This is a genomic window from Aeromicrobium sp., assembly GCF_023146395.1.
Classification (GTDB): domain Bacteria; phylum Actinomycetota; class Actinomycetes; order Propionibacteriales; family Nocardioidaceae; genus Aeromicrobium.
In genome coordinates this window covers 225,751-283,113 of the sequence record NZ_JAGLCD010000004.1, presented here as the reverse complement: position 1 = coordinate 283,113, position 57,363 = coordinate 225,751, and the positions used below count along the sequence as shown (strand labels likewise).

The following is a 57,363-nucleotide window of genomic DNA, read 5'->3' as shown; positions in this document are numbered from 1 at the left end:
GGCCCGCGACACCAGGAGCACCCGAGGATCGTCATCGCCCTTGGCGGGCCGGTCGAGCCGGACGTCCAGGTCGACGTCCCCGGCCAGCACCCGGCGGATCCGCTCGAGCACGAGCTGGCGATCGACGTCGGCGCGCGGGGTCTCCCACACCGAGACCGCGTGGCCGTCACGGGTCACGGTGCGCAGCGAGTGCAGGTCGATGCCGGCCAGCGCCAGCGCACCGGCGACGCGCGCGAGCAGGCCCGGAGAGTCGGGGGCCACGATCGTCAGCAGCGAACCGTCGTGGTGCGGGACCACGTCGCCCCTCACCTCGTCTCCCGTTCCCGGTCCGTTGGGCAGGTCGGGGAAGGGCAGCGAGTCGGGCCAGCCCTCGTAGGACTCGGCATCCACCTCGCTCGCTCCCTGCAGCGTGGCCCGGACCTTCTCGACGAGTCCGTCGATGAGTCCTCGTCGCCACCGCGACCGAGCCTCGCTGCTCGTGGCCGCCCCGTCGGCCCGGGTCAGGCCCGCGAGCAGGTCCAGGAAGCGCTCCGTGCGGACGATCTCGGCGACGTTGACCGCCGTGGCAGGGTCCTCGATGTCGCGGCGGGTCGCCACGGTCGGCAGGAGCAGGTGCCACCGCACGAGCTCGCCGACGACGTCGGCATCCTCGGGCGCGAAGCCCCAGCGCAGGGCGATGTCGCGCGCCATCGGGGCTCCGACCTCGCTGTGGTCGCCCGGCCGCCCCTTGCCGATGTCGTGCAGGAGCGCCGCGACGGCCAGCAGGTCGGGGCGCTCGACCGAGCGCAGCTGGGCGACCGCCAGCACGCACGTCTCGACGCTGTGGCGGTCGATCGTGTACCGGTGCACGGGCGAGGACGAACCGCGCAGCCGGATGTCCGACCACTCCGGCAGCCAGCGCTCCACCAGGCCCGCGACGTCGAGCTCGTGCCAGACGTCGACGAGCCCAGGTCCCGCGGTCAGGAGGCCGACCAGGGCACGTCGGGCACGCTCGTCCCACTCGACGTCGGTGGCCGATGACGCGAGCGCGGCGGCGGCCGACGGGCTGAGCGGAAGCCCCGCCCTGGCCGCGAACGCCGCGGCGCGCAGGGCGAGCAGACCGTCGCGAGGCGCACCCGGGCCACCGGTCAGGACGATCTCACCGGCGACCTCGTCGCCGTCGCGACCGATGCCGGGGGCCACCTGGACGGTCCGCGCCCGATCGCGCGACGAGCGCGACGCCGACAGGGCGAGCGTCTGGTCGAGCCGGCGCCAGGTCAGGCGGCCCACATGGTCCAGCCGTCGACCCGCGTCACGCACCCGGACCTGGAGCTCCGACCGTGAGACCTCCAGGCGCTCGGCGACATCGACCGCGAGCTGGGGGTCGAGCCGGTCGGTGGCCCGGCCGGCAGCCTCGTGGAGGACGTCGCGCACGTCGAGCAGCTCGCTGCGCAGGGACTCGACCTCGCCCAGCGGCGCGTCGACGAGCCACGTGGCCACGAGCGCACGCAGCACCACGGCGTCGCGCAGACCACCCGCCGCGTCCTTGAGGTCCGGCACCGCGGCGTACGCGAGCCAGCCCGCCCGGTGCTGACGGCGGGACCGGTCGTGCCGCAGCGCATCGATCGCGGGGCGTGCGCCCGCACGCCAGTCGGCGAGCACCTCGGACCGCAGCCGCAGCACGAGTCCCGAGTCGCCCGCGACCGCCCGGGCGTCGAGCCAGCCCATCGCGACCTTGAAGTCGCCGCGGGCCGCCTCGCGCATCTGCGTGGCCGACCGCACCGCGTGGTCGAGCCGCAGCCCGCGATCCCAGAGCGGGTACCAGAGGCCCTCCGCGAGCCGCGCGACCTCCTCGGTCGCGATCTCGTCGTCGTGGACCAGGACGACGTCGACGTCGCCGAAGGGCGTCAGCTCACCGCGGCCGTACCCGCCGACCGCGACCACGGCGACGCCGGAACCGATCCGGGCGTCACCGCCGGTCGGCACGAGGTCGACGTACGTCGACCGCACGAGCCGGTCGACGGCCAAGGTGCGGTCCTGGCGTGCGGACCGCAGTCCCTCGCGGGGCGTCGAGGCGCTCACGGGCCCGATCGTGTCAGACGGCGGCCTCGTCGGTCTCGCCGGTGCGCACCCGCACGACCGAGTCGACCGGGATGACCCAGACCTTGCCGTCACCGATCTTGCCGGTCTGCGCCGCCGAGGTGATGGTGTCGACGACGGTCTGGACGTCGGCGTCGTCGACGACGACCTCCAGGCGGATCTTCGGCACCAGCGACACGTCGTACTCGGCGCCGCGGTAGACCTCGGTGTGGCCCTTCTGCTGACCGTAGCCGCTGGCCTCGGTGACGGTCATGCCCGCCACGCCCGCCGATGCGAGGGCCTCGCGGACCTCTTCCCACTTGTGCGGCTTGATGACCGCGGTCACGAGCTTCATGCGTGTGCTCCGATTCTCAGAAGTGTGAGCTGCCGGTGTTCGTGGCGATGTCGTACGCGGACTCCCCGTGCTCGGCGAAGTCGATGCCCTCGACCTCGTCGTCCTGGTCGATCCGCCAGCCGATCGTGTACCGGATGCCCACGGCGATCAGGGCCGTGAGGACTCCGGTCCAGATGATCGCGAAGCCGGCGGCACCGGCCTGGTCGCCCAGGGACCCCAGTCCCCCACCGTAGAGGAGTCCGTCGATCCCGCCCGGGGCCGCGGCCGAGGAGAACAGCCCGATCAGCACCGTGCCGATGATGCCGCCCACCAGGTGGACGCCCACGACGTCGTAGGAGTCGTCGAACCCGAAGCGGTACTTCAGCCCGACGGCCCAGGAGCAGACGGCGCCCGAGAGCGCGCCGATCGCGATGGCACCGACGGGCTCGACCGCGCCGCAGGCGGGAGTGATGGCGACCAGGCCCGCCACGATGCCCGACGCGGCGCCGAGCGCGGAGGCCTTGCCGTGCAGGATCTTCTCGACCGCGAGCCAGGCCAGCAGCGCGGCCATCGTCGCGATCGTCGTGTTGAGGAACGTCACGCCGGTCTCGGTCATGAACTGGGCGGTGTCGAGCGGACCACCGTCGCCCTCGAGGAACACGATGGAGCCGACGTTGAAGCCGTACCAGCCGAACCAGAGCAGGCCGGCGCCGATCATCGTCAGCGGCAGGTTGTGGGGCTTCATCGGCTCACGGCCGAAGCCGTGGCGCTTGCCGATGATCAGGGCCAGCACGCCGCCGGCGACGCCGGCGTTGATGTGCACGACGGTGCCACCGGCGTAGTCCTGGGCCGGGAAGATCGAGTGCAGGTAGCCCAGACCGAAGACCATGTGCGCGAGGGGGAAGTAGCAGAGCGTGACCCAGATCGGCAGGAACACGACCCACGCCGACAGCTTGACCCGGTCGGCGATGGCCCCGGAGATCAGTGCGGCCGTGATGATCGCGAACGTCATCTGGAAGCACACGTAGATCAGCTCGTCGGCCCCCACGCCCGTGAGGCCGAAGTGGGTGAAGGGATTGGAGAACAGCCCGCCCAGCAGCTCGTCGTCACTGAACGACATCGACCAGCCCCACAGCACGTAGACCAGACCGACCACGGCCGCCGCGACGTAGGACATCATCAGCATGTTCAGCACGGACTTGGCGCGTGACATCCCGCCGTAGAACAGCGCCAGCGCGGGCACCGTCATCAGCATGACGAGCGCCGTCGCGACCAGCATGAAGGCGTAGTAGCCGTCCATCGATTCCTCGACCTCCGCAGTGAGTCAGGTCGGAGCAGGCCGGGCCCGCCCCGCTCCTCGGTGCGGCGACTCTAGGAAGCGCACGTTTCGTCCGGCGACGCGAACTGTTACAGCCGTGTGACGTAGCACGGTCGAGCGGCTCGCCTCGGTCGAGGAGAGGTCGAGGAGCCGTCAGCCGAGCAGCGCGTCGACGAACTCCTCGGCATCGAAGGGGGCCAGGTCGTCCGGCCCCTCGCCGAGACCCACGAACTTGACCGGCACCCCGAGCTCGCGCTGGACCGCGACGACGATGCCGCCCTTGGCCGTGCCGTCGAGCTTGGTGAGCACGATGCCCGTGACGTCGACGACCTCGCCGAACACGCGGGCCTGCGTCAGGCCGTTCTGGCCCGTCGTCGCGTCGATCACCAGCAGCACCTCGGTGACCCGGGCCTGCTTCTCGACGACGCGCTTGACCTTGCCGAGCTCGTCCATCAGCCCGGCCTTGGTGTGCAGGCGGCCGGCGGTGTCGACCACGACGACGTCGGCGCCGGTCTCGATACCGGTCTTGACGGTGTCGAAGCCGACGCTGGCGGGGTCGCCGCCCTCGGGTCCACGCACGACGGGAGCGCCCACGCGGTCTCCCCAGGTCTGGAGCTGATCGGCCGCGGCGGCGCGGAACGTGTCGGCCGCGCCGAGGACCACGCGCCGGTCGTCGGCGACCAGCACGCGCGCGAGCCGGCCGACCGTCGTGGTCTTGCCGGTGCCGTTGACACCGACGACCAGGACCACCCCGGGATGGCCCTCGTCGCCCGTGGCGTGCAGCGAGCGGTCGAGCTCGGGGCCCACGAGGCCCACGAGCTCCTCGCGCAGGATCGCCCGGGCCCGCTCGGGGTCGGTGGAGCCTTCCACCCGCAGGCGGGTGCGGAGCCGGTCGACGAGCTCGGTGGTGGGTCCGGTGCCGACGTCGGCGGCGAGCAGCGTCTCCTCGAGCTCGTCCCACGCCGCCTGGTCGAGGTCGGCCCGACCCAGGATCGCCAGAAGTCCCTTGCCGAGGGTGGAGTTGGACCGGGCCAGCCGCGAGCGCAGGCGCACGAGGCGACCCTCGGGGGCCTCCGGTCGGTCGAGGGTCGCGGGGCCGGAGACCTCGGGCTCAGGCTCGGGTTCGTCGCCGGTGCCGAGCGACTCCGGGTGGAGGATCTCCTCCCGGGTCTCCAGCTCGGACTCGGCCGTGGGAGGCAGCTCGTCGCCCCGCCGCATCAGCAGCGTCGCGACGAGCGCGAACAGGACGATCGCGGACAGGGCGATGATCAGCAGCAGCTCGGTCGACACGGATTCACCCTAGGCGACGACGCCGACCCTGGCGCCGTGGCGCCCCAGGTCCAGAACCGTGTCGCACCGCTCCAGGACGCGGGGATCGTGCGAGATCAGCACGACGGTGTGCTCGGGGGCGAGTCGCACGACGTCGTCGACGAGCGCCCGAGCCAGCGGGGCGTCGAGGTGCTCGGTCGGCTCGTCGAGCACCAGGACGCGGTGAGTGCCGAGCAGCAGGCGCGCGAGGGCCAGCCGCTGACGTTCGCCGCCCGAGAGGAGCCCGCCGCGCTCCCCCACGCTGCGGTCCAGGTCGAGGTCGAGCCCGGCCCGCACCATCGCGGCACGCAGCTGGTCGTCGTCCGCAGCAGGACGGGCGATGCGCAGGTTCTCCCGGACCGTCGTGTCGAAGATCGCCTCGTCCTGCCCCAGGAGGCCGACGACCGATCGCGCGTCCTCGGGACGCAGATCGGCGAGGTCGACGCCGCCGATCCGGACGGTTCCGCGACGCGGGGCCAGCAGCCGGGCGAGCGTCAGGGCCAGCGTGCTCTTCCCGCCGCCGCTCGGGCCGCTCACGCCGACGACGGCCCCCGCCGGCACCGTCCAGGCGAGCCCGCCGACGAGGTCGCTCCGCCAGCCGATCGTGACGTCCTCGAGCTCGAGCGTCGTGTCCTGCGGAAGGTCCACCGGCTCAGCCGGGGTCTCGACCACCGGCGCGGCGGCGAGGAGGGCGGCGATCCGGCTCTCCGCCGCCGCGACGACGGGACGTCGACGCTCAGCCTCGGCGACGGCCTCCAGTGCATCGGCGAGGGCCAGGGGCGCGAGCAGCACGACCCCGACCAGGACCGGAGCGACCGACCCGGTCGCGACCAACGGAGCGAGCACGAGTGCCACCGCGACGCAGGCGAGGGCCGTGAGCACCAGGACGATCGCCGACCCGCCGCCGCCCGCGCGGGCGCGTCGCCGGTCCTCGCGAGCCGACCGGTCGATCTCGGTGCCGGCTCGGGCAACCGCGTCGCCGGCCACGCCGAGCACGACCAGCTCCGCCGCCGAGCGCGCGGCCTCCGTCACGTCGGCCGCCAGGGGCGACGAGGCGGCGACGCCCGACCACCTCGGCACCGCGACGCGCAGCAGCCCCAGGGTCACGGCCGCCTGGACCGCGACCACCAGACCGGCCACGGGCGCGACCCACGCGACGACGCAGGCCAACGTCACCGCGACCGTGACGGCCGACCACCACGGGAGGCGAATCCGGAGCAGCCGGTCGCCCACCGTGTCGACGTCCTCGACCGCCTGCTGCACGACGTCACCGTGGCGACGTCCGTCGAGTCCGTGCGGCGCGAGACGGGCCACGGCCCGGTACACCGCGACCCGGGTGCGGACGGCCGCCTCGAGCGCGACGTCGTGCGTCAGCAGGCGCTCGGCATACCGCGCCGCGGCGCGGCCGACGCCGAAGAACCGGACCCCGACGATCGCGACCATCAGGTACAGCACGGGCGGCTGCTCGGCCGCCCGCACGATGAGCCACGCCGACGTCAGCAGCAGCCCCGTGGCCGCCAGCTGGGCGGTCGCCGCGAGCGTGGCTCCCAGGACCAGGCGCCGCCTCATCGCGCCGCTCCCAGGTCCACGACGCGATCGACAGCGTCCAGGACGCGTCGGTGGTGGGCGACCACGAGGGTCGCGACGCCGAGACCGCGCACCGCACGCAGGACCTGGTCCTCCCGGTCGGCGTCCAGTCCGGCGGTCGGCTCGTCGAGGAGCAGCAGGTCCACGGCCCCGGCGCGCACCCGCAGCAGGGCGCGCGCGATCGCGACCCGGCGACGTTCGCCTGCCGAGAGGTCTCCGGCGTCCTCGCGCACCCACCGGTCCGGGTCGAGGTCCTCGGCGCCCGCGTCCGCCAGCGCCTGCACGACCTGGCCCCGGGACGCCCGCGTGCCGAGCAGCACCGCGTCGGCGATCGTCCCCGCAGGAACGGCGGGGACCTGCGGCACCCACGCGACCCGGCGACGCCACGCGACCACGTCGACCTCCTCGATCGGGACGCCGCCCACGACGACCTCGCCGGCGTCAGGAGGGACGAGGCCGAGCAGCACGTCCAGGAGCGTCGACTTGCCGATGCCCGACGGTCCGGCGACCGCCACGACCTCCCCGGGGCCCACCGTGAGGTCCGGGACGCTGACGCGGGCGCCGCCGTCGCGCGCCACGACCAGGGACCGCACGACGATCGCGGGCCGGACCGGGGGCACCGTCGTCCCGGTGTGACGCGGTGACTCCAGGAGATCCATCGCCTCGCGCGCCGCGGCGACCCCGGCGGTGCTGTCGTGGAACTGCGCCCCCAACCGGCGCACCGGCAGATACGCGTCGGGCGCGAGGAGCAGCACGAACAGCCCGGTCGCGAGACCCAGGTCGCCCTGCACGATCCGCAGACCGGTCGCGACCGCCACGAGGGCCATCGACAGTGTCGAAAACAGCTCGAGCACGAGCGAGGACAGGAACGCACTGCGCAGGGCCGCCATCGTCGCGCGACGATGGCGCTCCCCCACCTCGACCAGACCCCGGTCCTGGCGACTCCCGAGCACCACCAGGGTGCGAACTCCCCCCACGACGTCGGAGAAGTGCCGCCCCAGTCGGGCGAGCTCGCCCCAGCGCGCGTCGAGCTGATCCTTCGTCGCGAGACCCACCAGCACCAGAAAGCCGATCACGAGGGGAACCGTGAGACCCACGATCAGGGCCGAGAGCGGGTCGACCACGAGCAGCACGGCGACCACCACGGGCGGCACGAGCGCCGTCACCACGAGCTGGGGCAGGAACCGACCGACGTACCCGTCGAGGGGATCCAGCCCCGGACCCAGCAACGTCGTGAGCCGCCCCGACGACGGGCGTGGTCCGAGCCGTCGCGGATCCAGGACGTCGGCGACCACGGCAGATCGCAGCTCGGCCCTGACCCGCACCGCAGCCCGGGCCGCCACCCCGGCCGACGCCCACGCCACCACGCCGCGAGCGGCGACGCACCCTGCGGCGAGCAGGAGCGCGACCGTGTCGACCCGCGCGGACGCGAAGGCCTCGTCGACGAGCTGGGCGAACCACCACGCCTGCCCGACCAGCAGCACGGCCCCCACCAGCGCCAGACCCACCGCGACCACCAGCACGAGCCGCACGCCGCCCGAGCGACGCAGCAGCCGCGGATCCACGGGGGGTGTGCCCGCTTTTGCCGCCCGGGGCCCGGCACCCCCGCCGGTGCCCGATCCTGCCGCCCGGGGCCCACCCACCACCTGCTGGCGCGTCATGACGGGATGTGGTGCACGCCGATGCGGCGACGGAACACCCAGTAGGACCACGCCTGGTACCCGATCACGATCGGCGTGAAGGCCGCCGCGACCCACGTCATGATCTCGAGCGTGTACGGGGTGGAGGCTGCAGTGGTCGTCGTGAGCGTGCCGGTCGCCAGGGTCGAGGGCATGACGTCCGGGAACAGCGCGAGGAACAGCATCGCGGCCACCGCCGCGATCGCGAACGCCGTCCCCGTGAACGCCCAGCCCTCGCGTCCGGCACCCGCCGCGGCCAACCCGGCCAGGAAGGTCGCGACGGCCACGCCGGCGGCGATCCAGACGGCCAGGTCGCCGTCGCGGCCCGCGGTCCAGGCGACGAAGGCGAGTGTGAGGACCGCAGCCACCGCTCCCCACCGCAGACCGAGCGCACGAGCACGGTGGCGGATGTCGCCGACCGTCTTCAGCGCGACGAAGAACGCCCCGTGCGTCAGGAAGACCGTCAGGGTGACCAGGCCGCCGAGGAGCGCGTACGGGGTCACCAGGTCGGCGAGCGATCCGACGAAGTCGTGGTCGGCATCGAGCGGGATGCCGTGCACGATGCCCGCGAGCGCCACGCCCCACAGCAGCGCCGGCACGACCGAACCGAACACGATCGCGGCGTCCCACCGGCGTTTCCACTGCGCCTCGGGCCGCTTGTGCCGGTACTCGAACCCGACGGCCCGCACGATGAGCGCGACCAGGATCACGAACAGCGGCACGTAGTAGGCGCTGAAGAGCGTCGCGTACCACTCCGGGAACGCCGCGAACGTCGCGCCACCGGCGACGATGAGCCACACCTCGTTGCCGTCCCAGACCGGACCGATCGTGTTGAGCAGCACCCGTCGTTCGTTCTCGTCACGCGCGAGCAGGCGCATCAGCATGCCGACCCCGAAGTCGAATCCCTCCAGCACGAGGTAGCCGGTCCACAGGACGGCGATGAGCACGAACCAGATGGTCGTGAGCTCCATGGTGGTCTCCCAGGTTCGGTCGGGTCAGTAGGCGAAGGCGAGCGGTGCGTCGGGATCGCGGTCGGGCTCGGGCCGCGGCGGATCGGCCGCCGGCAGGCCCTGACGGATCGTGCGGAGCAGGAGCTTGATCTCGATCACCGCCAGGACCCCGTACAGGGCCGTGAACCCGATCAGGCTCATCAGGACCGTCCCGGCCGACACGCTGGGTGACACCCCGGCGGACGTCGGCAGCAGGCCGAACACGAGCCACGGCTGGCGCCCCATCTCGGTGAAGATCCAGCCGAACGAGTTCGCCGCGAGCGGCAGGAACGGCAGCACCACGGCCCAGCGCAGCATCCACCGACCCGTGAAGGTCCGGCGCGAGGGCGTGCGGCCCCCACGGGTCGCCCACAGCATCCAGGCCGCGAGCGCCATCGAGAGCCCGCCCGCCGTGATCATCGCCCGGAACGTCCAGTAGGTCACGGGGATGTTCGGGGCGTAGTCGCCGGGCCCGTAGAGCTCCTCGTACTCGGCCTGCAGCGAGTTGATGCCGCGGATCTCGCCGTCCCACGTCCCGGTCCCGAGGTAGGAGAGCAGGTGCGGGACCTTGATCTCCAGGACCGGCTCGGACCCGTCGAGCGTCCCGACCGTGAGGGCGGAGAACGCCGCGGGAGCCTCGTCCTCGTAGAGTCCCTCGGCCGCGGCCATCTTCATCGGCTGGACCTCGGTCATGACCTTGCCCTGGAAGTCGCCGGAGATCATCGTGCCGAGCCCGGCGACGAGCAGGAACACCGCACCGAGGCGGAACGAGATCCGGAAGGCATCCCCGTCCCCGTCCCCGTCGACACCGTCCTCGCCCGGGTGGCGCATCATCCGCCAGAGGCTCACGCCGGCCACGAGGGCTCCGCCGACCATGAAGCACGCGAAGATCGTGTGCGGGAAGGTCGCGAGCACGACCGGGTTCGTCATGACCGCCACGAAGTCGGTCAGCTCGGCGCGACCGGTCTCGGCGTTGAACGCGAAGCCCACGGGATTCTGCATGAACGAGTTGGCGGCGAGGATGAAGTACGCCGACAAGACAGTGCCGATCGCGGCGATCCAGATCGTCGCGAGGTGCAGGGAGGGCTTGAGCCGGTCCCACCCGAAGATCCACAGCCCGAGGAACGTCGACTCCATGAAGAACGCCAGCAGGCCCTCGATCGCGAGCGGTGCCCCGAACACGTCCCCGACGAAGCGCGAGTAGTCGCTCCAGTTCATGCCGAACTGGAACTCCTGCACGATGCCGGTCACGATGCCCATCGCGAAGTTGATGAGGAACAGCTTCCCGAAGAAGCGGGTGAGTCGCAGATAGCGCTCGTCCCCCGTGCGGTGCCAGCACGTCTGCAGGATCGCGACCAGGAAGATCAGACCGATCGTGACGGGCACGAAGAAGAAGTGGTAGACGGTCGTGATGCCGAACTGCCACCGGGCGATGTCGAGCGCTTCCATGTGGTCCCACTCCCGGCGTCTCGAGGGTCGAACTACTACGTTGCGTAGTAACTACTACGGATCGTAGTACACGAGCGGGGGCGCGACGAAGCCCACACCGGTGAGTCCTACGTCACGTAGTAGACTTGGACCGTGACCCGATCCACGACCCGCCCCGGAGAGCTCGAGCGCGCCATCATGAACGTGCTGTGGGACGCCTCCGGTCCGATGTCGGTGCGCGAGGTCCAGGACGCGCTGGAGGCCGGAACCGGCGAGGGCCGAGGCCTGGCCTACACGACCGTCATGACCGTGCTCGACCGCTTGGGCGCCAAGGAGATGGTCGACCGCGAGCGGGACGGACGCGCCTTCCGCTACACCCCGAGCCAGACCCGCGAGTCGGCCACGGCCGAGCTCATCGATGCCGCCCTCGACGCCTCCGGCGACCGCACGTCCGCGCTCGTGCACTTCGCGCGGTCGGTCGACCCGGCGGAGGCGGCCGCCCTGCGACGGGCGCTCGACGGGGTGTGACACCTCTCCTGCTGGGGCTGATCGGGGTGGCGCTGGCGCTCCCCGTCCCGGCCCTGCTGGCGCGCTCCTCCTGGCCCTACCGCTCCCCCGCGGCCGCCATCGTGATGTGGCAGTCGCTCGCCCTCGCCGCGATCCTCGCCATCTCGGGCGCCGGCCTCTCGACGGCGCTCTGGCTCGTGTCCCAGGACGACCCGGCGGCCTGGCGCGTCGTGCTCCACGTGCTGGTCCTGCTCGTCGGCGTGCTCGTGTGGGCGCGCTTCTGGTGGGCGGTCTGGACGGTGTGGCGCAGCACCGGCGCCCGTCGCCGTCGTCAGCGTGAGCTCGTCGACCTCCTGGGCGAGCCCGACGGCCGGTTGCCCGCGCTGCGCGTGCTGCAGCACGAGTCCCTCGTGGCCTACTGCCTCCCCGATCGCACCCAGGCCCGGGTCGTGGTCTCCAGCGGCACGATCGACCGCCTCGACGACGAGGAGCTGCGGGCGGTCCTCGCGCACGAGCGGGCCCACGTCGGCGCTCGACACGACCTCGTGCTCGAGGGCTTCGAGTTCCTGCGGGCCGCGTACCCGCGTCTCCTGCGCACCGATGCGCCGCTCGCGCAGAGCCGCGTCCTGGTCGAGCTCCTCGCCGACGACGCCGCCCGCCGCGTCACCGGTGACCGTGCCCTCGCCGGCGCGATCGTGACGCTTGCCGGCAGTCATGCCCCGGCCGGGGCCATGGGCGTCGGCAGCGAGGCCCTGCTCCGACTGGAACGCCTGCAGGAACCGCCGACCCGGTGGTGGGCCACGACCCTGGCCTGGACGATCTCGGTCGTCGTGCTCGTCGCACCGACCGTCCTGCTGGCCGTGCCGTGGATCGCGCACGCCCTCGACGTCCTGCTCGGCTGAGCCTCAGCCGGTCAGAGGCTCGAGCACCGCTCGGATCACGTCGGGCACCGGGGTGACGGAGCGCTGCTCCCCGGTCACGTACACGTGGACGAATCGGCCGAGCGCTGCGGGCGACTCGGCGTCGCCCTGGAACAGGGCGATCTCGTAGACGACGCTCGACGAGCCGAGCCGGGTGACCCGCAGCCCCGCCTCGACATCGGCCGGGAAGCGCAGCTCGCGCAGGAACCGGCAGCTCGTCTCCGCCACGACGCCGTAGGCCGGCAGCCGGCGGGTGTCGGTGCCGGTGGCCTCGATCAGGAAGGCGTTGACCGCCGTGTCGAAGTACGAGTAGTAGACGACGTTGTTGACGTGACCGTAGACGTCCTCGTCCTCCCACCGGGTCGTGATGCGCCGCAGGGCCGGATAGTCGTCGCGCCGGCGCGTGGACGGGTCGTCGACCTCGGCCGGCTCGCTCACACGGGCTCCTGTTCCCGCAGGCGCTGGCTGATGACCGCCGAGACACCGTCGCCGCGCATCGAGACGCCGTACAGAGCGTCGGCGACCTCCATCGTGCGCTTCTGGTGCGTGATGACGACGAGCTGGGAGTTGGCGCGCAGCTCCTCGTAGATCTCCAGCAGGCGGCCCAGGTTGGTGTCGTCGAGGGCGGCCTCGACCTCATCGAGGATGTAGAAGGGGCTCGGCCGGGCCTTGAACAGGGCCACCAGGAAGGCGACGGCGACGAGGGAGCGTTCGCCGCCGGAGAGCAGCGAGAGACGCTTGACCTTCTTGCCGGGCGGCCGGGCCTCGACGTCGATGCCCGTGAGGAGCATGTTCTGCGGATCGGTGAGGATCAGTCGGCCCTCACCGCCGGGGAAGAGCCGGCTGAACACGTCCTCGAACTCGCGCTCGACGTCGTACCAGGCCTCGGTGAAGACCCGTTCGACCGTGGCGTCGACGTCCTCGACGATCGCCATGAGGTCGGCGGAGGTCTTCTTGAGGTCGGCCATCTGGTCCGACAGGTACTGGTGGCGCTCCTCGAGGGCACTGAACTCCTCCAGGGCGAGCGGGTTGACCTTGCCCAGCATCGCGAGGCCGCGCTCGGCCGCGCGCAGCCGCTTGGCCTGCTCCTCGCGGACGAAGGGTCGCGGGTCGAGCGGCTCCCCCTCGTCGTCGTGGGTCGGCACCGGCACCTCGGGTCCGTACTCGGCCACGAGCGCCTCGACCTCGAGGCCGAGCTCCTCCAACGACCGGGTCTCCAGCGCCTCCAGGCGCATGCGCAGCTCGGCCCGCGCCATCTCGTCGCGGTGCACCGAGTCCTTGAGGGCCTCCAGCTCCTCGCTCAGCCCGCGGAGCCGGGTGCGCACCTCGCGCAGCTCGGCCTCGCTGCTGGCGCGCGACTGCTCGATCTCGGTGCGCAGTGTCGCGGCTCGATCGATCGAGAGACCGAGGTGGACCAGCACCTGGTCGGTCGCGGCGATCACGACCCGGGCGACCTCCGCCTCGCGGACCTGACGCTCCCGGCGCTCCGCGGCCCGGCGCCGCGCCTGCCGCTCGGCCTCGGCGGACTCGACGAGCGCGGTGACCTGACCCTCCAGGGCCCGCGCGCGCTCCTCGTTCGTGCGTAGCGCCAGACGAGCCTCCGTCTCGGTGCGCCGCGCCGTCGACGCAGCCTCGGCCAAGGCCTCCAGCTCGGTCGTGTCCGGCTCGTGCTCGGGCGCGGACTCCGCCTGCGCGAGGCGGTCCTCGAGCTCGGCGAGCCCGTCGAGGTCGCGCTCCTGCGAGGCGGTGGCCTCGGCGATCGAGTGCTCCAGGCGCTCGGCCTCGGAGCGCGCGGCCCGCGCCGACGACCCGAGACGCCCGAGCGACTCGGCGACCGCGGCCATCTCGGCGTCGGACTCGTGCAGCTGCTCGAGCACGGCGTCGACCGCGGCCTGGGCCTTCTGCCGCCGGTCCGCCAGGCCCTGCTGGGCGAACCGGGAGCGCTCCAGGTCGTGGCGCGTGCGCTCGAGGTCGGCGACCGCCTCGTCGACCGCGGCCTTGACCTCGATCAGGCTCTCGGTCGAGGTCGAGCCGCCGGAAGCGAAGTGCGCGCCGAGCATGTCGCCCTCACGGGTGACCGCCGTGACGTCCGAGGCCTGGCGCACGAGGGCCCTCGCGCGGTCGAGGTCGTCGACGACGGCGACCTTGAACAGCAGCCGTCGCAGGGCGTTCTCCAGCGTGGAGGGTGCGTCGATGACGTCGACGGCGTACGTGGCGAAGTCGGGCAGCCCCGGCCAGCCGGAGTCGCCGCCGGCGTCGGCTCCGGCTCCTGCGGCCCCGAGCAGCAGTCCGGCGCGACCGAGGTCCTCGCTCTTGAGCTTCTCCATCGCGTCCACCGCGGTGTCGAGATGATCGACCGCGACGGCATCTGCGGCCGACCCGAGGGCCGAGGCGATCGCGGCCTCGTACCCGGGCCGCACCGTCAGCAGCGCCGCGACCGATCCGAGCAGACCGCTGAGCTCGTCGGACGCGGCGAGCAGCGCGCCGGCGCCGTCCTTGCGCGCCAGACCGATCTCGAGCGCCTCCTTGCGGGCCGCCAGGGCCGCCTCGCCCCGCTCGAGGGCCTGGACCGTCATGACGATCTCGGCCACCTCGGCGTCGATGCCGCCGAGCTCGGACTCTGCCGCGGCGAGCCGCTCGTCCAGGCCCGACTCGCCGGCCGACAGGCCGGCGATCTGGGTCTCCAGCGCCGTGAACTCCTGCTGGGCGGCGTCGGCCCGGGCGACGGCGTCGTCCCGCGCCGCCGTGAGGCGGCCGAGCTCGGCGTCGGTCGCCTCGGCACGCAGGCGGATCGCGTTGACCTGACCGTGCAGACGCGCCAGGCCCTCGCGCTGGTCGGCCGCGGCGCGCAGCAGGCCGGCGATGCGCCGTTCCTCGGTCGTGTAGGCGGCCTCGGCCTCGCTGCGTGCGGCGACAGCCTCCTGCAGGCGGGTCGTGGCGACCTCGACCTCGCGAGCCAGGACCCCGTGCTGCTCCTGCGCCCGGCGCGCATCGGCCTCGAGCTCGTCGGGGTCTCGTCCGTGGTGCTGGTCGTCGCCCTCGACGGCCGCCAGCCGCACCCGTTCGGTGGCGAGCCCGGCCGTGCCGCGCAGCCGCTCGCGCACCCCGGAGAGCGCGTACCACGCCTCCTGTGCCGCGGACAGTCGCGGCGAGTCGTCCCGGAGGCGGTCCTCGAGCTCGGTCTCGGCCTGCCGCGCGTGGGCGATCGCCGTCTCCACGGAGGTGCGCCGCTCCCGCAGGGCCGACTCATCGGCGAGCTCGGTGGCGATGACCTGCTGGGCGTTGACCACGTCGTCGGCCAGCAGCCGGGCCCGGGCGTCACGGACGTCGGCCTGGATCACCGCGGCACGACGAGCGACCTCGGCCTGGCGTCCCAGAGGCTTGAGCTGGCGACGCAGCTCGTTGAGCACGTCCGCCAGCCGCGTCAGGTTGCCCTGCGTCGCCTCGAGCTTGCGGACCGCCTTCTCCTTGCGCTTGCGGTGCTTGAGGACGCCAGCGGCCTCCTCGATGAACCCCCGTCGCTCCTCGGCCGTCGCGCGCAGGACCGAGTCGAGCTGGCCCTGGCCCACGATGACGTGCATCTCGCGACCGATGCCGGAGTCGCTCAGGAGCTCCTGGACGTCGAGCAGACGGACCGTGTTGCCGTTGATCGCGTACTCCGAGCCGCCGTTGCGGAACATCGTGCGCGAGATCGTGACCTCGCTGTACTCGATCGGGAGCGCGCCGTCGGAGTTGTCGATCGTCAGCACGACCTCGGCCCGGCCCAGCGGGGCCCGGCCGGACGTGCCCGCGAAGATGACGTCCTCCATCTTGCCGCCTCGCAGCGACTTGGCGCCCTGCTCTCCCATGACCCAGGAGAGGGCGTCGACGACGTTGGACTTGCCCGAGCCGTTGGGGCCCACGACGCACGTGATGCCCGGCTCCAGCTCCAGGGTCGTGGAGGACGCGAACGACTTGAACCCGCGGAGCGTGAGGCTCTTCAGGTACACGGCGGCTCCAGGATCACGTCAGGGGGCGACCACAGGGGTCGAACGGGTGGGAGCCACCCTAGTGCCGCAGCGGCACTCAGCGAGAGACCGGCTCGAGCAGGTCGGCCGGGCTCACGGAGTCGACCTGGTCGTGCAGGGCCGTGAGCAGCCCGTCGTTCTCGATCTTGAGACGCAGCACCTCGGCCTCGAGATCGGCGATACGACGCTTCAGGAGCGCCGTCTGGTGGGACTGGGCGGCGGTGGGGCCGCCGAGGTAACCGACAAGTGCCTTGGCCATGGAGATCCTCCACGCTTTCTGATCAGCCGAGCGAGGTGAGCCAGCGTCCGCCACGGCCGACCTCCGGACGAGCCGGGGTGACCACAGCGAGAGGAGCGCCGGTCGGGCGCCCGCAGGGCGGGACGACATTCCCGCGTCTCCCAGTGTCCCACCGCGGGTTCACCCCCGTCAAACGGCCCGGCAGACGGTCCGTCCAACGGCCGTCGACGCCGCGACGGTCGTCGCAGGTCTCAGGCGGGACCTCCCGGCGTAGGTTGAGGGCATGGCTGACCCCTTCGACTCCGGAGACGCCGGATGGACCCCGATCTCGCCGCGGCTGGCGACGGCTCGGCTGCTCGTCGGTTCCCTCGTGACCGTGGCGGTGCTCGCGCTCGTCCTCGCGATCGTGACGAGCATCGTCGCCACGACCGCGCTGTCCGCGTGGTGGCTGACCCTGCCGGTCGCGCTGGCGGTCCTGGTGGTGAGCTGGCTCGCGTGGTGGGCCCCGCGCAACCGCCGCTCCTGGGGCTACCGCGAGCAGGACGAGGAGCTGGTCGTGCGCTGCGGCATCGCCTTCCGCCGCGTCGTCTCGGTCCCCTACGGCCGGATGCAGTTCGTCGACCTCCAGGCCGGCCCCCTGGCGAGGCGACTGGGCTTCACCTCCGTGAGCCTGCACACCGCGAGCACGCGGACGGCCTCCACCGTGCCCGGTGTCCCGCACGAGGAGGCCCTGCGGCTGCGCCAGCGCCTGACCGAGCTGGGTGAGTCACGTGGCGCCGGGCTCTGACCACGCGACGCTCGCCGTCGGCCAGCGCACCCACCCGCTGACCGCGGTCGTCCTCGGACTCGGGTGGTCCGCGGCGGCCGTCGTCGGCCTGGTCAGCACGCTGTTCCAGGACGGCGGCCGGGGCGGGTGGGGCATCTTCGGCCTGCCCGCGGCTGCCGGCGGCGGTCTGGTGCTCGGGAGTCTGATCGGCTGGCTCTCGTGGCGGTTCACGACCTTCGTGATCGACGACCAGGAGGCCCGGGTCGACAGCGGCATCCTGTGGAAGAAGTCCCGTCGCGTCCCGTTCGAACGTCTGCAGTCGGTCGACATCCACGAGCCGCTGGTGGCCCGGGTCTTCGGCCTGGCCGAGCTCCACCTGGACTCGGCGGGAGGCTCGGAGTCCCGCACGACGGTGCGGTACCTCACCCTGGCGCGCGCGAACGAGCTGCGCGCGCTGCTCCTTCGGCGTGCCCACGCCGCCACGACCGGCGAGGTGGACTCCGGCGACTCGCCCCTCGCGGCGCCGCCCGCACCCGCGGCCGCAGGCGAGGGCGAGGTCGTCGCCGAGGTCCCCCCGTCGCGGGTCCTGGTCGGCACCCTGCTGTCGCTGGAGCTCGCGGGGGCCGTGATCGTGGCCGTCGGGGCCCTGATCGCGTCGGTCTGGTTCGCGGCGCCCGTCGCCGCCCTGGGCGGTGTCGTCGGCGCCGCCTTCTGGGCGTTCCAGATCGTCGGGAGACGGGTCCTGGACCAGTGGGGCTATCGGCTCAGCCGCGTCCCGCACGGGCTGCGGATCGAGCGTGGCCTGCTGAGCCGCACCTCCGAGACCGTTCCCTTCGACCGCGTCCAGGGCGTGGCCGTCGTCGAGCCGATCATCTGGCGCCAGCTGGGCTGGCGCCGCGCGCTCGTCTCGGTCGCCGGCACCGGCGGCACGGGCGACGCCGGTGACCGGGAGAAGGCCGCGACGGTCCTGCCGATCGCCGACCCCTGGCTCGCGCAGCGGGTCGTGGACCTGCTGGTGCCGGGCGCGATCGAGGAGGTCCAGGACCGCCACCGTTCGAGCAGCGCGAGCTGGGTCTTCGCGCCGATCGGCTGGCGTTACCGGTGGATCGGTATGGACGACGTCGCCGTCGTCTCACGTCACGGCTGGCTCACGCGGCGCACGAGCATCGTGCCGCACCGCAAGAACCAGTCGGTCGCGGTCGAGCAGGGTCCGCTGCAGCGGCGACTCGGCGTCGCCTCCGTGGCGGTGCACAGTCCCGACGGTCCGGTCGACGTAGCCGGACCACACCTGCGGCGCGCCGAGGCGTTCACCGTGGCGGTGGAGGCCTCCCGCCGCTCGCGCGCCTCGGCCGATCAGGCGTCGATGCGATCGGGATCGAGCTCGTAGGCGCCGGCCACGATGAAGTCCTTGCGCGGCGCGACCTCCGAGCCCATGAGCAGCTCGAAGACCTCGCTGGCCTCCTCGGCGTCGTCGACCGTGAGCCGGCGCAACGTGCGGTGGCGCGGATCCATCGTGGTCTCGGCCAGCTGATCGGCGTCCATCTCGCCCAGACCCTTGTACCGCTGGACCGGGTCCTTCCAGCCCAGGTTCTTCTTGCGCAGCTCCGCCAGGGATCGCTGCAGCTCCGCGTCGGTGTACGTGTAGCGGTACTTCTCCTGCCCCTTTCGGGGGTTCGACAGCTCGATGCGGTGCAGCGGGGGCACGGCGGAGTAGACGCGACCGGCCTCGACCAGGGGGCGCATGTACCGGAAGAACAAGGTCGCGAGCAGGCACCGGATGTGCGCACCGTCGGAGTCGGCGTCGGCCATGAAGATGATGCGGCCGTACCGGGCCGCGTCGAGGTCGAACGTGCGGCCCGAACCCGCGCCGACGACCTGGATGATCGAGGAGCACTCGGCGTTCTTCAGCATGTCGCCGATCGAGGCCTTCTGGACGTTGAGGATCTTGCCGCGGATCGGCAGCAGCGCCTGGAACGCGGAGTCCCGTGCGCTCTTGGCGGTGCCGAGCGCCGAGTCGCCCTCCACGATGAACAGCTCGGACCGCTCGACGTCGTTGCTGCGGCAGTCGGCGAGCTTGGCGGGCAGGGCGCTGGACTCCAGGGCGTTCTTGCGTCGCTGGGTGTCGCGCTGCTGACGCGCCATCAGCCGCGTGCGCGAGGCCCCGACGACCTTCTCCATGACCAGGCGCGCCGTCGCCTTCTCGGCGCCGCGGGTCGAGGTCAGGAAACGTCGCAGCTCGTCGGAGACGACCTTCTGCACGATCCGGGTGACGGCCGGCGTGCCGAGGACCTCCTTGGTCTGCCCCTCGAACTGCGGCTCCGCGAGTCGCACCGTCACGACGGCGGCCATGCCCTCGACGACGTCGTCCTTGATGACGTCGGGATCGCCGTTCTTGAGCAGCCGGGTCCCCCGCAGCACCTCGTTGAAGGTCTTGGTCATGCCGCGCTCGAAGCCCTGGACGTGGGTGCCGCCCTTGGGCGTGGAGATGATGTTGACGAACGACCGCAGATCGGTCTCGTAGCCCGTGCCCCACCGCAGGGCGACGTCGACGCCGAGCGTCCGGTCGACGTCCTGGGGGGTCATGTGACCCTTGGCGTCGAGCATCGGCACCGTCTCGGTGAAGGTGCCCTCGCCCTGCAGGCGCAGCACGTTCGTGACGGCCTCGTCGGACGCGAGGTACTCGACGAACTCGGCGATGCCCCCGTCGTGCTTGAACGACTCCTCCACGACGTCCGGGCCTCGCTCGTCACGGATCGCGATCTCCAGGCCGGGCACGAGGAAGGCGGTCTGCCGGGCGCGGCGCGTGAGGTCGTCGTAGGAGAACGCGGCGCCCTTGATGAAGATCTGCGGGTCGGCCCAGTAGCGGACGCGGGTTCCGGTGCGGGACTTGGCGACCTTGCCGACCTTCTTCAGGCTGCCCTCGGGCGCCCCGCGACGGAAGGTCTGGGCCCAGGTGGCGCCGCCCTTGTCGACCTCGACGTCCAGACGTTCGGAGAGCGCGTTGACGACGGCAGCACCGACACCGTGGAGGCCGCCCGAGGCGTTGTAGGCGCCCCCGCCGAACTTGCCTCCGGCGTGCAGCTTGGTGAACACGACCTCGACCCCGGTCAGCCCGGTCTTGGGCTCGAGGTCGACCGGGATGCCGCGGGCGTTGTCGTGGACCTCGACCGAGCCGTCGGGGTGCAGCACGACCTGGATCTTGTCGCCGAACCCGGCGAGGGCCTCGTCGACGGAGTTGTCGATGATCTCCCAGAGGCAGTGCATCAGGCCGCGGGTGTCGGTCGAGCCGATGTACATGCCCGGCCGCTTGCGGACGGCCTCGAGCCCTTCGAGGACGAGCAGGTTGCGGGCGTCGTACGTGCTGATGGCGGGTCTCCTCGGTCGTGCGGGCGCGCCCGTGCCCGGAGCAGTCAAGCGCTGCCGCCAATCTAGCGAGACCTCACGACGTCATGTGGATGTGACACGCGGGACCGCGTGGCGACCGCGAAGTTGACCGCCTCAGGCAGTATCAATGACGTACGTCACCACCACCCGCGCGGAATGCCAGTCCGTGAAATGATGTTGACGGCACAGAGCACGAAAACCCCCGAAGGAAAGTAGGTCACCGTGACGGCACTTGCTGAACGCCCCGCGCTGAACGCCACCGACCGCTGCGATCGTTGCGGCGCGCAGGCCTACGTCCGCGTCGAGCTCTCGAGCGGGCTCGAGCTGCTGTTCTGCGCCCACCACGCTCGCGCGTACGAGGAGAAGCTGCGCGACGTCGCCGCATCCATCCACGACGAGTCCGGACAGCTGGCGGCCACGCCCGCCACCGGAGTCGACGCGGAGGCCTGAACCGCCCCCGCCCGCTGACTCGACGACGAGCGCCCCGGACCTGATGGTCCGGGGCGCTCGTCGTCTCTGCGTCGCCCGAGGTGCGGCGCGCGCGCACCCGTGCCACCGTCGAGGGGTTGCACACCGACGCCGCTCCCCCGCGGCCGACACCTGGAGGCACCATGCAGATCGGCGGATCACTCTTCCTGCTCGCCGTCGGCGCGATTCTCGCGTTCGCCGTCCGCGACTCGATCGAGGCGGTGGACCTGACGATGGTCGGGTACATCCTGCTCGTGGTGGGCGCCATCGGACTGGCGATCTCGCTCATCGTCAACGGTCAGCGCCGCGGTCGCGACGAGCTGCCGCCCCCGCGCTGAGCACGCACGTCGCGCACGTCGACGAAGGCCCCGGTCCAGTGGACCGGGGCCTTCGTCGTTGCGCTGGGGACTGCGTGACTCAGTCGAGGTAGTCGCGCAGGACCTGCGAGCGCGACGGGTGCCGCAGCTTGCTCATGGTCTTGGACTCGATCTGACGGATCCGCTCACGGGTGACGCCGTAGACCTTGCCGATCTCGTCGAGGGTCTTGGGCTGGCCGTCGGTCAGGCCGAAGCGCATCGAGACGACTCCCGACTCACGCTCGCTGAGCGTGTCGAGGACCGCGTGCAGCTGCTCCTGCAGGAGCGTGAAGGAGACGGCGTCGGCCGGGACGATGGCCTCGGAGTCCTCGATCAGGTCACCGAACTCGCTGTCGCCGTCCTCGCCGAGCGGCGTGTGCAGGGAGATCGGCTCACGGCCGTACTTCTGGACCTCGACGACCTTCTCGGGCGTCATGTCCAGCTCCTTGGCCAGCTCCTCCGGGGTGGGCTCGCGGCCCAGGTCCTGGAGCATCTGCCGCTGGACGCGGGCGAGCTTGTTGATGACCTCGACCATGTGCACCGGGATGCGGATCGTGCGGGCCTGGTCGGCCATCGCGCGCGTGATGGCCTGGCGGATCCACCACGTGGCGTAGGTCGAGAACTTGAAGCCCTTGGTGTAGTCGAACTTCTCGACGGCGCGGATCAGACCGAGGTTGCCCTCCTGGATCAGGTCCAGGAACAACATGCCGCGACCCGTGTAGCGCTTGGCCAGGGAGACCACGAGACGCAGGTTGGCCTCGAGCAGGTGGTTCTTCGCGCGGCGACCGTCGACGACGATCCACTCCAGCTCCTCGCGGACCTTGTCGGAGATGCGACCGCCAGCGGCCAGCTTCTCCTCCGAGAACAGACCGGCCTCGATGCGCTTGGCGAGCTCGACCTCCTCGCCGGCGGTGAGCAGCGAGACCTTGCCGATCTGCTTGAGGTAGTCCTTGACCGGATCGGCGGTGGCACCCGCGACCATGACCTGCTGGACCGGCTCGTCGGACTCGTCGGCCGCGCTGAGCGTGAAGGCGGACTGCTCGTCCTCCTTGATCGTCGGGTCGTTCTTGACGTCCTTGACGAACTGCTCGTCGGAGATGTCCGGCAGGATCTTCTTGCCGTTCTCGTCCACCGCGACGGGCTCCCCGACCTCGACGACCACCTCGCTGTCGGTGATCTCGACGTTGATCTCCTGCGTGGTCGACGCGGCCTTCTTCGCGGGCGCCTTCTTGGCAGCAGGTGCCTTCTTCGCCGGCGCCTTCTTCGCGGGCGCCTTGGTCGCGGGAGCCTTGGTGGCAGGTGCCTTCGTCGAGGCGGAGGAGGATTTCGTCACGGTGTCTTCCGGGGTCGAACGGGACGGATCGGAGTCAGGAGCCTCGACGTGGTCGGGAGCCCCCGAGGTCGCCGCAGCCGCGGCGTCCTTGAGCGTCTTGGGAATGAGCCGGCCCACCGTCTTGACGGCTGAAGCAGCTGGATTGACCGGCATGTTCCACCTCTCGATCGGTTCAAGGGCGCGACAAGGAGACCTCTGGTCAACCTCTGGGTCCAGTCTGCCATGTCTCGGCAAACACCATGACCCCGACACCGCACTTCGCGGAGCAGCTCAGGGAACGGGCCAGGTGTGAACCGGCTCTCCCCCGTGCATGTGCTCCCGGTACGCGGTCACCAGGCGGCGCATCGCCACCGTGGGGTCACCGCCGCGATCGAACGACTCGGCGGCCTCGATCTGCCAGGTGGCACCGTTGGCCCCGCGGGCGCATCGCTGCTCGATGACCCCGAGGTACCGGTCGCGGGCCGCGGACGACACCCCCAGCTGGTCGAGGCCTTCGGCGGCGACCGGCAGCAGGTGGTGCAGCACCAGGTCGCGCACCGGGACCGCGCCGATGCCCGGCCAGCGCTGATCGGCCTCGATGCCGCGGCGAGCCCCGGCGTAGAAGTTGTCCGAGGCGACGGCGAACGGCATCCGGGACCAGACGGGGCGCTCGGCGACCGACATCGCCGCGACGAGGCCGTAGAAGAGTGCCGCGTTGGCCACGGTGTCGATCACGCTCGGGCCCGCCGGGAGCAGCCGGTTCTCGACCCGCAGGTGCGGCGCGCCGTCGACGACGTCGTAGATCGGCCGGTTCCAGCGATAGATGGTGCCGTTGTGGAGCCGGAGCTCGGCCAGCTCCGGGACGCCCCCGGACGCCATGACCTCGGCGGGGTCCTCGTCCTCGACGATCGGCAGCAGGGCCGGGAAGTACCGCACGTTCTCCTCGAAGAGGTCGAACACCGAGGTGATCCACCGCTCGCCGAAGAACACCCGGGGCCGGACGCCCTGCGTCTTGAGCTCGTCGCTGCGCGTGTCCGTGGACTGCTCGAACAACGGGATGCGGGTCTCGTGCCAGAGCCGCTGCCCCAGCAGGAACGGCGAGTTCGCCCCCACCGCGACCTGCACGCCCGCGATGACCTGGGCCGCGTTCCACACGGCGGCGAAGCGGTCCGGCTCGACCTGGAGATGGAGCTGGGTGCTCGTGCAGGCCGCCTCGGGCATGATCGTGTCGGTGCGCAGCTCGAGCCGGTCGACGCCGTCGATCAGGATCTCGATGTCCTCGCCCCGCGCCGCCAGGATCTGATCGCTCAGCAGGCTGTACCGCGGATCGGGAGCGATGGCCTCGCGGGAGAAGTGCGCCTCGCCCACGGTCGGCAGGATCCCGACCATGACCAGGCCAGACCCCGTCGCCGACGCCTTGCGCTCGGCCTCGTTGAGGTCGGTGCGGAGCGTCGTCTCGAGCTCGACGAGGCCATCGCCGGCGATGGGCGTCGGCGCCACGTTGATCTCGATGTTGTAGCGACCCAGCTCGGTCTGGAAGTCGTCGTCGGCGATCGCCGCGAGGGCCTCGGCGCTCGTCATCGCGGCGTCGCCGGTGGCATCGGCCAGGTTGAACTCGATCTCGATGCCCACCAGTGGCTCACCGACCGAGAAGTCGCGATCAGTGAGCATGCGCGCGAGCACGTCGAGGCAGCGGCGGACCTTGGCGCGGTAGCGCCGGCGGTCCTCGCCGGTGAACTCCTGGTGGTCGACGTCCTGACCCATGCCGACAGCGTAGGGCGGGGTCAGGCCGAGCGCTCCCGCAGGAGACGCAACGTGCGCTCGCGCTCGGCCCGATCCTTCTGGGCCTCGACGATCGTCATCTCGCCCATCGCCTCGTACTGCTCCGGCGAGACCCCGCCCTGGATCAGCTGCATCAGCAGCAGGCTCAGGCGGTGCTGCGGATCGGCCTTCAGTGACCGCTCCAGGGCGATGACCGCCTGGGCGCCGTCGCCGGTCAGGTACGCCGCGAACCCCGCGAGGCACAGGACTGAGGGCACGAACGGAGCGACCACGCGCCCGGAGACGTCGGTCAGCACCCGAAGCCAGTCGCGCGCGGTGTCGCGGTTGATCCGCGACATCAGCTCGTCGCGGACCATGACCGACGCGCACCACAGGGAGATCACCGCCACCTCCCGGTCGTGCAGCCGCTCCTGCTCGTGGAGGGCGCGGTCGAGGATCGGATCGAGCTCGCTCATCGCGGCGCCGACGAGCGTGGAGTCGGTCGGGTTCTCGCCGAACAGCCGAAGGATCCGGTCGAGCTCGGCCTCCGTCGCGTCCGCCATGGTGTCGAGGACCGCTCCGGTGCACCCGGCGAACCGCGCCACGAGCTGCTCGCGGTCGGCCAGCACCTCCTGGCCGGCCGCGACGGCCCGGACGACGGCCTCGTGGTGCGCCGGGGCCTCGTACCTGACACCGCGCCGCGGGAAGCGCGGCAGCGGCTCCCAGTAGCGCTGGCCGTCGGCCCAGGCGACCACGACCGGCGTGATGTCGGGCTCCAGCCGCGCGAGCCCGGCCCGCACGACCGCCTCCGCACGCTCGTGGTCCTCCGAGATCCCGAGCAGGATCGCGCCGTCCGCGCCCTGGCGCCGCAGGTGCTGCACCGCCACGTCCGCGGCGGCATCGGCCTGGTCGAGATCGGGCAGGTCGAGCCGCAGGGAGAAGCCGAAGCGGCGGCGAGGCCCGTAGGTCGCGATCGCGACGAAGGACTCGGCGGGCCGGAAGCCGAACATCGTCGGGACGGTCGCAAGCACGTCGGCGACGTCGTGGGCGGTGAAGACGGAGTCGGGCTCCCCATCGGGGCGGGCGGTCGGTCGAGTGGAAGGTCGTCTGCTCATGACTCCACGCTCGGTCGCTGACGCGATCGGCGACAGGTGCTCGACGACGCCTGTGGATGCCGCGCGCCTGTGGACGGCGACAATGGGTCCATGCGGTCCACGGCGTCGATCCTGCACCTGGACCTGGACGCCTTCTTCGCCTCCGTCGAGCAGCGCGACAAGCCGTCGTTGCGCGGGAAGCCGGTCGTCGTGGGTGGGGTCGGGGCCCGTGGCGTCGTGTCGACCGCGTCCTACGAGGCGCGGAAGTTCGGGGTCAGATCGGCCATGAGCGCGGCCGAGGCTCGGGCCCGGTGCCCGCACGCGGCCTTCCTCGGTGGGCGCTTCGAGGCCTATCGCGAGGCCAGCGGCATCGTCATGGCCCGACTGCGCGAGCTCTCCCCCGTCGTGCAGCCGCTCTCGCTCGACGAGGCGTTCGTGGACCTCGCGGCGGGCGAGACCTTCGACCCCCGTCACGTCGACGAGCTGGTCGCGACGCTCCGAGCCGACGTCGTCCGGCTGACGCACGGGTTGACCGCGTCGGTCGGCGTCGCCTCCAGCAAGCTCATGGCCAAGATCGCCAGCGAGATCAACAAGCCGGACGGCGCGTTCGTCGTGCAGCCCGGCACGGAGGCCGACGTGCTCGGCCCCATGCAGGTCACCGCGATCCCCGGGGTCGGGCCGGCGACCGCCGAACGTCTGCGACGCCTGGGTGTCGCGACGGTCGAGGACCTGCGACGCTTCTCGGTCGACGATCTCGGGGCTCACGTGGGGGCGTCCTCGGCCGAGTCGCTCTACCGCCTCTCCCGCGCCGACGACGACCGTCCCGTCGAGGCGACCCGCGAGACCAAGTCGGTCAGCGTCGAGGACACGTTCGAGACCAATCTGGTCGACCGCACGCTCCTGAGCGAGATCGCCGAGCAGATGGCGAGGCGTGTCGGCCAGCGCCTGCGCGCGAACAGCCTCTCCGGCCGCACCGTGACGCTGAAGGTGCGCTACCACGACTTCGAGACGCACACCCGGTCCACGACGCTCAGCGGGCCGACCGACAGCGGACGCGTCCTCGCCGAGACGGCTCGCCGCCTGCTCGACGCCGAGGATCTCGGCGGCGGTCTCCGGCTGCTCGGGGTGGGCGTCAGCGGTCTGGCCGACTGGGTCCAGGACGACCTGTTCACGCCGCCCGAGACCGAGGAGGACCTGGGTCCTCTGCCCTCGCGCGACGAGCGTCGACGGCGCCGTGGGTGGACCCCCGGGGAGGACGTCACGCACGCCGAGCACGGCGACGGCTGGGTCTGGGGGTCCGGACTGGGCCGCGTCACGGTGCGGTTCGAGACGCGCGAGTCCCCGTCGGGGCCGGTCAAGACCTTTCCGGTCGACGACCCCGCCCTGTCGGTCCGCCCGTTCGTCAGTAGCGTCGAGCCATGACCGGATCCCACGACGCCCCCCTCGCCGACGTCCGACCGACCGTCCGGCGCTTTCACGGCGACGAGTTCGTCGACGACTACGAGTGGTTGCGGGACGTCGAGGATCCGGACGTCCGCGCGCTGCTCGAGGCCGAGAACGCCCACACCGAGGCGCGCACCGCCCACCTCGCGGACCTGCGGGAGACGGTCTTCGGCGAGATCAAGGCACGTACGCGCGAGACCGACCTCTCGGTCCCGGTGCGCCACGGTGACTGGTGGTACTTCAGCCGCACCGTCGAGGGCCTGTCGTACGCGATCCGCAGTCGCTGTCCCGCCACCCCCGACAACTGGGACCCGCCGGAGATCGAGGCCGGTGTCGAGGCTCCCGGCGAGCAGGTGCTGCTCGACTCCAACGCGCTGGCCGAGGGGCACGAGTTCTTCTCGCTCGGCGCCTTCAGCCTGACCGACGACGACACGCTGCTGGCCTACTCGACCGACACCACCGGCGACGAGCGCTACACGATCCGGTTCAAGGATCTGCGCAGGGGCGAGGACCTGGCCGACGAGATCCCCGGCACGAGCGGCGGCGCGACGTGGTCGGCCGGTGGCACCCACGTCTTCTACACGACCGTCGACGACGCGTGGCGGCCCCACCGGGTCTGGCGACACCGCCTCGGCACACCGGTCAGCGAGGACGTGCTCGTGCACGAGGAGGCCGACGAGCGCTTCTTCACCGGCGTCGGGCGCACCCAGTCGGAGAAGTACCTCGTGATCGGCGCGTCGTCCAAGATCACGAGCGAGTCCCGGCTGCTCCCGGCCGACGACCCCGAGGGCGAGTTCCGTGTCGTCCTCGAGCGCAGCACAGGCGTCGAGTACTCGATCGAGCACGCCGTCGTGGGCGGGACCGACGTGCTGCTGGTCCTGCACAACGACGGCGCTCCGGACTTCGAGCTCGTCGCGACCGACCTCGAGCCGGTCCTCACGACCCCCCTGGCCTCCGCCCGCGTCGGCCGGGTCGTTGTGGCGGCGCAGCCCGACCTGCGCCTGGAGGACGTCGACGTGTTCGCGCGGCACCTGTTCGTGTCCTACCGCCGCGCCGCGCTGACCCGGATCGGCGTGGCGTCGATCGACCCCGCGCAGCCCGGCGGGTTCGGTCCCCTGCGGGAGGTGCCGTTCGACGAGGAGCTCTTCTCCGCCGGCCTCGGGGCGAACGCCGAGTGGGACCAGCCGCTGGTGCGGATCGGCGTGGGCTCGTTCGTCACCCCGGCGGCCGTGCTCGACCTCGATCCCGACACCTTCGAGACGGTCCTGCGCAAGCAGGCCGAGGTTCTCGGCGGGTACGACCCGGCCGACTACGTCCAGCACCGGTCCTGGGCCACGGGCGACGACGGCACCCTGATCCCGGTCTCGATCGTCGCCCGGGCCGACACGCCGCGCGACGGCACCGCGCCCGCGCTGCTCTACGGCTACGGCGCCTACGAGATCAGCATCGACCCGGGCCTGTCGGTCGCGCGGCTGTCGCTGCTGGACCGCGGATTCGTGTTCGCGGTGGCGCACGTCCGCGGTGGCGGTGAGATGGGGCGCTCCTGGTACGACGACGGCAAGCTCCTGCACAAGAAGAACTCGTTCACCGACTTCGTCGCCGCGGCCCAGCACCTCGTGGCCGAGGGGTGGACCAGCCACGACCGCCTGGTCGCCGAGGGCGGCAGCGCCGGCGGCCTGCTGATGGGCGCGGTCACGAACTTGGCGCCGGACGCCTTCCGCGGCGTGCTGGCCGCCGTGCCGTTCGTCGACGCCCTGACGACGATCCTGGACCCGTCGATGCCGCTCACCGTCATCGAGTGGGACGAGTGGGGCGATCCTTTGCACGACCTGGACGTCTACGCGTACATGAAGTCATATACGCCCTACGAGAACGTGGCCGCCCGCCCGTATCCCGCGATCCTGGCGGTCACGAGCCTGCACGACACGCGCGTCAGCGTGGTCGAGCCGGCCAAGTGGGTCGCCCGTCTGCGCGCCACCACGACGGGTGACGCACCGATCCTGCTCAAGACCGAGATGCACGCCGGCCACGGCGGCGTGAGCGGTCGCTACGACTCCTGGCGCGAGCGGGCGTTCGAGCTCGCGTGGATCATCGACACCGCGGCCCCGCGACCGGCGTGAACCACGACCTCCGTGAGCCGCGACACGCCGGAAATTCCGGCCTAAGAACAGACTGAGAGTGGAATCCTCCGGACACCCCGTGCGTTGACCCCGTACAGACCCACCATTGGGAGGCGCACATGAGCATGAAGACGGACACCCGAGTCCGCGAGTCCGAGAACAAGGACAGCGTCGGCATGTACCTGGCCGAGATCGCACGGACCCCTCTCCTCGACGCGCAGCGTGAGGTCGAGCTGAGCCGCACGATCGAGGCGGGTCTGTTCGCCCAGCACCTGATCGACAACGGCCGCGTCGGCCGCGCCAAGGGCGGAGCGCCCAAGCGCGCCAGCCTGGAGGAGCTCGAGTGGATCGCCGCCGAGGGCGAGCACGCGATGCAGGAGTTCATCCAGGCCAACCTGCGCCTGGTCGTGTCGATCGCCCGCAAGTACGGTCGCTCGGCGATGCCGATGCTCGACCTGGTGCAGGAGGGCAACACGGGCCTGATCCGCGCGGTCGAGAAGTTCGACTACAGCAAGGGCTTCAAGTTCTCGACGTACGCCACGTGGTGGGTGCGTCAGGCCATCACGCGCGGCATCGCGCAGCAGGCCCGCGTCGTCCGGCTCCCCGTGCACGTCGTCGAGGAGCTCAACCAGGTCACGGCGGCACGTCGCAACCTGGAGCGCGAGCTCGGCTACGACCCGGATCCGGCCGAGATCGCGATCGTGCTCGACATGGACGTCGACCGCGTCATCGACCTGATGGCCTGGGGCCGCGACCACGTCAGCCTCGACACGCCGGTCGACGACGACGGCGACACCTCGCTGGGTGACCTGATCGCCCGCGAGCAGGCGCCGGGGCCGGACGAGAGCGTCATGTCCGATGCCACCCGACAGCTGCTCGGCGGTCTGATCGACCACCTCGGCGACCGTGAGGCCGACATCGTCCGTTCCCGCTTCGGCCTGCTCGACGGTCGTCAGCAGAAGCTCGCCGACATCGGCAAGCGGCACGGCATCAGTGCCGAGCGGGTGCGTCAGCTCGAGCGCGAGGCGCTGGCGACCCTGCGTCGCATCGCCGACCCCGACCTGGCGGCCTAACCGGCCGAGAGCTCCCGCCACAGGTCACGCACCCTGGCGGTCAGCTCCTCGAGGGAGCCGCTGTTGTCGACGATGACGTCGGCGACAGCGGCTCGGTCGTCCCGGGACGCCTGCGCGCCGATGCGGGCCTGCGCCTCGTCGAGCGACATGCCGCGGTCGCGCACGAGCCGGTCGACCTGCACCTCGCGGGGGACGTCGACGACCACGACGACGTCGTAGGGCCCGCGTTCACCTGACTCCGCCAGGAGCGGGATGTCGTGCACCACGACGTCGCCGGGCCCGGCGCGCCCCTCCAGCTCGGCCGCGCGTGCCCTGACCGCGGGATGCGTGATGGCCTCGAGATCGCGTCGCGCCGACTCGTCGGCGAAGACGATCGCACCGAGGGCCGGCCGGTCGAGCGAGCCGTCAGCCCCCAGGACCTCGGGGCCGAAGCGCTCGACGATCGCGGCCAGGCCCGGGGTCCCGGGCTCGACGACCTCACGCGCGATCTGGTCGTAGTCGACGATGACGGCACCGTGGTCGCGCAGCAGCGCGCTGACGGTGCTCTTGCCCGAGCCGATACCGCCGGTCAGGCCGACGCGGACGACTCCACCGTGACGTGCGGGGCCCATGGGGTGGCGCCTCAGCTGATCGCGGCGTCGCCGGACGTCGTGACGTGCACGTGGTCGAAGTGGTTCGCCGTGGCGCCGCCGCGATCGCTCATGCCCCGCCAGCCCGAACCGGGCTCCCAGATGCGCTGACGCCAGATGACTTGGGTCATGCCCAGCTTCTCGCGGTTGTCGATCACGAACTGGGCGATCTCGTCGCCGAGGGCCTTGTCGGACGTCATGATGTCGAGCGCGCGGCCGGTGGGGTGGCCCGAGGTGTTGGCGCGCGCGGCGCGGCCGCCGTAGCTGGAGATCTGGGGGAACTTGGCGCACACCGCGCGGTAGACCTTGATCGTGTCGGGCTGGAGGCCCTTCTCGACGCCTGAACCGCGCGAGCACGGCGCCGTGCCGAGGGGTTCCTCGGTCGACAGCGTCGTGGAGGCGACCCAGCGCGGCACGTCGTTGAGCAGGACCTGGGTCCACTCGCCCTCGACGACACCGGTCACGAGGACCTGGCTGCCCTCGGTCGCCTGACCGAGGACGGGCGCGGTGGGGGCGGCATCGGAACGGATCTCCGCATCGGTGGTGACCCACAGGGCACCCGTGGCCTGCTGCGCGGTCTCGGCCTGCGTCGCGAGGACCGGGCGCTCGCCGCTGCGGCTGACCTCGCTGGCCTGCACGGACGCGACGCGGTCGGGCGAGACGGGCAGGTCCGCGCTCGGATGGGCAGCGACGGCCGCAGTGGCGACCGCCAGGGCACCGACACCGACCGTGGGCAGCACGACGCGTCGCAGCTGCAGCTGCCAGAAGGTCGGGCCCCGCCTGATCGGGGTCGCTCGTACGTCCGCCCGTCGCTTGCCGGGAGAACCCACAGTAAAACCACCTTCAGACGTTGGACACGGCACGAGGCGCGGACTGACGACGCAGCCGCCCCTCGACTGAACCATACTGACATGCGCCTGGTCATCGAACGCCCCTTTCAGGCGAGGCGATGTGAGGCACCTCACATGTCGAGAGCTTTTCAGGAGACCCATGCCGGCTCAACCGCAGATCCACAGCGCCGCCGACAGCCTGGCTCGGCAGCGTCGGATGGCCGGATCCCTGCGCGAGTCGGGTCTGCGTCACGGCGATCGCGTCGCCCTGCTGACCGCCGGCACGACGGCGACGGTCGACCTCGTCCTGGCCGCCTCCCGAAGCGGGGTCGTGCCCGTGCCCCTCGACCCGCGGCTGACCCCGCGCGAGCGCGCCGTCGTCCTCGACCAGGTGGAGCCGACGCTGGTCGTGGACGAGCCCGCCGTGCTCGACGCGCTGGACCACGGCCCCGAGCTCGACCTCGACCCGTATCCGCGCTGTCGTCCCATGCACTTCACCTCCGGCACCACCGGGCGACCGAAGGGAGTCTGGTCGGGCTGGCTCTCCCCCGAGCACGCCGAGGCCGCCGCCCTCGAGGAGCGGGCGCTCTGGGGCTTTCGGCCGGACGACCTCAACCTCGCGGTCTCCCCGCTGTACCACTCCGCGCCCCTGCGGTTCGCGATCGGGACCCTGCTGGCGGGCGGGTCCGTCGCGGTCGTGCCGTTCGAGCCGGCCGCCGTCGCGCGGGCGTTCGGCGATCTGCGGCCCACCACGATGTTCTGCGTGCCGGCCCACCTGCAGCGCCTCTTCGCCCACGCTGACGAGCTCGGAGAGCGTCTGCCGACCGACTCCTTCCGCCTCGTGGCCCATGCCGGCGCGCCCTGCCCGACGCCGGTACGGCTGCGCGCCCACGACGAGCTCGGCGCCGATGTCGTCTGGGAGTTCTACGGGTCGACCGAGGGACAGTTCACGGCCTGCCCCGCCACGGAGTGGCGGGAGCGACCCGGCACGCTCGGACGGGCTCGCCCCGGCCGGGTGGTCTGGACCGACGGTGACGACCAGATCTGGTGCGCCGTCCCGCCCTGGGCGCGCTTCGAGTACTGGCGCGATCCCGACAAGACGGCGTCGGCCTGGACCGACTCGCCCGACGGGCCGTCGTTCACCGTCGGCGACCTGGGACGCGTCGAGGACGGACACGTCTTCCTCGACGCCCGCCGCACCGACCTGGTCATCACTGGAGGCGTCAACGTGTACCCTGCCGAGGTCGAGGACGTCCTCGGAGCCGTGCCCGGGGTCCGTGACGTGGCGGTCTTCGGTCGCCAGGACGACCGCTGGGGCCAGCGCGTGTGTGCGGCGTGGGTCGGCGACGCCACGGAGGAGGAGCTCCGGGCCGTCGCCGCCGAGCAGCTGGCACCCCCCAAGCGCCCCAAGGAGTACGAGCACCTCGAGGACCTCCCGCGGACCGCGACCGGCAAGGTCAGGCGAACCGAGCTGGCGTGATCGGCGACGGCCGATCACCGACAGTCAGGCGGGTTCGAGGCAGCTGAACTGCTTGCGGTAGGCCAGCGGGGCCACGCCCCGGGACTGCGTGAAGTGGTGACGCAACGTGGCGGCGTTGCCGAATCCGACCCGCGAGGCGATCTGCTCGACCGAGAGGGTCGAGTTCTCCAGGAGCTCCTCGGCCAGGGCGATGCGCTGACCCGTGATCCACTGCAGCGGCGTCGTGCCGGTCTCGTCGCGGAAGCGGCGGGCGAAGGTGCGCGCCGACATGTGGGCCTGGCGCGCCAGCCGGTCGACCGTGAGGGTCTCGTCGAGGTGGGCCGCGACCCACGCCAGGAGCGGTGCGAGGGTCTCGGCCTCCTCGGCCCGCACGGGCGTCCGGACGAACTGGGCCTGTCCACCGTCACGGTGCGGCGGCACGACGATGCGCCGGGCGGTGGTGGCGGCGACGCGTGCACCGTAGTGACGTCGCAGCAGGTGCAGCGCCGCGTCGATGCCGGCCGCCGACCCGGCACCGGTCACGATGCGGTCGTCCTCGACGTAGAGCACGTCCGGGTCGACGATCGCGCCCGGGTAGGCCGCCGCCAGACGCTCGCCGAACCGCCAGTGCGTCGTGCACCGACGACCGTCCAGCAGGCCGGCCGCTCCCAGCAGGAAGCTGCTGGAGCAGTGCGCGAAGATCCAGGCCCCGCGGGCGTGCGCCCGAGCGATCGCCTGCAGGACGGCTGGCGAGTGGTTCAGGTAGTCGTACTTCGGGGCGATGCAGATCAGGTCGGCGTCCTCCAGCTCCTCGAGCCCGTGGTGCACGACGACGTCGAAGCCGGCGCGGCCCTTCACGACGCCCGGGGACTCGGCGCAGACCACGAAGTCGAACACGGGGTTGTCGTCGTCGGGGTGGTACGGCTCGGCCCAGACCTCGCAGATCGACCCCAGCCCGAAGGGCTCGACACCGTCCTGCACGACCGCGACGACCTTGCGCAGCGGACCTGAGGGGGCCGGAACTCGTGACGGGTCGCCGTAGGGCTCGATCTCCATCGGCCCATCCTGCCACAGAGTTGGCGGTTATTCGATGAGCACTGTCATTACTGCCACTGGTGGCAGTAATGAGTTGTTCAAAGAATTACTGCCATGATCCTCTTCGTCGCCGCCACGTTCCTGCTGACCCTCCTCGCCGCCGGCGAGATCGCGCGGCTCGTCCACCGCGACGGTCTCGGCCAGCGCACTCCCCCACGCAGCCACCCCGCAGACGCGTTCGAGCCCGGCCACCGCGAACGGTGACCGGGCTCGGAACGAGCTCGATGTCGGCGAACGGCTGAGACAGGCTCAGCCAGCGATCACTCGCCGCCGGTGAGCTTCTCGCGCAGCGCCTGCAGGGCCTCGTCGGACGCCAGCGAACCCGCACCGGGGCCGCCGTCGGCGGCCTCGGGGACCTCCGAGGAGTAGTTGCTGGCCTCGCTGGCCTCGATCGCAGCCTTCTCGGAGTCGGCGATCTGCTTCTTGTGGGCCTCCCAGCGCTCGTGCGCCTCGGCGTACTGCTTCTCCCACGTGGCGCGGGCCTCTTCGAAGCCCTCCTGCCACTCGCCGGTCTCCGGATCGAAGCCGTCGGGGTAGATGTAGTTGCCCTCCTCGTCGTACGAGGAGGTCATGCCGTACAGGGTCGGATCGAAGTCGTCGGCGACGGCGGCCTCGGTCTCGTTGGCCTGCTTGAGCGACAGCGAGATGCGGCGACGCTCCAGGTCGATGTCGATGATCTTGACCATGACCTGGTCGTTGATTTGCACGACCTGCTCGGGGATCTCGACGTGACGCTCGGCGAGCTCGGAGATGTGCACCAGGCCCTCGATGCCCTCCTCGACGCGCACGAACGCACCGAAGGGAACGAGCTTGGTGACCTTGCCCGGCACGATCTGACCGATCTGGTGGACCCGGGCGAAGTGCTGCCAGGGATCCTCCTGCGTCGCCTTGAGCGACAGCGAGACGCGCTCGCGGTCCATGTCGACGTCGAGCACCTCGACGGTGACCTCGTCGCCGACCTGGACGACCTCGTTCGGGTGGTCGATGTGCTTCCAGGACAGCTCCGAGACGTGCACCAGACCGTCGACGCCGCCGAGATCGACGAAGGCGCCGAAGTTGACGATCGAGCTGATGACGCCCTTGCGGACCTGGCCCTTCTTGAGCTCGGTCAGGAAGTTCTGGCGGACGGCCGACTGCGTCTGCTCGAGCCAGGCACGGCGCGACAGGACCACGTTGTTGCGGTTCTTGTCGAGCTCGATGATCTTGGCCTCGAGCTTCTGGCCGATGTAGGGATCCAGGTCGCGGACACGGCGCATCTCGACGAGCGAGGCGGGCAGGAAGCCGCGCAGACCGATGTCCATGATGAGGCCGCCCTTGACGACCTCGATGACGGTGCCCTCGACGACGCCGTCCTCGTCCTTGATCTTCTCGATGTCGCCCCAGGCGCGCTCGTACTGGGCGCGCTTCTTGGACAGGATCAGACGGCCTTCCTTGTCCTCCTTCTGGAGGACGAGGGCCTCGACCGCGTCACCGACGGCGACGACCTCGTGGGGGTCGACGTCGTGCTTGATGCTCAGCTCGCGGGAGGGGATGACACCTTCGGTCTTGTAACCGATGTCGAGGAGGACCTCGTCACGGTCGACCTTGACGATGGTGCCTTCGACGATGTCGCCGTCGTTGAAGTACTTGATGGTCTTGTCGATCGCCGCGAGGAAGTCTTCCTCGTTGCCGATGTCATTGACCGCAACCTGCGGTGCGACAGCAGGTGTTGCGATGCCAGAAGTCATAGCCGGTGGGCTCCGATGGATGGATGGAATTGGTGGACACGCCGAAGGCCCTGGATCGTGGGGACGTGGTCCCCGGAGATACACGAGCGCCAGTCTGCTCAGGTCCGAGACGGACGCAGGCCATCAACGCCCCTCAAGGGTACGCGACGGCACTTCTTCCCGTGAATGCGGGGCGGGCCGTCCCTAGGGCGCCGGAGCCAGGAAGGCGCCGAGCGACCGCACGTAGGGCGTGACGTCGGCCGCAGCCATCTGCTCGCGGGCCGAGTGCATCGCGAGCTGCGGGGCGCCGACGTCGACCGTCGTGATGCCGGTGCGCGCCGCGCTCATCGGCCCGATCGTCGATCCGCAGGGCAGGTCGGCGCGGTGCACGTAGCGCTGCAGCGGCACGCCCGCCTGCTCGCACGCCAGGGCGAACGCGACGGTTCCGCGCGTGTCGGTGGCATAGCGCAGGTTCTGGTTGACCTTGAGCACGGGCCCTCCGCCGGCCACGATGCGGTGCAGCGGCTCGTGCCGGTCGGCATGGTTGGGATGGGTCGCGTGGGCCATGTCGCCCGAGGCGCAGATCGACCCGGCCACGGCGCGGTGCACGTCGTCGCGCGTGCCGCCGGCCGCCAGGACTGTGCGCTCGAGGACCGTGGCGAGCAGGTCCGACTGGGCGCCGCGCTCGGAGGTGCTGCCCACCTCCTCGTGGTCGAACAGCACGACGACGGACCGCAGGCCCTCGACGTCGGCGGCATCGATCAGCGCGCGCACGGCGGCGAAGCAGGTCGCCTGGTTGTCGAGCCGCGGGGCGGCCACGAGCTCCGCCGACGCCCCGACCCGCGTCGAGGCCAGGGTGTCGGCGGTCATGAGCTCGAAGCCCAGCACGTCGTCGGGATCGAAGCCCTCGCGACGGCCGAGCCAGGTCAGGAACGGTTCGTCGCCCGTGCCCCAGACCGCGTCGAGGTGACGCTGGCGATCGGGCGCGGACGAGGCGTCGCGGTCGAGGTGGATGGCCAGGTTCGGCACGCGCAGGACCGGGTCGGCCACGTGCACCAGACGCTCGGTGCCGTCGCGCAGACCGATCCGGCCGGCGACGCCGAGGTCGCGGTCCAGCCAGGTCGTCAGCAGCGGACCGCCGTACGGCTCGAGGGCCACGACCGCGAGATTCGCGAACCGCCGGTCGTGGTGCTGCTTGAGCCGGAGGTTGGGGCTGTCGGTGTGGGCCCCCACGATCCGGAACGGGTCGGAGGGCGACGTCGAGGCGGTCGTGGACCACGCGGCGAGCGAGCCACCTCGCCGCACGAGGTAGCGACCCGGCTCGGTGGGCCACGGGTCCCGCTCGGCCACCTCGACCCAACCGGCCTCGACGAGCCACGCCGCCGCGGTGGCCGTGGCGTGGAACGGCGAGGGCGAGGCGTCGATGAACTGCAGCATCCGGTCGGCGTCGTCCATGCGGTGAGCCTAGCCGCGGGCCCCGGTGGACCTGCCAGATGTCACGATCGGGGGGTGACGACGTCCCCGCGGTACTTCGCCGAGCTCGACGGGCTCCGGGCCGTCGCGTCGATCGCGGTCGTCGCGACCCACACGGCGTTCGCGGCCGGCGTCTACACGCACGGCACGTGGGGCGCTGCCACCCAGCGTCTCGAGGTCGGCGTGGCGATCTTCTTCGTGCTGTCGGGATTCCTGCTCGGCCTGCCGCACCTCGAGCGCGCCCAGAACGGACGCCCGGTCGAGAGCACCCGCCGGTACGCCGTGAAGCGTCTGGCACGGATCCTGCCGGTGTACTGGGTCGTCGTCGTGGTCGCCCTGGTCGCGGTACCGGCGAACCGCGGGTCCGGGCTCGGGGTCTGGATCGGCAACCTGACCCTCGTCGAGCACTTCCGAGCCCCGTTCCTGCCGACGGGGCTCAGCCAGATGTGGAGCCTCTCGGTCGAGGCCGCGTTCTACCTCGTGCTGCCGCTGCTGGGCGCAGGTCTGGCCTGGATCGCCCGGCACAGCCGGAACCGGGTCCGGTCCGTGCGGTTGACGCTGCTGGCGCTCGGCCTGCTCGGGGTCGCCTGGACCACGGTGGCGCGGCTGCCGGAGCTGGCCCTCGACTGGCCGGCGCGGCAGCTCCCGGCGAGCCTGGCCTGGTTCGTGGGCGGCATGCTGCTCGCGAGCATCGTGGCCGACGGCGGCACCACGCGGTTGTCGCGGGTCACGACGACCCTCGTCCGCGACCGCCTGACCTGCTACCTGACCGCCGGAGCCGTCTTCGTGTTCGCGGCGACGCCCGTCGCGGGGTCCCCGTTGCTCGTGGCGCCGAGCGCCGGCGAAGCCGTGACCCGCCACCTCGCGTACCTGGTCATCGCCCTGCTCCTGGTGGCGCCGTCGGTGCTGGCGCCGCGGGCGGGCTCGGTGCTCGCCCACCCGATCAGCCGCCATCTCGGACACACGTCCTTCGCGCTGTTCTGCTGCCACCTGCTCGTGCTCGAGGCGGTCATGGCGGTCGGCGGGTTCACGCTGTTCGCGGCGAGCTGGCCGCTCCTGCTCGGACTGGTCCTCGGCGTGAGCCTGCTCGTGGCCGAGCTGCTGCACTACCTGGTCGAGCGGCCGGGGATGCGCCTGGTCCGGCGCCGCTCCCCCGCGTCGGGCATTGCGGCAGGCACCGAGGCCGACGCCAACACCACGACCACCACCCCCAGCGCGCACCACTGAGCCAGGGCGGGGGGTGCGCCGTCGCCGAGCAGCGTGGCCACCGCGGCCGTGCCCGTGAGGGCCACGACGGCCGCCGGTGCGAGGACCCGCGCTGCTCCGGCGGACCGTGGGTGCAGCACGTGAAGCAGCGCGAGGGCGCCGACCGCCGCGAGGGCGCCCGGCGTGCCGCCCAGCAGGCCCGCCGTCAGCACCGCGCCACCCATCATGACCGGCGACGAGGCCCATCGTGAGGCTCGGCCGTGATCGGTCACCGGCGCAGCGTCACGCTCACGACGACGGCTCGCCAGGACCACCGCGGCGAGCAGCACGGCCAGCACCCCGCCACCGAGCAGGACCGCGCGATACGCGGCGGCCGGCGCGAAGCGCTCCTGGAGCGCCGACGCGTCGCGGGCCGGGACCACGTAGCCCTGCTGCCAACCGTCGACGCGGACCGCGGGCACGGCCCGGCCGTCGACCGTCCCCTGCCAGGCGTCGTTGGTGTTGTGCCCGGTCGGCACGACCACGAGGTCGGAGGTGCCCGGCGCCGCGAGCGGCACCGAGTCCGCGTGCAGGACCACGATGCCCGCGTCGAAGAGGCCCGACGCCCGTGACGTGATCCGGTGCTCCCCCGCCGCCAGTTCGATATCGGGAGCCTCGCAGGCCACGAGCTCGGACGTCGACCCCGTGACGAGGTCCTGCGGCGTGGTGAACACCGAGGTGGTCGTCGCCGCGCCGTCGATCGTCACCGTCGGTCCCGTGCCGCACGGCAGGGCCAGGGTGCGTCGGTCCACGACCACCTCGGAGGCCGGGGCTCCCTCGACCGAGAGCTCGCTGACCCCGACCGGCAGCACCGGCAGCGTCCCGTCGCGCGGGTTGTCGCGAACGTCCTCGGCCGAGACCAGGACGACCCGGAAGCTCTCGCCGCTGACCGGCTCGCTCAGCTCGAACACGCCGTTTCTCCCGCGGGCCGTGGCCCGCTCGCCGGTGTCGCTGACGACCCCGATCCGCGCGACCGACGAGGCGGGCAGGGACTCGTCGGTCCTGAGCGTGAGCTCGGTGAGCACCTGCGGACTGGACCAGCTGAGCGTCACGGTGGGGTCGAGGTCCTCCGGGTCGGCGATCCACCCCGTCGCGGCCGAGCCGTCCAGCGTGAGCGAGACCGTGGTCGCTGGGTCGTTCGACAGCGTCGACGAGCTGCGCAGCTGCATCGGCTGCCCCTGCTGCAGGACCTCGTCCAGGGCCGGCCCACCGACCGGCGAGGCGCGCACGTCGAGCGTGAAGACATCGTCGGCCGGCAGCGCGACGATCCGGTCGATCGACCAGGCGTCCTCGCCCGGCTCCTCCTGGTCGACGCGGCAGCGTGCGATCAGCTCCACGTCCAGGCAGCCCGGGCGCACGCCGTGGTCGAGGCCGAGGACGACGGTCGACACCGGTCCCTCGGCCCGTGGGAGCACCAGCGGCCGACTCACGGTGAGGGCGGGACTGGAGATCTCGGCGATCTGGAAGCGGCCCAGGGGAACCCGCGCCCCGGCGACCTCGATGCGGTCGACGCGACCCACCTCGACCTCGACCGCGGCGTCGCCGATCGCCTGCACGGTGCGCGGACCGTCCTGGGTGTGGACCGTGAGCTCCTCGGTCGCGCCGGGCGGCTGACCCGTCCGGATCGTGACGACGCCCAGGTCGGTGGGCTCGTCGAGCTGGAGCCGGATCCAGCCGGTGTCGGTCCGCGACTGCCACGCCGACCGGGGGTCGCCGTCGAACGCGGACCACGGGCCGGCCGAGGGACGGCTGCCGCCACCGACGCCGGCGTCCGACCGTGACGAGGAGGCCGTCAGGCCGCGGGCTCCCTCGAGCTCGACGACGCTCGCCGAGGTGTCGTCGGCCGCGTAGTCGTGCGTGCCCCGGTCGAACCGGTAGGGCTCCCCCGGTCCGAGCGCCGCCGAGCGCTGGCGGTCGACGGCGCTGAAGTCGACCTCGGACCGCCGCTGCCCGTCGGTCAGCACCCACGGCCCGGTCGACGACTCCGGGCGATCGCCCGCGAGGAACGTGGAGCCCGGCGGGAGCACCCCGAGGGTGTCCAGCGCCGCGAGCGTGCCGGCGTCGCCGACCACGACCGGAGCCGTGTCGACCGGCGTGAACGGGGTCGGCGCGTCCTGGACCTCGAACACGATCACGGCCGGCTGCTCGGTCTGCCACCCCCCGGAGACGAAGAAGCGCTGACCGTCGATCTCGGTGCTCGGGTCGCTGCCGAGGTCCGGGCCGAAGCTCGCGACCTCCACGAGCCCCGGAGTCGAGGTGAGGGTGTGGTCGATCAGCTCGGCACGGGACGGGTCGACCCGGTCGGCCAGGTCGAACCGCACGACGACGTGACGGATGCCGGCCCGGCGCAGCGTCGCGGCCAGGCCCGTCGGGGAGCCGGAGGACGCCTGGTCGGTGACGGCGTCGAGCATGCGGATCGTGCCCGGCGGCGTGAGCGGCACGACCGACCGAGTGATCCAGGGGGTCGTGGCCAGCGGCTGCACGACCTCGTCGCCCGTGCTCCCCCAGATCTGGTCGGCGAAGCTCGAAGCGGGCAGCACCAGCGCCGCCGGAGAGTCGTGGTCGGCCAACCAGGTCGTGGTCTGCGACCAGTAGTCGGGCACGGCGTCCCAGGAGCCGCGCGGCGCCACGTGGCCGGCCCAGGCCGGGAGGGTCACGGCCAGGACGGCGCTCCCGACGGCGAGGCGCGCCGTCCAGAGCCGGACGTCGGCGAACGTGCGCTCGCGGTCGGCGCCCAGCCAGACGGTCACCGCGTGCGCGAGTCCGAGCACCAGCGGAAGCCGCGCGACGACGTCGAACTTGTGGGCGTTGCGCAGTGGAGCCAGGCTGCCGTCGAGCGCGGTCTGCAGCTCGGGCGCGAACCAGCCCGACACGGTGCCGGTGTGCCCGATCGTCATGAGCACCAGGCCTGCGGCCAGTCCGGTCACGAGGAAGCGTCGGTGCGGCAGGTCGCGGCGCACGAGCCCGACGGCCCCGATCGCGACCAGGACGAGGACCTGGCCGACGATGACGGGCGTCGTGAGGATCTCCCGGCCCGCGACGGCCTGCCACGACACCCGCGGCACCCAGTTCGTGGTGCCGCGGAGGGCGTCCAGCACGGTGGCGGTGCTGGAGGTCACGGTCGAGCTCTCGATGTAGTCCAGGAACGGCGGGCTGTACTGCCCCAGCAGGAGCAGCGGCACCAACCACCAGAGCACGGCCACGAGCACGAGCGGTGGCCACCAGAGCAGCAGGGCGCGGCGGCGCGGGCCGCGGGGGGCGAGCAGCAGCCACAGGACCGCGAGCGGCAGCACGGCCGACGTGGCCACCGCGTTGACCCCGCCCACGCAGCCGACCGCCAGCGCGCTCAGTCCGGCCTGCCGCCAGGCGCGGCCCCGACTCAGTCCGATCACGAGCGGGACCAGGACCCAGGGGGCGAGCGCGGTGGGCCACATCTCGATCGAGCTCGGTCCGATCACGCTGAGGAACCGGGGCGAGAGCGCGAACAGCACGCCGGCGAGCAGGCGGACGCCCGGGGTCCCGATCCCCAGCTCCCGGCACAGGCGCACGACGCCGCAGCAGGCGACGCACCACAGCAGGGCCCACCAGAGTCGCTGCACGACCCACGGGTCGAGCTGCAGCACGTCGCCGACCCAGAAGAACGGGCCCATCGGGAACAGGTACCCGTAGGCCTGGTTCTGCACCTGGCCCAGCTGGCCGTCGGGGTCCCAGATCGAGACCGCCCGGGACAGCCAGGCGCCCGGATCGACCACCAGGTCCACCTTGGTGTCGCCCACGACCCGCCCCGGCGCCTGCAGGAACGCCAGGGCCGTCAGCGCCGCGCACACCGCGACGAGCCGGAACCTTTCGGTCAGCGCTTGCGCAGCACGATCGCGAGGTTCCATGTCACCGCCTCGCGCAGCAGCGGGACCGCGACGACCCAGTGCAACCACCGGGGCAGGTACCGCGGCGCCAGGGAGAGGACCTCGATGTCCGGGTGCGACCGGGCCCACCGGATGCCGGGCCCGGCCGTGGCCGCGAACATCGACTCGCCGAAGACGTTCTTCGGCGGGTGCCCGTGCCGGCGTTCGTAGCGACGGCGCGCCCGGTGACCCCCGAGCAGGTGCCAGGGCGACGTCTCGTGCCCGCCCCACGGACCGAACCAGAGGGTGTACGAGCAGAACACCAACGCTCCGGGCTTCGCGACCCGCACCATCTCGTCGGCCATGGACCACGGCTCGGGCACGTGCTCGAGGACGTTGGAGGAGTACACGACGTCGAACGAGTCGTCGGCGAACGGCAGCTGCATCCCGCTGCCGATCACGGTGCCGGGCAGCAGCTCACCGAGTCCGGACAGCTCGCCCACGTCGGAGTCCAGGGGGGTGTACCGCGCACCGCGACCCGTGAACGCGTCGGCGAAGTAGCCCGGTCCCCCGCCGACGTCGAGCACCCACTGACCCGCGAGGCCGTGCGGCAGGTGCGACTCGACGTGCCGCGCCGAGTCGGCGGCGAGCAGGCCGTAGAACCGGGCCGGGTCGGACTGCTCGTGACCGAAGGCCCGCCAGAGTCGCCACGCCCGGGACGTCGTGTGACGGAACGGCCGGGAGGCGTCCGCATCGGGGTCTGGCACCGCGACACGATAACCCGCTCGGGATCCATCCCAGTGCTAGGCTCCGCTCGAGATCGTGACCTACGTCACGAGCGAGCGTCGGGTTGAGGGACCCGGACGCTGAGGGAGTTCTTGAGGGAGAACGAGTCACCATGCACGTGCTGTTCTGCAACTGGCGCGACACCAGCCACCCCGAGGGTGGCGGTTCGGAGTTCTACGTCGAGCAGATGGCTCGCGGACTGGCCGAGCGCGGCCACCGCGTCACCATCGCCGCGGCGTCGTTCCCGGGCGCTGCGAAGGTCGAGACCACCGGCGGGGTGCGCTTCGTGCGCAGCGGCGCCAAGTTCGGCGTGTACCTGCAGATCTTCGCCCGACTCCTGCTGCGACGCTACGGCCGCGTCGACCTCGTGGTCGACGTCCAGAACGGGCTCCCGTTCTTCACCCGGTGGGCCACCCGCAAGCCCGTGCTCGTGCTGCTGCACCACGTGCACCGCGAGCAGTGGCCCGTCGTGTACCCCGGACTCGTGGGTCGCGTCGGCTGGTGGATCGAGAGCCGGCTCGCGCCACGGATGTACCGGCGATCCCGGTACGTCACGGTCTCGCAGGCGACGCGCCTGGAGCTCGTCGATCTCGGCGTCGACCGCGACCGCGTCGCGATCGTCCACAACGGCACGATCCCGGCACCGCGCCTCGGCGGACCGCGCAGCACGACCCCGCGCCTGTGCGTCCTGGGTCGTCTGGTGCCGCACAAGCAGGTCGAGCACGCGATCGACACGCTCGCCGACCTCACCGAGGAACATCCCGAGCTCACGCTCGACATCGCGGGCGACGGCTGGTGGGGCCAGGAGCTCCGGGCACACGCCGAGGCGCGCGGCGTGGCCGATCGCGTCAGGTTCCACGGCTTCGTCGACGAGGCCACCAAGCACCGACTGCTCGCCGAGGCCTGGATCATGGCGATGCCGTCGCTCAAGGAGGGATGGGGACTCGTCGTGGGCGAGGCCGGCCTGCACGGCACTCCGACCGTCGCGTACGCCTCGGCGGGCGGCACGCAGGAGTCGATCGACCACAAGGACTCCGGAGTCCTGGTCGACACCCCGGAGCAGCTCACCAAGGCAATCGGCGGGATCCTCGCCGATCCGTCCTGGCGCCGCTTCCTCGGCGACGGCGCGCGCACCAAGGCAGCGTCGCTCTCGTGGGAGGCCTCGCAGTCCCGCTTCGCCGAGGAGTGCGCCCGCGCTGCGGGTGCGTGAGAACCAGACCTCGGCTGACCGCACGGCGCGCCTCTGACAAGCGGCACGGACCAGCAGCGGATGGCTCGGCGGTCCGTCCTCCGACCGCACGCCGTGGCGGGACCGAAGATGAGGGTTCGTGGTTCCCAGGACAACCGTAACCCCTCGTTCTTCGTCAGAAATCGACTAAGAACGAGGGGTTATGGGCGCCAGGGCACCCTCAACCCCTCAACCTTGCTGCCGACGGCGATCACCCGACCTACAGGGGCAGCGCGCGCCTGAGGACCTGTCGCGCGTCGCCCGCGGCCTGCACGACCCGGCGCCGACCGGCCGCCGAGACCCGCCGCCACCGGGGTGCCCCAGGCGGCGCGCCGGCCGCCACCGCGTCGCGCGCCGCCCAGACGCCCCGCACGTACGAGGTCCCCCACACCGCGCGGGACGGACGCTCACCGGAGGCCAGGAGCTGCTCGACGCGATCGACCACGACCTGCGCCGGCGGGCGGTCGCGCCCCTCGAAGTAGCTGCGGCGAAAGTTCGCCGACATCGTGCCGAGGTCGTCGGCGCCGACCTGCTCGAACGTGCGCAGCAGCCCGCTGTCGAGGAACACCTGGTTGCCGTAGCGCTCGTGGATCCCGAGATCGGCCACCAGCGCCACGTCCAGGCCACGGTCGAGCGCCTCCAGGCACGCCGTCGACGAGATCGTCAGCAGCAGGTCGGTGTCGTCCAGGAGCTGCGTGATCGGGTCGTAGACGATCGCGAAGTTCGGCGGGGTCGGCACCCCGTCGAGCACGTCCTCGGGATGGTGCTTCATCCGGTGGAAGGTGTCCTCGCCCGGCCGGTGTCGCGGCTTCAGCAGCACCTGGCGCTCGGGATGCTCCCGCGCGTACGCGACGAGGCAGTCGTAGACGTGACGACGCTCGCGCGGAGCGGCCGGCACCGTGGGCTGGTCGGCCCACAGGACGGTCCGCGGAGGCCTCGCGGCCCGCGGCTCGGCCGGACGGCGCGACAGGAACGGCAGCCCCGTCAGGAGGAGGTTGTCCGCGCCGAGGCCGAGTGCCTCACCGACCTGGGTGAAGTGCGCGAGATCGGCTCCGGAGTTGACCGCGACGACGTCCGTGCACGCCCGGTCCAGGTATCCGGCCGTGATCTTCTCGATGATGATGCCGACCCAGCCCGAGACCAGCACGGGTCCGACCTCACCGGTGCCCGCCAACCGGGCCGCCAGGTCGTGGCACAGGCGTTGCACCAGGGGCCCGGCGAGGGCCACCACGACGATGTCGCACGCCGCCGCGTCCTCGACGATGCGCTCCCACGGACGCAGGTCGACCCGCTCGAACCCGGCGTCGGCGATCTGGGCCGACGACAGGGCCGACTTGCGGTCGGACGGTGCCACCGCGGTACAGACGACACCGCGCTCGACGAGCTCCGATCGCAGCGGTGAGCACCACTTGAGCTGGGAGTCGAAGGCCGCGATCAGCAGCGCGCGCGGAGGTCTCATCCACCCCACGGTAGGACCGGATCCGGCCTCGTCGCCGAGGTGCCGCACATCGTTCACCTAACGTTCCGCACCCGGACCACGACGCGCCGCCGGTCACGGCATTCTGCCAGTCCTACCAGGGATTTCCAGGCGTCGCGCGGCCGTTGGCCGGGGGTTGCCGTGTCGTTCACCACCTGGACGCCAGCGATCTCTAGCGTCCGCCACATGACCCATGTGGCCCCTGCGCCGGCACCGGTGACACCCGTGCCGGCGGCACGCGGTGTGATCGCCGTGATCCCCGCTCGCGGCGGGTCGAAGGGCGTCCCGCGCAAGAACCTGCGCGAGCTCGGCGGCGAGCCGCTGATCGGTCGCGCCGTGCGCACGCTGCGCGAGGTGCGCGCCATCAACGCCGTGATCGTCTCGACCGAGGACGAGGAGATCGCCGACGCCGCCCGCGGCTACGGCGCCCTCGTGATCGATCGCCCCCGCCGCCTGGCAGGCGACTCCGCCAGCTCCGAGTCGGCCCTCCGGCACGTGCTGGACGAGCTCGGCAGCTACGGATCGGTGCCCGAGGTGACGGTGTTCGTGCAGGCCACGAGCCCGTTCATCGAGCCGGCCGACGTCGACCGGGCCATCGCCCTGGTGCAGGACGACGTGGCCGACGTCGCGTTCAGCGTCGCCGGGAGCCACGCGCACCTGTGGACGACCGGCCCCGACGGGCCGGTGGGCGTCAACCACGACGCGTCGACGCGCCTGCGCCGCCAGGACCGTCCGCCCGAGTTCGTCGAGACCGGCGCGTTCTACGCGATGCGGACCCGCGGATTCTTGGAGCACGGCCACCGGTTCTTCGGGCGTCTCGAGATGGTCGAGGTCGACCCCGCCGACGCGATCGAGATCGACACGACCGACGACTTCTCGCTCGCCGAGCTCGCCCTCGCTCATCGCGAGGCCCACCGCCCCTCACCCCTGCGGGTCCGAGCCGTCGTGACCGACTTCGACGGAGTGCACACGAGCGACCGCGTCACGGTCGACGAGCACGGCACGGAGTCCGTCACGGTCAACCGCTCCGACGGCATGGGTGTCGCGATGCTCAAGAAGGCCGGGATCGATCTCTTGATCCTCTCGACCGAGACGAACGGTGTCGTGGCGGCCCGCGCGGCCAAGCTCGGCGTCGAGGTCATCCACGGGTGCGACGACAAGCCGACCGCCCTGCGCGCCTGGGCGAGCGAGCGGGGCATCGCCCTGACCGACATCGCCTACCTCGGCAACGACGTCAACGACATCGGCTGCCTGCGCCTCGTCGGCTTCCCGGTCGCGGTCGCCGACGCCCACCCCGCCGCGCTCCACGCGGCCCACATCGTGCTCCGACGCCATGGCGGCGACGGAGTCGTCCGCGAGCTCGCCGATCGCGTGCTCGCGGGGACCACGTCACACCATCGAGAGGGACGAGACCATGGCTGAATGGCAGCAGCTCGGCGACGAGATCGTCGGACCGAAGCGACCCACGTACGTCATCGGCGAGATCGGCATCAACCACAACGGTGACCTCGACGTCGCCAAGAAGCTGATCGACGTCGCGGCGCTCGCGGGCGCCCAGGCGGTCAAGTTCCAGAAGCGCACGCCCGAGATCTCCACGCCGCCGGCGATGCGCGACACGATCCGCGAGACCCCCTGGGGTCAGATGACCTATCTCGACTACCGCTACAAGGTCGAGTTCGAGCGGGACCAGTATCTCGAGATCGCCGAGTACGCGAGCAGCAAGGGCGTCGAGTGGTTCGCGTCGCCGTGGGACGTCCCCTCGGTCGACTTCCTCGAGGATCTCGGGGTCGTCGTCCACAAGGTCGCGTCCGCGTCCGTCACCGATCTCGAGCTGCTCCAGGCGCTGGCCGCCACCGGCACCCCGATCATCCTGTCGACCGGCATGAGCACGCTCGAGCAGATCGACCGTGCCGTCGAGGTCCTGTCGACCGACCGCCTCGTGCTGATGCACGCCACATCGACCTACCCGCTGCCCGCGCAGGAGGCCAACCTGCGCATGATCCACACGCTGCAGCAGCGCTACGGGGTGCCGGTCGGCTACTCCGGCCACGAGCCCGGCCTGCAGATCTCGCTCGCCGCCGTCGCGATGGGCGCGTGCGCGATCGAGCGGCACATCACGCTCGACCGGACCATGTGGGGCTCGGACCAGGCCGCGAGCCTCGAGCCGCACGGGTTCATGAGCCTGGTGCGTGACATCCGGATCCTCGAGATGGCGTTCGGCGACGGCATCAAGCGCATCATGCCGGGCGAGGAGGCCCCCATGAAGCGGCTGCGGCGCGAGCCCGCCCCCGCGCCGACCGTCTGATGCCGCCGGGCCCTCGCCCTCCGGGGGACGCCCCTGATCGCCGGGTCCTGGTGGTGACCGACGCGGACTCCTACGTCAAGTGGGGGGCGGCACTCGCGAGCCGGGTGCCGCCCTCGTGGGCCGTGCGGTTCACGGTGGCACGGGGGTCCGCCGAGCCGTCGGAACGTCAGGTGACCGAGGCCGTCGCCGGCAGCGTCGTCGACCCTGCCGCAGTCGAGCGCGTCGGCCTGGACGACCTGCGCTCGATCCTTCGGGACTGGCGGCCCGACGTGCTGGTCGCTGCAGCGCGAGGACTCACGGTGCAGACCCTGATCGAGCTCGCCGTGCCCAACCGCCCCGACCGCCCCGTCCTGGTCAGCGGTCTGCCCGGCATCGCCCTGCCCGTGCTGCCCTACGGCCTGGGCTTTCGCCGGTCGGTCGACCTCTTCGTGCTGCACAGCCACCGTGAGATCCGTGCCTTCACCGAGGCGAGCCGGGCACTCTCGATCCCCCACCGCTACGCCCTGGCACGCCTGCCGTTCCTGGAACCACCGACCGCGGAGGTCGAGCCGGGCGCTGCGACCCGCGACCGGATCATCTTCGCCGCCCAGGCCCTCGTGCCGGAGTCACGACCGGAGCGGATGGCCCTGGTCGAGGCGCTCGTGCGGACCGCCCGGGCGAACCCGGGTCTCGAGGTCGTGGTCAAGGTGCGGGGCACGACCGACGAGCCCCAGACGCACGCCGACCAGCACCCCTACCCGGCCCTGCTCAAGGAGATCGACGTCCCGGCCAACCTGCGGGTCGAGTCCGGGCCCATGGCGGCGCACCTCGCCCGGGCCGTGGGCCTCGTGACGGTCAGCTCGACCGCGCTCCTCGAGGCCGTGGCCAGCGACGTGCCGGTCCTCGCCCTGACCGACTTCGGCGTCGAGGCGCGTCAGATCAACCTCGTGTTCGAGGGCAGCGGACTGCTGCACGACTCCAGCGAGCTCGTCGCGTGCCGATTCCGCCGCCCGACCGCCGCCTGGTGCGCGGACAACTACTTCCACTCCCCCGCTGACGACACCTGGCTGACCGAGCTGGACGACCTGCTGCGGCTCCGGGACCGGGAGGGATTGCCGCCGTATCCGACCGCGCCCGACGGGCCGCGCAAGCGGGTCACGATGTTCTTCTACCGGCACCAGGCCTTCAGCGGTGACTCCGGGCCCGTGTCCAGGATCGCCGAACGTGCCGTCGTGGCCCTCGCGCTGCGCGTCTCGCGCAGCCCGTGGGTCGTCACCCGGCGCTTCCGACCGGCTCGGACCGCCCCCATGGGCGATGCCGTACCGGTCGACGACCGCACGGGGTGAGTCCGGCCTGCTCCCTCGTGCAGGCCGAACTGGATCAGTTCGAGCCGTAGTTGACGGTCTCGACCGTGTCGACCGAGTTCGGACCCGAACCTGCCGGGCTGCTCGTCTGCACGGACTGGCCGACGCCGTAGGCGGTCGCGCCTGCGAAGAGCAGACCGACCGCGAAAGCGACGATGGCGACTGAACGCTTCTGAAGTGTCACGTTTTCTCCCTCTCTATGACCTGGGTCACGATACCAGTCATGAGGTCAGGATCTGGACGTCCGGCGGCCCGCCGCCACGAGGCGGCGCAGCCGGCCCACGCCCCGTGACGCGGCCACCAGCAGGGCGATGCCGACCGTGAGCGCGGCGAGGGCCCACCCGGCCGTCACGGCGAGCTCGGCCTCCTCGGTGGGCACGACGGACCGGGCCCCGTCGATCGCCAGGACCCGCAGGTCGGAGCCCTCCGGGCCGATCTCTCGCGCCGCCGCGACGGCTGCCGGCAGCGGCACCTCCCCCTGCGCCTCGACGTCCACGACGACGAGGCCGATCCCCAGGGCACCGAGCCTGGCGGGCGTCGCGGCCGGATCGGCCAGCACGGCGGCGACGTCGCGGGCCCGGGGGTCCTCGCTGGCCAGCGTGGTGCCCGACACCGTGAGGGCATCGCTCGCGACCGTCTCACGGTCGAAGAAGCGTGCCGCCGGGTCGATCACCGTGCGGTCGCGGTTCCATTCCGGTGACCGGTAGGGCTGGAACGGCAGGGTCAGCAGATCGCCCGGGACGTCGCTCGCCGCGATGACGCTCGCCGCGGCGGCCCAGTCGTCGGGGTACTCCACGGGGGTCAGGCGTCCGTCGACGCCGTTCGCGAGATCGGGCAGGGCGGCCAGGGGCAGCGCGAGCACCGCCGCCGTCCCGACGACCGCCCACCGGCCGTCCGAGACGATTCCCGCGACACGGCGGCCGAGCAGGCGCGCGCCGTACGCCAGCGCGACGACGTGGAACGGCACGGCGAGCGCGAGGTAGCGCGTGCCGTCGCGCAGCACCCCCGCGGACCCCTGCCACGCCACCAGGTCCTCCAACGTGCCGGGCGACAGCCACCCCCAGGCGGCGATCGCGTGGCCGAGGACGGCCAGCGTGGCGAGCGGGGCCAGGAGCCGCCGGTCGCTGCGCGCCCAGTGGACGACTCCCGCCGCGAGCACCAGGAGCAGCACGACCACGAGCACCGCGGCCACGGCCGTCGTCCGCGACGACGGGACGACCTCGGTGTTCCAGACGCCACCCAGGGAGGCCATCGTGCCGGCGTGGCCCAACGGGCCCTCGGACTGTGCGGCGAACGCGCGGACCCCCGCGGGATCGCTCTCGACCGGGGCCAGACGGACCGCGGTCGCGACGATCCACGGTGCGTTCAGCGCCAGAGCCAGGACCACGATCCGCAGCACCCCGGAGCGCCATCCCGCCACGAGGGCCACGACCAGACCCATGAGACCGGTCGCGACCGAGAGCGCCGTGCCCGCCAGGGCGAGCGTCAGCACGACACCGCGCACGTGGCGGGGGTCCCGCACCGCGACGACGATCCACGGCAGGCAGGCGAGCGCGATGATGACCGGCCACTGACCGAGCACGAGTCGCTCCGCGACGAACGGGTTCCACAGCGCGTACGTCGCCGCGACCAGTCGCGCCCCCAGGCCGAGGTGGTCGACGAGTCGCGCCGCACCCACGCCGCCGAGCGCGAGGGCACCGATGAGCATCACGCGCTGGAGCACGACGGGATCGACGACCTGCGACAGCACGGCCACGACGCCGTCGGAGGGAACCGCCCGCGGCACGGCGCTGCCGGTGCCCCAGAGGTCGAAGCGGTCCAGCGTCCACGTCGGGATCCAGACCATGTCGTAGGACAGCAGGAATCCCGGACCCCGCCAGGGCAACGCCACCAGCAGCGCCAAGAGCACCGACCACTGCACCACCACGAGGTCGCGCCAGCGCTGCATCACGGCGCTCACCCTAGACCGAGGTCGCCTATCGTGGGCGCGTGAAGCGTGCCGGAGGTCTGCTGTCGGGGAGCACCCTCGTCGCCGCCGGCATGATCGGGGCCAACGCTGCGGCCTACCTCATGACCATCGTGGCCGCCCGGCTCCTGGTGCCGCGCGACCTCGGCGCAGTCACGGCGCTGCTCGGCATCATCCAGATCGGCACCGTCGCCGCCCTGACGCTCCAGGCGGTCACGGCACGTCGGATCGCCGTCGCCCCGCAGGACCGGGACACCACGATCGGCACCGTCGCTCGCGTCGCGATCGCGATCTCGCTCGGCACGGGTCTCCTGGCCGCCGCCGTGACGGTCGCGCTCGTGGAACCCCTCGGGCTCGGGTCGATCTGGCCGGCGCTGCTCACGGGCGCCACGCTCGTTCCCCTGACGATGATGGGCGCGATGGCCGGAGTCGCCCAGGGGGCCGAGCGATGGCGGGCCCTCGCCGCGATCTACCTGGCCAACGGCTTCGGACGCCTCGGGTGCGGCGGACTGGCGATGGCCATCGACCCGTCGGTCACCGCCTGCCTCCTCGGGCTGGCCATCGGCTCCTGGGCGCCGGTCCTCGTCGGACTCCCGCAGGTGCGCGGGCGCGCCGCTGACGCCCGCGGCACCAGCCGTCGCCCGTTCGTGCGCGAGGCACTGCTGGGCTCGCACGCCCTGCTCGCCTACTACGCGCTCAGCAACGCCGATGCGCTCCTGGCGCGCTTCCTGCTGAGCCCGCACGACTCGGGTCTCTACAGCGCGGGCCTGATCCTCTCCAAGGCGGCGGTCTTCCTGCCGCAGTTCGTCACGATCGTGTTCTTCCCGCTGCTGGCCCGCGACGAGACGTCCCGCTCCCGCCACCTCGCGGTGCTCGGGGTCGCCACCCTCGGCCTGCTCGCCACGGCGCTGCTGCCCCAGGTCGCGCTCATCGCCGTGGGCGGCAACCAGTACGCCGAGATCGCCGACCGCCTGTGGATGTTCGTCCTGGCCGGCTCCCTGCTCTCGATCGTCAACCTCCTGGTGTGGGACGCGCTGGCGCGTCACGCGCACGGCATCGTGACCTCGGTCTGGATCGCCGTGAGCTCGCTCGTCGTGGCCGCCGTGGTGCTCCAGGTCGGCATCGTCGGTCTGGTCACGAGCGTGATCGTCGTGGCCCTGGCGCAGGTGGCCTTCGTGCTGCTGGCGCCCGGTGCCCGTCCGCGACAACCGGCCCCCGGGAGGGTGTAGCGCCGTCAGGGGCATGATGGGGACATGCGCATCGCCAACACCGTCGTCGACCTCATCGGCAACACCCCGCTGGTGCGGCTGAATCGTGTCGTGGGACCGGAGGCCGGCCTGCTGGCCGCCAAGGTCGAGTACCTCAACCCAGGCGGCAGCGCGAAGGACCGCATCGCGGTCCGCATGGTCGACGCTGCCGAGCAGTCCGGGGCGCTCAAGCCCGGCGGCACGATCATCGAGCCCACCTCCGGCAACACCGGCGTGGGGCTCGCGATCGTGGCCCAGCAACGGGGCTACAGCTGCATCTTCGTGTGCCCCGACAAGGTCAGCGAGGACAAGCGGAACACGATGATGGCCTACGGCGCGAAGGTCGTGGTCTGCCCCACGGCCGTTCCCCCGGAGCACCCCGACAGCTACTACAACGTCTCGGACCGGCTCGTGCGCGAGACCGAGGGCGGCTGGAAGCCCGACCAGTACTCCAACCCGGCCGGCCCGCAGTCGCACTACGAGACGACCGGCCCGGAGATCTGGGCCGACACCGAGGGGCGCGTCACCCACTTCGTCGCCGGCATCGGCACCGGCGGCACGATCAGCGGCGCCGGCAGGTACCTCAAGGAGGTCTCCGAGGGCCGCGTCAAGGTCGTCGGCGTCGACCCGGTGGGATCGGTGTACTCCGGGGGCACCGGCCGGCCCTACCTCGTGGAGGGGGTCGGCGAGGACTTCTGGCCCAGCGCCTACGACCCCGACGTCCCCGACGAGATCATCGCGGTCAGTGACGCCGACTCCTTCGACATGACCCGGCGCCTGGCCCGCGAGGAGGGCCTGCTCGTCGGCGGCTCGTGCGGCATGGCGGCCGTCGCCGCGCAACAGGTGGCCGAGCGCGAGGGCCCGGACGCGGTTGTCGTGGTGCTGCTGCCCGACGGCGGGCGCGGCTATCTGTCGAAGATCTTCAACGACGAGTGGATGAGCTCCTACGGCTTCCTGCGGCAGCCGCTCGACCCCAGCCGCACCGCCGCCCCGACCGTGGGCGACGTGCTGCGCCGCAAGTCCGGCGCCATGCCGGCCCTGGTGCACACCCACCCGCAGGAGACCGTCCGCGACGCGATCAGCATCCTCCACGAGTACGGCGTCTCCCAGATGCCGGTCGTGGGCCCGGAGCCGCCGGTCGTCATCGGCGAGGTCGCCGGCAGCGTCAGCGAGCGCGAGCTGCTGAGCGCGGTGTACGAGGGACGCGCGACCCTGACCGACCCGGTCTCGCAGCACATGGAGACGCCGCTGCCCCTGCTCGGCTCGGGCGAGAGCCTGGACGACGCGCAGGCGCTGCTGTCGGCCAACGACGCGGTGATGGTCATCGAGGACGGCAAGCCGCTGGGCGTCCTGACCCGCCACGACCTGCTGGGAGTACACGTATGACGACCGAGTCCGGCCCCGTGGTCCCCGACCCCGCAAACCCTGACCTTGCGGAGCGCCGCGCCGCCGAGGGCTTCGCCACCCGGGCGATCCACGCCGGCTACACGCCCGATCCCGGCCACGGCGCGGTCAACCCGCCGATCGTGGCGAGCTCGACATTCGCCCAGGACGGCGTCGGTGGCATGCGCGACGGCTACGAGTACGCCCGTACCGGCAATCCGACGCGGACGGCCCTCGAGGGCGCACTGGCCTCGCTCGAGGGCGCGGACCACGGTCGGGCCTTCGCGTCGGGCATGGCGGCCACGGACGCGGCGCTGCGCACGATCCTGCGCCCCGGCGATCACCTGGTGATTCCCGACGACGCCTACGGCGGCACGTTCCGGCTCGTCGACAAGGTGTTCTCGCAGTGGGGCGTCACCTACACCCCGGCGCCCGTGGGCGACCTGGACGCCGTCGCGGCGGCCGTGACCCCGGCGACCAAGGCCATCTGGATCGAGACGCCCACCAACCCGCTGCTGTCGATCGGCGACATCGCCGCGATCTCCGGCATCGCGCAGAATGCCGGCGCGCGGCTCGTGGTCGACAACACGTTCGCCTCGCCGTACCTGCAGCAGCCGCTGGCCCTGGGAGCCGACGTCGTGATCCACTCCACGACCAAGTACCTGGGCGGGCACTCCGACGTGGTCGGTGGCGCGCTCCTGACGTCCGACTCCGAGCTCGACGCCGGATTCGCCTTTCTGCAGAACGGGGCGGGGGCCGTGCCGGGTCCGTTCGACGCCTATCTCACGCTGCGCGGGATCAAGACGCTCGCGGTGCGCATGGAGCAGCACTGCACGAACGCCGAGGCCGTCGTGGACGAGCTGAGTCGTCACCCCAAGATCGCCCATGTGCTCTACCCGGGCCTGGCCGACCACCCCGGGCACGTGGTCGCCGAGCGTCAGATGCGCCGCTTCGGCGGCATGATCTCGATCCGTCTGACCGGGGGCCGACAGGCGGCCCTCGACCTCTGCGAGCGGGTGCGCGTGTTCACGCTGGCCGAGAGCCTGGGCGGCATCGAGTCACTCATCGAGCACCCGGGGGCCATGACCCACGCCTCGACCGCAGGCTCAGCACTGGAGGTCCCCGACGACCTGGTGCGCCTCTCGGTGGGCATCGAGGACGTCGTCGACCTGCTCGCGGACCTGGACCAGGCCCTCGCCTGACCCCCACCCCCGAGGGGGACCGAGGTTGAGGGGTTGTGGTCGCTGAGGCGGCGGCGGTGCGTCGGCGCGACGAGACCTGAGGGGTTGAGGGTGCTCTGGCACCCTCAACCCCTCGGACTCGGTGACCCCACCGCTCAGACTCGGTCGTCGGACAGCAGCTCGGGCTGGGCGAGAGCCTTGGGCTCGACCTCGACCATGCCCGGCGTGCCGATGACCGTGCTCTCGTCGAGCGCGTCGAGCCGGCGTGCCGTGACGAGGACGCGACTCTCGAGCGTGCCCGCGAAGGCGTTGTAGCTCTCGACGGTGCGGCTCAGCGAGCGGCGCAGGGTCTCGGCACGCTCCCCCAGCAGGGCAAGGCGGCCGTACAGCTCCTTGCCCAGCACGAACAGCTGGCGGGCGTCATCGCTGAGCGACTCCTGCTGCCAGGTGAGTGCCACGGTCTTGATGACGGCCCACAGGCTGACCGGCGAGGCCAGGACGATCCGCCGGCCGAAGGCGTGGTCCAGCAGGGACGGGTCCTGCTCGAGCGCCGCCGCCAGCACCGGCTCGCTCGGGATGAACGCGATCGTGAACTCCGGACTGGACTCCAGGCCCGTCCAGTACTGCTTGGCCGCGAGGGCGTCGACGTGCGCCCGGACCGCGCGCGCATGGTCGGCCAGGAGGCGGTCACGATCGGCCCCGCTGGCCGACGCGGACTCCAGGTACGCCGTGAGCGGCACCTTGGCGTCGACCGCCATGGACTTGCCTCCCGGCAGGCGCAGGACCATGTCGGGACGCCGGCGCCCGCTCTCGGCGCTGATCGTGGCCTGGGTGTCGAAGTCGACCCGGTGCAGGAGCCCGGCGGACTCCACCAGGGTGCGCAGCTGGGTCTCGCCCCACACCCCGCGGACGGCGTTGTTGCTCATGGCCGACGCGAGGGCCTCGGCCGCCTCCCGGGACCGCTCGGCGGTGGCCTGGGTGTGCCGGAGCTGCTCGGCGAGCTGGCCGTGCTGCGCGTGCCGCTGCTGCTCGAGGTCGCTGACGGTCTTCTGCATCGTGCGGAGCGTCTCGTGGACCGGCGCCAGGGCCTGCAGCACGAGGCCCTCCTCCCCGTCGGAACGGGCGCCGGCCTGCAGCTGGGCCCGCAGCACCTCGACCTGCTCGCGCAGCGCCGCAGCCGTGGCCGCGGACGACGCTGCCCGGGCCTGGACGAGCAGCACGCCCAGGGCCACGCCGAGGACGACTCCGACACCGATGCCGATCAGGATCTCCATGGCGCCCAGTCTCCGGCCCACCGCCGACAGTTCGCTCCACCGACACGGGGAACAACGCCTGGCACCGTGACGTTGAGCCGGTCGAACCCGCACGGTGTGGGTCACGCCTCGGAAGGAGGAGCACATGACGATCTACATGAAGCCCACCATCACCGAGGAGTCGATCGCCGCGATGGAGGTCTTCGACGCCTTCCGCTACGGCCAGGAGCTGCTGGAGTCCCGCTTCCCCCGCGAGGCCGCGCGGGTCCTGCAGAAGGTCGTCGACGCCGAGCCCGGTCACGCCGGCGCGTGGGAGCTCGTGGGACGCGCGCACTTCGCCGCCGCCCACCTGGAGCCCGCCGAGGAGGCCTTCCGCCGCCTGGTCGAGCTCGAGCCCACCAGCGCCTGGGCGCACACGGCGCTCGGCCTGAGCCTGGACCGGCAGAGCCGTCACCGCGAGGGTGCCGTGCAGCACCGCATCGCGGCGGGCCTCGGTGTCACGGCGGGCGACGCACAGCGGATCGAGCTGGTCGACGCGACCCCCGGCGATCCGATGCCGTGGAGCTGACGACGCTGCTCGACAGCCCGTGGCTCCCGCCCGCGGTGGGCGCGGCCCTCGTGGTCGTGCCCACCGCGTGGCGGTACGCCCGGCACGCGGTCACCCTGGTGCACGAGCTGGGGCACGCCGGTGTCGCGGTGGCGACCGGACGCCGGCTGAGCGGGATCAGCCTGCATGCCGACACCTCCGGGCTCACGGTGTCGCGG

At 72.0% G+C, this 57,363-nt stretch carries 46 protein-coding genes and 1 pseudogene (2 of these 47 cut by a window edge); 21 read left to right on the top strand and 26 right to left on the bottom strand.

Annotated elements, in window-relative coordinates; translation table 11 throughout:
* The 8 genes from KAG51_RS03370 to KAG51_RS03335 all read right to left on the bottom strand — a co-directional run.
* A protein-coding gene (locus tag KAG51_RS03370) for a [protein-PII] uridylyltransferase (protein WP_290580617.1) crosses the window boundary here: on the bottom strand, window positions 1–2,061 show its 5' portion. Its footprint begins 228 nt before the window's first position; 2,061 of the gene's 2,289 nt are visible here — the first part of the coding sequence; the start codon lies at window positions 2,059–2,061; the stop codon falls past the left edge of the window.
* 13 nt (window positions 2,062–2,074) lie between these two features.
* Window positions 2,075–2,413, bottom strand: coding sequence for a P-II family nitrogen regulator (locus KAG51_RS03365; protein ID WP_290580615.1), 339 nt, complete (start codon window positions 2,411–2,413; stop codon window positions 2,075–2,077).
* A gap of 16 nt (window positions 2,414–2,429) precedes the next feature.
* A complete protein-coding gene (locus KAG51_RS03360; protein ID WP_290580613.1) occupies window positions 2,430–3,692 on the bottom strand; it encodes an ammonium transporter in 1,263 nt (420 codons plus the stop codon).
* 171 nt (window positions 3,693–3,863) lie between these two features.
* Complete coding sequence (gene ftsY / locus KAG51_RS03355) at window positions 3,864–5,000, bottom strand: signal recognition particle-docking protein FtsY (protein WP_290580610.1); 1,137 nt, start codon at window positions 4,998–5,000, stop codon at window positions 3,864–3,866.
* Window positions 5,001–5,009: 9 nt separating this feature from the next.
* Window positions 5,010–6,587: a thiol reductant ABC exporter subunit CydC gene (cydC, locus tag KAG51_RS03350; RefSeq protein ID WP_290580608.1), complete on the bottom strand. Its 1,578-nt coding sequence runs from the start codon at window positions 6,585–6,587 to the stop codon at window positions 5,010–5,012.
* A complete protein-coding gene (cydD, locus tag KAG51_RS03345) occupies window positions 6,584–8,170 on the bottom strand; it encodes a thiol reductant ABC exporter subunit CydD (RefSeq protein WP_290580606.1) in 1,587 nt (528 codons plus the stop codon). Before cydD ends, cydC begins: the two co-directional genes overlap by 4 nt.
* Window positions 8,171–8,262: 92 nt before the next feature.
* Window positions 8,263–9,255 (bottom strand): cytochrome d ubiquinol oxidase subunit II, encoded by a 993-nt coding sequence (cydB, locus tag KAG51_RS03340; protein ID WP_290580605.1) that lies wholly within the window; start codon window positions 9,253–9,255, stop codon window positions 8,263–8,265.
* 24 nt (window positions 9,256–9,279) lie between these two features.
* Window positions 9,280–10,722 (bottom strand): cytochrome ubiquinol oxidase subunit I, encoded by a 1,443-nt coding sequence (locus KAG51_RS03335; protein ID WP_290580603.1) that lies wholly within the window; start codon window positions 10,720–10,722, stop codon window positions 9,280–9,282.
* Between the two features lie 132 nt (window positions 10,723–10,854).
* Between KAG51_RS03335 and KAG51_RS03330 the strand changes: the two genes are divergently transcribed.
* Both KAG51_RS03330 and KAG51_RS03325 read left to right on the top strand, forming a co-directional pair.
* Entirely contained in the window at window positions 10,855–11,229 is a 375-nt protein-coding gene (locus KAG51_RS03330) for a BlaI/MecI/CopY family transcriptional regulator (RefSeq protein ID WP_290580601.1), read from the top strand.
* Window positions 11,226–12,110, top strand: coding sequence for a M56 family metallopeptidase (locus KAG51_RS03325; protein ID WP_290580599.1), 885 nt, complete (start codon window positions 11,226–11,228; stop codon window positions 12,108–12,110). The genes KAG51_RS03330 and KAG51_RS03325 overlap by 4 nt, the downstream gene beginning before the upstream one ends.
* 3 nt (window positions 12,111–12,113) lie before the next feature.
* Here KAG51_RS03325 and KAG51_RS03320 read toward each other — a convergent pair whose 3' ends face one another.
* The 3 genes from KAG51_RS03320 to KAG51_RS03310 all read right to left on the bottom strand — a co-directional run bounded on the left by KAG51_RS03320 (window position 12,114) and on the right by KAG51_RS03310 (window position 16,394).
* Window positions 12,114–12,566 carry a thioesterase family protein gene (locus KAG51_RS03320; RefSeq protein WP_290580597.1) on the bottom strand — a complete coding sequence of 151 codons (453 nt, stop codon included), beginning with the start codon at window positions 12,564–12,566 and terminating at the stop codon, window positions 12,114–12,116.
* Complete coding sequence (smc, locus tag KAG51_RS03315) at window positions 12,563–16,117, bottom strand: chromosome segregation protein SMC (RefSeq protein ID WP_290580595.1); 3,555 nt, start codon at window positions 16,115–16,117, stop codon at window positions 12,563–12,565. Before smc ends, KAG51_RS03320 begins: the two co-directional genes overlap by 4 nt.
* 76 nt (window positions 16,118–16,193) lie before the next feature.
* The gene (locus KAG51_RS03310; protein WP_290580593.1) at window positions 16,194–16,394 is read right to left on the bottom strand and encodes a hypothetical protein; all 201 of its coding nucleotides are present in this window, start codon (window positions 16,392–16,394) and stop codon (window positions 16,194–16,196) included.
* Window positions 16,395–16,656: 262 nt separating this feature from the next.
* On the opposite strand from KAG51_RS03310, the gene KAG51_RS03305 reads away from it, so the two are divergent.
* Together KAG51_RS03305 and KAG51_RS03300 are read left to right on the top strand one after the other, a co-directional pair.
* Window positions 16,657–17,160, top strand: coding sequence for a PH domain-containing protein (locus KAG51_RS03305; protein ID WP_290580591.1), 504 nt, complete (start codon window positions 16,657–16,659; stop codon window positions 17,158–17,160).
* A complete protein-coding gene (locus KAG51_RS03300; protein WP_290580589.1) occupies window positions 17,144–18,526 on the top strand; it encodes a PH domain-containing protein in 1,383 nt (460 codons plus the stop codon). The genes KAG51_RS03305 and KAG51_RS03300 overlap by 17 nt, the downstream gene beginning before the upstream one ends.
* Here the strand turns inward: KAG51_RS03300 and KAG51_RS03295 are convergent.
* A complete protein-coding gene (locus KAG51_RS03295; protein WP_290580587.1) occupies window positions 18,493–20,553 on the bottom strand; it encodes a DNA topoisomerase IV subunit B in 2,061 nt (686 codons plus the stop codon). The genes KAG51_RS03300 and KAG51_RS03295 overlap by 34 nt on opposite strands.
* Before the next feature lie 192 nt (window positions 20,554–20,745).
* Between KAG51_RS03295 and KAG51_RS03290 the strand changes: the two genes are divergently transcribed.
* Together KAG51_RS03290 and KAG51_RS03285 are read left to right on the top strand one after the other, a co-directional pair.
* Complete coding sequence (locus KAG51_RS03290; protein WP_290580585.1) at window positions 20,746–20,973, top strand: hypothetical protein; 228 nt, start codon at window positions 20,746–20,748, stop codon at window positions 20,971–20,973.
* 161 nt (window positions 20,974–21,134) lie between these two features.
* Window positions 21,135–21,329 (top strand): DUF6458 family protein, encoded by a 195-nt coding sequence (locus KAG51_RS03285; RefSeq protein ID WP_290580583.1) that lies wholly within the window; start codon window positions 21,135–21,137, stop codon window positions 21,327–21,329.
* 79 nt (window positions 21,330–21,408) lie between these two features.
* Here the strand turns inward: KAG51_RS03285 and KAG51_RS03280 are convergent, their stop codons facing one another.
* The 3 genes from KAG51_RS03280 to KAG51_RS03270 all read right to left on the bottom strand — a co-directional run bounded on the left by KAG51_RS03280 (window position 21,409) and on the right by KAG51_RS03270 (window position 25,535).
* Window positions 21,409–22,833 carry an RNA polymerase sigma factor gene (locus KAG51_RS03280; RefSeq protein WP_290580581.1) on the bottom strand — a complete coding sequence of 475 codons (1,425 nt, stop codon included), beginning with the start codon at window positions 22,831–22,833 and terminating at the stop codon, window positions 21,409–21,411.
* Window positions 22,834–22,950: 117 nt separating this feature from the next.
* Window positions 22,951–24,423 (bottom strand): glutamate--cysteine ligase, encoded by a 1,473-nt coding sequence (locus tag KAG51_RS03275; protein ID WP_290580579.1) that lies wholly within the window; start codon window positions 24,421–24,423, stop codon window positions 22,951–22,953.
* Between the two features lie 20 nt (window positions 24,424–24,443).
* Entirely contained in the window at window positions 24,444–25,535 is a 1,092-nt protein-coding gene (locus KAG51_RS03270) for a DUF4192 domain-containing protein (RefSeq protein ID WP_290580577.1), read from the bottom strand.
* A 90-nt stretch (window positions 25,536–25,625) separates the two neighbouring features.
* Between KAG51_RS03270 and KAG51_RS03265 the strand changes: the two genes are divergently transcribed.
* The 3 genes from KAG51_RS03265 to KAG51_RS03255 all read left to right on the top strand — a co-directional run bounded on the left by KAG51_RS03265 (window position 25,626) and on the right by KAG51_RS03255 (window position 30,150).
* Window positions 25,626–26,936 (top strand): DNA polymerase IV, encoded by a 1,311-nt coding sequence (locus tag KAG51_RS03265; RefSeq protein ID WP_290580575.1) that lies wholly within the window; start codon window positions 25,626–25,628, stop codon window positions 26,934–26,936.
* Window positions 26,933–29,077 carry a S9 family peptidase gene (locus KAG51_RS03260; RefSeq protein ID WP_290580573.1) on the top strand — a complete coding sequence of 715 codons (2,145 nt, stop codon included), beginning with the start codon at window positions 26,933–26,935 and terminating at the stop codon, window positions 29,075–29,077. Before KAG51_RS03265 ends, KAG51_RS03260 begins: the two co-directional genes overlap by 4 nt.
* A 125-nt stretch (window positions 29,078–29,202) precedes the next feature.
* Window positions 29,203–30,150: a sigma-70 family RNA polymerase sigma factor gene (locus tag KAG51_RS03255; RefSeq protein ID WP_290581245.1), complete on the top strand. Its 948-nt coding sequence runs from the start codon at window positions 29,203–29,205 to the stop codon at window positions 30,148–30,150.
* On the opposite strand, the gene coaE is transcribed toward KAG51_RS03255, so the two are convergent.
* A complete protein-coding gene (gene coaE, locus KAG51_RS03250; protein WP_290580571.1) occupies window positions 30,147–30,761 on the bottom strand; it encodes a dephospho-CoA kinase in 615 nt (204 codons plus the stop codon). The two genes, KAG51_RS03255 and coaE, sit on opposite strands and share 4 nt — an antisense overlap.
* An 11-nt stretch (window positions 30,762–30,772) precedes the next feature.
* Entirely contained in the window at window positions 30,773–31,609 is an 837-nt protein-coding gene (locus KAG51_RS03245) for an SH3 domain-containing protein (protein WP_290580569.1), read from the bottom strand.
* Between the two features lie 160 nt (window positions 31,610–31,769).
* On the opposite strand from KAG51_RS03245, the gene KAG51_RS03240 reads away from it, so the two are divergent.
* On the top strand, window positions 31,770–33,089 hold the full coding sequence (locus KAG51_RS03240) for an AMP-binding protein (RefSeq protein ID WP_290580567.1): 1,320 nt from the start codon (window positions 31,770–31,772) through the stop codon (window positions 33,087–33,089).
* Window positions 33,090–33,113: 24 nt separating this feature from the next.
* Here the strand turns inward: KAG51_RS03240 and KAG51_RS03235 are convergent, their stop codons facing one another.
* Window positions 33,114–34,124, bottom strand: coding sequence for a helix-turn-helix domain-containing protein (locus tag KAG51_RS03235; RefSeq protein ID WP_290580565.1), 1,011 nt, complete (start codon window positions 34,122–34,124; stop codon window positions 33,114–33,116).
* 93 nt (window positions 34,125–34,217) lie between these two features.
* Between KAG51_RS03235 and KAG51_RS03230 the strand changes: the two genes are divergently transcribed.
* Complete coding sequence (locus tag KAG51_RS03230) at window positions 34,218–34,367, top strand: hypothetical protein (RefSeq protein WP_290580563.1); 150 nt, start codon at window positions 34,218–34,220, stop codon at window positions 34,365–34,367.
* A 56-nt stretch (window positions 34,368–34,423) separates the two neighbouring features.
* On the opposite strand, the gene rpsA is transcribed toward KAG51_RS03230, so the two are convergent.
* Complete coding sequence (gene rpsA / locus KAG51_RS03225) at window positions 34,424–35,890, bottom strand: 30S ribosomal protein S1 (protein ID WP_290580561.1); 1,467 nt, start codon at window positions 35,888–35,890, stop codon at window positions 34,424–34,426.
* 183 nt (window positions 35,891–36,073) lie between these two features.
* Window positions 36,074–37,324, bottom strand: a complete 1,251-nt coding sequence (locus tag KAG51_RS03220; protein WP_290580554.1) for a M18 family aminopeptidase — start codon at window positions 37,322–37,324, stop codon at window positions 36,074–36,076.
* Between KAG51_RS03220 and KAG51_RS03215 the strand changes: the two are divergent.
* Window positions 37,268–38,422: pseudogene (locus KAG51_RS03215) on the top strand (acyltransferase); the annotation flags it as partial. The gene KAG51_RS03220 and the pseudogene KAG51_RS03215 overlap by 57 nt on opposite strands.
* 26 nt (window positions 38,423–38,448) lie before the next feature.
* On the opposite strand, the gene KAG51_RS03210 reads toward KAG51_RS03215, so the two are convergent.
* Together KAG51_RS03210 and KAG51_RS03205 are read right to left on the bottom strand one after the other, a co-directional pair.
* Window positions 38,449–42,471 carry an alpha-(1->3)-arabinofuranosyltransferase family protein gene (locus KAG51_RS03210; protein ID WP_290580552.1) on the bottom strand — a complete coding sequence of 1,341 codons (4,023 nt, stop codon included), beginning with the start codon at window positions 42,469–42,471 and terminating at the stop codon, window positions 38,449–38,451.
* Window positions 42,438–43,196 (bottom strand): class I SAM-dependent methyltransferase, encoded by a 759-nt coding sequence (locus tag KAG51_RS03205; RefSeq protein ID WP_290580550.1) that lies wholly within the window; start codon window positions 43,194–43,196, stop codon window positions 42,438–42,440. The genes KAG51_RS03210 and KAG51_RS03205 overlap by 34 nt, the downstream gene beginning before the upstream one ends.
* 131 nt (window positions 43,197–43,327) lie before the next feature.
* Here KAG51_RS03205 and KAG51_RS03200 point away from each other — a divergent pair, with 131 nt between their 5' ends.
* Window positions 43,328–44,425 carry a glycosyltransferase family 4 protein gene (locus tag KAG51_RS03200; RefSeq protein WP_290580548.1) on the top strand — a complete coding sequence of 366 codons (1,098 nt, stop codon included), beginning with the start codon at window positions 43,328–43,330 and terminating at the stop codon, window positions 44,423–44,425.
* Window positions 44,426–44,663: 238 nt separating this feature from the next.
* On the opposite strand, the gene KAG51_RS03195 is transcribed toward KAG51_RS03200, so the two are convergent.
* A complete protein-coding gene (locus tag KAG51_RS03195; RefSeq protein WP_290580546.1) occupies window positions 44,664–45,902 on the bottom strand; it encodes a DUF6716 putative glycosyltransferase in 1,239 nt (412 codons plus the stop codon).
* A 204-nt stretch (window positions 45,903–46,106) separates the two neighbouring features.
* Here KAG51_RS03195 and KAG51_RS03190 point away from each other — a divergent pair, with 204 nt between their 5' ends.
* Genes KAG51_RS03190 through KAG51_RS03180 form a run of 3 tightly spaced genes read left to right on the top strand, consistent with a single transcriptional unit; the run spans window position 46,107 to window position 49,550 of the window.
* Window positions 46,107–47,342 carry an acylneuraminate cytidylyltransferase gene (locus KAG51_RS03190; RefSeq protein ID WP_290580544.1) on the top strand — a complete coding sequence of 412 codons (1,236 nt, stop codon included), beginning with the start codon at window positions 46,107–46,109 and terminating at the stop codon, window positions 47,340–47,342.
* Complete coding sequence (locus tag KAG51_RS03185) at window positions 47,335–48,225, top strand: N-acetylneuraminate synthase family protein (protein ID WP_290580542.1); 891 nt, start codon at window positions 47,335–47,337, stop codon at window positions 48,223–48,225. The genes KAG51_RS03190 and KAG51_RS03185 overlap by 8 nt, the downstream gene beginning before the upstream one ends.
* Window positions 48,226–48,278: 53 nt before the next feature.
* Window positions 48,279–49,550, top strand: a complete 1,272-nt coding sequence (locus tag KAG51_RS03180) for a DUF6716 putative glycosyltransferase (protein ID WP_290580540.1) — start codon at window positions 48,279–48,281, stop codon at window positions 49,548–49,550.
* A gap of 34 nt (window positions 49,551–49,584) precedes the next feature.
* Here KAG51_RS03180 and KAG51_RS03175 read toward each other — a convergent pair whose 3' ends face one another.
* Together KAG51_RS03175 and KAG51_RS03170 are read right to left on the bottom strand one after the other, a co-directional pair.
* Window positions 49,585–49,752 (bottom strand): hypothetical protein, encoded by a 168-nt coding sequence (locus tag KAG51_RS03175; RefSeq protein ID WP_290580538.1) that lies wholly within the window; start codon window positions 49,750–49,752, stop codon window positions 49,585–49,587.
* Between the two features lie 45 nt (window positions 49,753–49,797).
* Window positions 49,798–51,519: a hypothetical protein gene (locus KAG51_RS03170; RefSeq protein ID WP_290580536.1), complete on the bottom strand. Its 1,722-nt coding sequence runs from the start codon at window positions 51,517–51,519 to the stop codon at window positions 49,798–49,800.
* A gap of 38 nt (window positions 51,520–51,557) precedes the next feature.
* Between KAG51_RS03170 and KAG51_RS03165 the strand changes: the two genes are divergently transcribed.
* From KAG51_RS03165 to KAG51_RS03155, 3 genes are read left to right on the top strand one after another with little or no spacing between them, the layout of a single operon-like run.
* A complete protein-coding gene (locus KAG51_RS03165; RefSeq protein WP_290580535.1) occupies window positions 51,558–52,763 on the top strand; it encodes a hypothetical protein in 1,206 nt (401 codons plus the stop codon).
* Between the two features lie 24 nt (window positions 52,764–52,787).
* The gene (locus tag KAG51_RS03160; protein ID WP_290580534.1) at window positions 52,788–54,167 is read left to right on the top strand and encodes a cystathionine beta-synthase; all 1,380 of its coding nucleotides are present in this window, start codon (window positions 52,788–52,790) and stop codon (window positions 54,165–54,167) included.
* Window positions 54,164–55,366 carry a cystathionine gamma-synthase gene (locus tag KAG51_RS03155; RefSeq protein ID WP_290580533.1) on the top strand — a complete coding sequence of 401 codons (1,203 nt, stop codon included), beginning with the start codon at window positions 54,164–54,166 and terminating at the stop codon, window positions 55,364–55,366. Before KAG51_RS03160 ends, KAG51_RS03155 begins: the two co-directional genes overlap by 4 nt.
* Window positions 55,367–55,500: 134 nt before the next feature.
* Here KAG51_RS03155 and KAG51_RS03150 read toward each other — a convergent pair whose 3' ends face one another.
* Entirely contained in the window at window positions 55,501–56,619 is a 1,119-nt protein-coding gene (locus KAG51_RS03150; RefSeq protein WP_290580532.1) for a DNA recombination protein RmuC, read from the bottom strand.
* A 124-nt stretch (window positions 56,620–56,743) separates the two neighbouring features.
* Here KAG51_RS03150 and KAG51_RS03145 point away from each other — a divergent pair, with 124 nt between their 5' ends.
* Window positions 56,744–57,166, top strand: a complete 423-nt coding sequence (locus KAG51_RS03145; protein WP_290580530.1) for a tetratricopeptide repeat protein — start codon at window positions 56,744–56,746, stop codon at window positions 57,164–57,166.
* Window positions 57,157–57,363: the 5' portion of a M50 family metallopeptidase gene (locus KAG51_RS03140; RefSeq protein ID WP_290580528.1), read on the top strand. Its footprint extends 459 nt past the window's final position; only the first 207 of its 666 coding nucleotides appear in the window; it begins with the start codon at window positions 57,157–57,159; its stop codon lies beyond the right edge, outside the window. Before KAG51_RS03145 ends, KAG51_RS03140 begins: the two co-directional genes overlap by 10 nt.

Excerpts from the sequence above, each read along its gene's own strand:
- KAG51_RS03255 (WP_290581245.1), top strand. The coding sequence starts at position 29,203 with ATGAAGACGGACACCCGAGTCCGCGAGTCCGAGAACAAGGACAGCGTC.
- KAG51_RS03155 (WP_290580533.1), top strand. The coding sequence starts at position 54,164 with ATGACGACCGAGTCCGGCCCCGTGGTCCCCGACCCCGCAAACCCTGAC.
- KAG51_RS03280 (WP_290580581.1), bottom strand. The coding sequence starts at position 22,833 with ATGCCGGTCAATCCAGCTGCTTCAGCCGTCAAGACGGTGGGCCGGCTC.
- KAG51_RS03235 (WP_290580565.1), bottom strand. The coding sequence starts at position 34,124 with ATGGAGATCGAGCCCTACGGCGACCCGTCACGAGTTCCGGCCCCCTCA.
- KAG51_RS03160 (WP_290580534.1), top strand. The coding sequence starts at position 52,788 with ATGCGCATCGCCAACACCGTCGTCGACCTCATCGGCAACACCCCGCTG.
- KAG51_RS03195 (WP_290580546.1), bottom strand. The coding sequence starts at position 45,902 with ATGAGACCTCCGCGCGCGCTGCTGATCGCGGCCTTCGACTCCCAGCTC.
- KAG51_RS03285 (WP_290580583.1), top strand. The coding sequence starts at position 21,135 with ATGCAGATCGGCGGATCACTCTTCCTGCTCGCCGTCGGCGCGATTCTC.
- KAG51_RS03260 (WP_290580573.1), top strand. The coding sequence starts at position 26,933 with ATGACCGGATCCCACGACGCCCCCCTCGCCGACGTCCGACCGACCGTC.
- KAG51_RS03185 (WP_290580542.1), top strand. The coding sequence starts at position 47,335 with ATGGCTGAATGGCAGCAGCTCGGCGACGAGATCGTCGGACCGAAGCGA.
- KAG51_RS03150 (WP_290580532.1), bottom strand. The coding sequence starts at position 56,619 with ATGGAGATCCTGATCGGCATCGGTGTCGGAGTCGTCCTCGGCGTGGCC.
- rpsA (WP_290580561.1), bottom strand. The coding sequence starts at position 35,890 with ATGACTTCTGGCATCGCAACACCTGCTGTCGCACCGCAGGTTGCGGTC.
- KAG51_RS03335 (WP_290580603.1), bottom strand. The coding sequence starts at position 10,722 with ATGGAAGCGCTCGACATCGCCCGGTGGCAGTTCGGCATCACGACCGTC.
- KAG51_RS03210 (WP_290580552.1), bottom strand. The coding sequence starts at position 42,471 with ATGGAACCTCGCGATCGTGCTGCGCAAGCGCTGACCGAAAGGTTCCGG.
- KAG51_RS03275 (WP_290580579.1), bottom strand. The coding sequence starts at position 24,423 with ATGGGTCAGGACGTCGACCACCAGGAGTTCACCGGCGAGGACCGCCGG.
- KAG51_RS03220 (WP_290580554.1), bottom strand. The coding sequence starts at position 37,324 with ATGGACGACGCCGACCGGATGCTGCAGTTCATCGACGCCTCGCCCTCG.
- KAG51_RS03310 (WP_290580593.1), bottom strand. The coding sequence starts at position 16,394 with ATGGCCAAGGCACTTGTCGGTTACCTCGGCGGCCCCACCGCCGCCCAG.
- KAG51_RS03360 (WP_290580613.1), bottom strand. The coding sequence starts at position 3,692 with ATGGACGGCTACTACGCCTTCATGCTGGTCGCGACGGCGCTCGTCATG.
- KAG51_RS03230 (WP_290580563.1), top strand. The coding sequence starts at position 34,218 with ATGATCCTCTTCGTCGCCGCCACGTTCCTGCTGACCCTCCTCGCCGCC.
- KAG51_RS03305 (WP_290580591.1), top strand. The coding sequence starts at position 16,657 with ATGGCTGACCCCTTCGACTCCGGAGACGCCGGATGGACCCCGATCTCG.
- KAG51_RS03265 (WP_290580575.1), top strand. The coding sequence starts at position 25,626 with ATGCGGTCCACGGCGTCGATCCTGCACCTGGACCTGGACGCCTTCTTC.
- KAG51_RS03200 (WP_290580548.1), top strand. The coding sequence starts at position 43,328 with ATGCACGTGCTGTTCTGCAACTGGCGCGACACCAGCCACCCCGAGGGT.
- cydB (WP_290580605.1), bottom strand. The coding sequence starts at position 9,255 with ATGGAGCTCACGACCATCTGGTTCGTGCTCATCGCCGTCCTGTGGACC.
- coaE (WP_290580571.1), bottom strand. The coding sequence starts at position 30,761 with ATGGGCCCCGCACGTCACGGTGGAGTCGTCCGCGTCGGCCTGACCGGC.
- KAG51_RS03240 (WP_290580567.1), top strand. The coding sequence starts at position 31,770 with ATGCCGGCTCAACCGCAGATCCACAGCGCCGCCGACAGCCTGGCTCGG.
- KAG51_RS03145 (WP_290580530.1), top strand. The coding sequence starts at position 56,744 with ATGACGATCTACATGAAGCCCACCATCACCGAGGAGTCGATCGCCGCG.
- KAG51_RS03365 (WP_290580615.1), bottom strand. The coding sequence starts at position 2,413 with ATGAAGCTCGTGACCGCGGTCATCAAGCCGCACAAGTGGGAAGAGGTC.
- cydC (WP_290580608.1), bottom strand. The coding sequence starts at position 6,587 with ATGAGGCGGCGCCTGGTCCTGGGAGCCACGCTCGCGGCGACCGCCCAG.
- KAG51_RS03190 (WP_290580544.1), top strand. The coding sequence starts at position 46,107 with ATGACCCATGTGGCCCCTGCGCCGGCACCGGTGACACCCGTGCCGGCG.
- KAG51_RS03270 (WP_290580577.1), bottom strand. The coding sequence starts at position 25,535 with ATGAGCAGACGACCTTCCACTCGACCGACCGCCCGCCCCGATGGGGAG.